54 protein-coding genes and 2 pseudogenes (1 of these 56 cut by a window edge) are annotated in these 56,753 nt (G+C 63.0%); 23 read left to right on the plus strand and 33 right to left on the minus strand.

Features of this window, described 5'->3' with window-relative positions; translation table 11 throughout:
• Window positions 1-548, plus strand: the 3' portion of a protein-coding gene (locus GKE62_RS15260) for an MFS transporter (protein WP_154692982.1). The gene continues 679 nt to the left of window position 1, outside the view; only the last 548 of its 1,227 coding nucleotides appear in the window; its start codon lies off the left edge, out of view; the stop codon is at window positions 546-548.
• A gap of 488 nt (window positions 549-1,036) precedes the next feature.
• On the opposite strand, the gene GKE62_RS19130 is transcribed toward GKE62_RS15260, so the two are convergent.
• Window positions 1,037-1,759, minus strand: a complete 723-nt coding sequence (locus GKE62_RS19130) for a Fic family protein (RefSeq protein WP_230206738.1) — start codon at window positions 1,757-1,759, stop codon at window positions 1,037-1,039.
• Here GKE62_RS19130 and GKE62_RS19135 point away from each other — a divergent pair.
• Window positions 1,743-2,174: a hypothetical protein gene (locus tag GKE62_RS19135; protein ID WP_230206739.1), complete on the plus strand. Its 432-nt coding sequence runs from the start codon at window positions 1,743-1,745 to the stop codon at window positions 2,172-2,174. The two genes, GKE62_RS19130 and GKE62_RS19135, sit on opposite strands and share 17 nt — an antisense overlap.
• 270 nt (window positions 2,175-2,444) lie before the next feature.
• Window positions 2,445-3,275, plus strand: a complete 831-nt coding sequence (locus tag GKE62_RS15270; RefSeq protein ID WP_230206740.1) for a hypothetical protein — start codon at window positions 2,445-2,447, stop codon at window positions 3,273-3,275.
• A 493-nt stretch (window positions 3,276-3,768) separates the two neighbouring features.
• Here the strand turns inward: GKE62_RS15270 and GKE62_RS15275 are convergent, their stop codons facing one another.
• From GKE62_RS15275 to GKE62_RS15305, 7 genes are all read right to left on the minus strand, one after another.
• On the minus strand, window positions 3,769-3,981 hold the full coding sequence (locus GKE62_RS15275) for a hypothetical protein (protein WP_154692984.1): 213 nt from the start codon (window positions 3,979-3,981) through the stop codon (window positions 3,769-3,771).
• 250 nt (window positions 3,982-4,231) lie between these two features.
• Window positions 4,232-5,578, minus strand: a complete 1,347-nt coding sequence (locus GKE62_RS15280) for a surface lipoprotein assembly modifier (RefSeq protein WP_154692985.1) — start codon at window positions 5,576-5,578, stop codon at window positions 4,232-4,234.
• 27 nt (window positions 5,579-5,605) lie between these two features.
• A complete protein-coding gene (locus GKE62_RS15285) occupies window positions 5,606-5,803 on the minus strand; it encodes a hypothetical protein (protein ID WP_154692986.1) in 198 nt (65 codons plus the stop codon).
• 34 nt (window positions 5,804-5,837) lie between these two features.
• Window positions 5,838-6,626 carry a hypothetical protein gene (locus GKE62_RS15290; RefSeq protein WP_195908447.1) on the minus strand — a complete coding sequence of 263 codons (789 nt, stop codon included), beginning with the start codon at window positions 6,624-6,626 and terminating at the stop codon, window positions 5,838-5,840.
• 533 nt (window positions 6,627-7,159) lie between these two features.
• Window positions 7,160-8,239, minus strand: a complete 1,080-nt coding sequence (locus tag GKE62_RS15295) for a hypothetical protein (protein WP_154692988.1) — start codon at window positions 8,237-8,239, stop codon at window positions 7,160-7,162.
• Between the two features lie 124 nt (window positions 8,240-8,363).
• Window positions 8,364-10,799: a TonB-dependent receptor gene (locus tag GKE62_RS15300; RefSeq protein ID WP_154692989.1), complete on the minus strand. Its 2,436-nt coding sequence runs from the start codon at window positions 10,797-10,799 to the stop codon at window positions 8,364-8,366.
• A gap of 4 nt (window positions 10,800-10,803) precedes the next feature.
• Entirely contained in the window at window positions 10,804-13,122 is a 2,319-nt protein-coding gene (locus GKE62_RS15305) for a tetratricopeptide repeat protein (protein WP_154692990.1), read from the minus strand.
• 1,244 nt (window positions 13,123-14,366) lie between these two features.
• On the opposite strand from GKE62_RS15305, the gene GKE62_RS15310 reads away from it, so the two are divergent.
• Both GKE62_RS15310 and GKE62_RS15315 read left to right on the plus strand, forming a co-directional pair.
• Complete coding sequence (locus GKE62_RS15310) at window positions 14,367-15,836, plus strand: vanadium-dependent haloperoxidase (RefSeq protein WP_154692991.1); 1,470 nt, start codon at window positions 14,367-14,369, stop codon at window positions 15,834-15,836.
• A gap of 455 nt (window positions 15,837-16,291) precedes the next feature.
• Window positions 16,292-17,086, plus strand: coding sequence for a class I SAM-dependent methyltransferase (locus GKE62_RS15315; RefSeq protein WP_154692992.1), 795 nt, complete (start codon window positions 16,292-16,294; stop codon window positions 17,084-17,086).
• A gap of 51 nt (window positions 17,087-17,137) precedes the next feature.
• On the opposite strand, the gene GKE62_RS15320 is transcribed toward GKE62_RS15315, so the two are convergent.
• The gene (locus tag GKE62_RS15320) at window positions 17,138-18,967 is read right to left on the minus strand and encodes an alpha/beta fold hydrolase (RefSeq protein ID WP_195908449.1); all 1,830 of its coding nucleotides are present in this window, start codon (window positions 18,965-18,967) and stop codon (window positions 17,138-17,140) included.
• Window positions 18,968-19,264: 297 nt separating this feature from the next.
• Between GKE62_RS15320 and GKE62_RS15325 the strand changes: the two genes are divergently transcribed.
• Together GKE62_RS15325 and GKE62_RS15330 are read left to right on the plus strand one after the other, a co-directional pair.
• Window positions 19,265-20,170: a diiron oxygenase gene (locus GKE62_RS15325; RefSeq protein ID WP_154692994.1), complete on the plus strand. Its 906-nt coding sequence runs from the start codon at window positions 19,265-19,267 to the stop codon at window positions 20,168-20,170.
• Window positions 20,171-20,192: 22 nt separating this feature from the next.
• Complete coding sequence (locus GKE62_RS15330; protein ID WP_154692995.1) at window positions 20,193-20,756, plus strand: OsmC family protein; 564 nt, start codon at window positions 20,193-20,195, stop codon at window positions 20,754-20,756.
• On the opposite strand, the gene GKE62_RS18575 is transcribed toward GKE62_RS15330, so the two are convergent.
• The 10 genes and pseudogenes from GKE62_RS18575 to GKE62_RS15380 form a co-directional block, all read right to left on the minus strand.
• Window positions 20,702-21,796, minus strand: a complete 1,095-nt coding sequence (locus GKE62_RS18575) for a phage integrase N-terminal SAM-like domain-containing protein (protein WP_195908450.1) — start codon at window positions 21,794-21,796, stop codon at window positions 20,702-20,704. The genes GKE62_RS15330 and GKE62_RS18575 overlap by 55 nt on opposite strands.
• A gap of 385 nt (window positions 21,797-22,181) precedes the next feature.
• Window positions 22,182-23,249, minus strand: a complete 1,068-nt coding sequence (locus GKE62_RS15340) for an IS110 family transposase (protein WP_154692996.1) — start codon at window positions 23,247-23,249, stop codon at window positions 22,182-22,184.
• Between the two features lie 539 nt (window positions 23,250-23,788).
• Window positions 23,789-24,667, minus strand: coding sequence for a PLP-dependent aminotransferase family protein (locus GKE62_RS15345; protein ID WP_154692997.1), 879 nt, complete (start codon window positions 24,665-24,667; stop codon window positions 23,789-23,791).
• A complete protein-coding gene (locus GKE62_RS19820; protein ID WP_195908452.1) occupies window positions 24,607-25,122 on the minus strand; it encodes a GntR family transcriptional regulator in 516 nt (171 codons plus the stop codon). Before GKE62_RS19820 ends, GKE62_RS15345 begins: the two co-directional genes overlap by 61 nt.
• Window positions 25,103-25,554, minus strand: a pseudogene (locus GKE62_RS15355) (DUF983 domain-containing protein). Before GKE62_RS15355 ends, GKE62_RS19820 begins: the two are co-directional and overlap by 20 nt.
• 590 nt (window positions 25,555-26,144) lie before the next feature.
• Window positions 26,145-26,408: a DksA/TraR family C4-type zinc finger protein gene (locus tag GKE62_RS15360; RefSeq protein ID WP_154692998.1), complete on the minus strand. Its 264-nt coding sequence runs from the start codon at window positions 26,406-26,408 to the stop codon at window positions 26,145-26,147.
• A 387-nt stretch (window positions 26,409-26,795) separates the two neighbouring features.
• Window positions 26,796-27,113 carry a 2Fe-2S iron-sulfur cluster-binding protein gene (locus tag GKE62_RS15365; RefSeq protein ID WP_154692999.1) on the minus strand — a complete coding sequence of 106 codons (318 nt, stop codon included), beginning with the start codon at window positions 27,111-27,113 and terminating at the stop codon, window positions 26,796-26,798.
• Between the two features lie 33 nt (window positions 27,114-27,146).
• On the minus strand, window positions 27,147-27,389 hold the full coding sequence (locus GKE62_RS15370) for a hypothetical protein (protein ID WP_154693000.1): 243 nt from the start codon (window positions 27,387-27,389) through the stop codon (window positions 27,147-27,149).
• A gap of 78 nt (window positions 27,390-27,467) precedes the next feature.
• Window positions 27,468-28,337, minus strand: coding sequence for a CoA ester lyase (locus tag GKE62_RS15375; RefSeq protein ID WP_154693001.1), 870 nt, complete (start codon window positions 28,335-28,337; stop codon window positions 27,468-27,470).
• A gap of 195 nt (window positions 28,338-28,532) precedes the next feature.
• The gene (locus GKE62_RS15380; RefSeq protein WP_154693002.1) at window positions 28,533-28,754 is read right to left on the minus strand and encodes a CDGSH iron-sulfur domain-containing protein; all 222 of its coding nucleotides are present in this window, start codon (window positions 28,752-28,754) and stop codon (window positions 28,533-28,535) included.
• A gap of 103 nt (window positions 28,755-28,857) precedes the next feature.
• On the opposite strand from GKE62_RS15380, the gene GKE62_RS15385 reads away from it, so the two are divergent.
• Window positions 28,858-29,256, plus strand: coding sequence for a PRC-barrel domain-containing protein (locus GKE62_RS15385; protein ID WP_154693003.1), 399 nt, complete (start codon window positions 28,858-28,860; stop codon window positions 29,254-29,256).
• A 209-nt stretch (window positions 29,257-29,465) separates the two neighbouring features.
• On the opposite strand, the gene GKE62_RS15390 is transcribed toward GKE62_RS15385, so the two are convergent.
• Together GKE62_RS15390 and GKE62_RS15395 are read right to left on the minus strand one after the other, a co-directional pair.
• Window positions 29,466-29,921, minus strand: coding sequence for a MarR family winged helix-turn-helix transcriptional regulator (locus GKE62_RS15390; protein WP_154693004.1), 456 nt, complete (start codon window positions 29,919-29,921; stop codon window positions 29,466-29,468).
• A 97-nt stretch (window positions 29,922-30,018) separates the two neighbouring features.
• Window positions 30,019-30,429: an Ohr family peroxiredoxin gene (locus GKE62_RS15395; protein WP_154693005.1), complete on the minus strand. Its 411-nt coding sequence runs from the start codon at window positions 30,427-30,429 to the stop codon at window positions 30,019-30,021.
• A 365-nt stretch (window positions 30,430-30,794) separates the two neighbouring features.
• On the opposite strand from GKE62_RS15395, the gene GKE62_RS15400 reads away from it, so the two are divergent.
• The 3 genes from GKE62_RS15400 (at window position 30,795) to GKE62_RS15410 (ending at window position 33,636) form a co-directional block, all read left to right on the plus strand.
• Complete coding sequence (locus tag GKE62_RS15400) at window positions 30,795-31,523, plus strand: SDR family NAD(P)-dependent oxidoreductase (protein WP_230206742.1); 729 nt, start codon at window positions 30,795-30,797, stop codon at window positions 31,521-31,523.
• A 181-nt stretch (window positions 31,524-31,704) separates the two neighbouring features.
• Window positions 31,705-32,691, plus strand: a complete 987-nt coding sequence (locus GKE62_RS15405) for an NADPH:quinone oxidoreductase family protein (RefSeq protein WP_230206743.1) — start codon at window positions 31,705-31,707, stop codon at window positions 32,689-32,691.
• A 198-nt stretch (window positions 32,692-32,889) separates the two neighbouring features.
• Entirely contained in the window at window positions 32,890-33,636 is a 747-nt protein-coding gene (locus tag GKE62_RS15410; RefSeq protein WP_195908453.1) for an SDR family NAD(P)-dependent oxidoreductase, read from the plus strand.
• A 162-nt stretch (window positions 33,637-33,798) separates the two neighbouring features.
• Here the strand turns inward: GKE62_RS15410 and GKE62_RS15415 are convergent, their stop codons facing one another.
• Window positions 33,799-34,389, minus strand: a complete 591-nt coding sequence (locus tag GKE62_RS15415) for a GNAT family N-acetyltransferase (RefSeq protein ID WP_154693006.1) — start codon at window positions 34,387-34,389, stop codon at window positions 33,799-33,801.
• A 51-nt stretch (window positions 34,390-34,440) separates the two neighbouring features.
• Here GKE62_RS15415 and GKE62_RS15420 point away from each other — a divergent pair, with 51 nt between their 5' ends.
• Window positions 34,441-35,640 (plus strand): IS256 family transposase, encoded by a 1,200-nt coding sequence (locus GKE62_RS15420; protein ID WP_154690754.1) that lies wholly within the window; start codon window positions 34,441-34,443, stop codon window positions 35,638-35,640.
• Window positions 35,641-35,945: 305 nt separating this feature from the next.
• On the opposite strand, the gene GKE62_RS15425 is transcribed toward GKE62_RS15420, so the two are convergent.
• The 6 genes from GKE62_RS15425 to GKE62_RS15450 all read right to left on the minus strand — a co-directional run bounded on the left by GKE62_RS15425 (window position 35,946) and on the right by GKE62_RS15450 (window position 42,168).
• Window positions 35,946-36,737, minus strand: coding sequence for an alpha/beta fold hydrolase (locus GKE62_RS15425; protein WP_154693007.1), 792 nt, complete (start codon window positions 36,735-36,737; stop codon window positions 35,946-35,948).
• 282 nt (window positions 36,738-37,019) lie between these two features.
• On the minus strand, window positions 37,020-37,595 hold the full coding sequence (locus GKE62_RS15430; RefSeq protein ID WP_195908454.1) for a DUF4136 domain-containing protein: 576 nt from the start codon (window positions 37,593-37,595) through the stop codon (window positions 37,020-37,022).
• 230 nt (window positions 37,596-37,825) lie between these two features.
• Window positions 37,826-39,361: a DHA2 family efflux MFS transporter permease subunit gene (locus GKE62_RS15435; RefSeq protein WP_154693009.1), complete on the minus strand. Its 1,536-nt coding sequence runs from the start codon at window positions 39,359-39,361 to the stop codon at window positions 37,826-37,828.
• A gap of 9 nt (window positions 39,362-39,370) precedes the next feature.
• The gene (locus GKE62_RS15440; protein WP_154693010.1) at window positions 39,371-40,549 is read right to left on the minus strand and encodes an HlyD family efflux transporter periplasmic adaptor subunit; all 1,179 of its coding nucleotides are present in this window, start codon (window positions 40,547-40,549) and stop codon (window positions 39,371-39,373) included.
• Between the two features lie 30 nt (window positions 40,550-40,579).
• Window positions 40,580-40,717, minus strand: coding sequence for a hypothetical protein (locus GKE62_RS15445; protein WP_154693011.1), 138 nt, complete (start codon window positions 40,715-40,717; stop codon window positions 40,580-40,582).
• Window positions 40,718-40,743: 26 nt separating this feature from the next.
• A complete protein-coding gene (locus tag GKE62_RS15450; protein WP_154693012.1) occupies window positions 40,744-42,168 on the minus strand; it encodes an efflux transporter outer membrane subunit in 1,425 nt (474 codons plus the stop codon).
• 245 nt (window positions 42,169-42,413) lie between these two features.
• Here GKE62_RS15450 and GKE62_RS15455 point away from each other — a divergent pair, with 245 nt between their 5' ends.
• Entirely contained in the window at window positions 42,414-43,076 is a 663-nt protein-coding gene (locus GKE62_RS15455) for a TetR/AcrR family transcriptional regulator (RefSeq protein WP_195908455.1), read from the plus strand.
• Window positions 43,077-43,307: 231 nt separating this feature from the next.
• Here GKE62_RS15455 and GKE62_RS15460 read toward each other — a convergent pair whose 3' ends face one another.
• From GKE62_RS15460 to GKE62_RS19150, 4 genes are all read right to left on the minus strand, one after another.
• Entirely contained in the window at window positions 43,308-43,745 is a 438-nt protein-coding gene (locus tag GKE62_RS15460) for a BLUF domain-containing protein (protein WP_195908456.1), read from the minus strand.
• A 35-nt stretch (window positions 43,746-43,780) separates the two neighbouring features.
• Window positions 43,781-44,842 (minus strand): bifunctional diguanylate cyclase/phosphodiesterase, encoded by a 1,062-nt coding sequence (locus GKE62_RS15465; protein WP_154693015.1) that lies wholly within the window; start codon window positions 44,840-44,842, stop codon window positions 43,781-43,783.
• Window positions 44,832-45,491, minus strand: a complete 660-nt coding sequence (locus tag GKE62_RS15470) for a diguanylate cyclase (protein ID WP_154693016.1) — start codon at window positions 45,489-45,491, stop codon at window positions 44,832-44,834. The genes GKE62_RS15465 and GKE62_RS15470 overlap by 11 nt, the downstream gene beginning before the upstream one ends.
• 773 nt (window positions 45,492-46,264) lie before the next feature.
• Window positions 46,265-46,624 (minus strand): hypothetical protein, encoded by a 360-nt coding sequence (locus GKE62_RS19150; RefSeq protein ID WP_230207109.1) that lies wholly within the window; start codon window positions 46,622-46,624, stop codon window positions 46,265-46,267.
• On the opposite strand from GKE62_RS19150, the gene GKE62_RS19825 reads away from it, so the two are divergent.
• Entirely contained in the window at window positions 46,532-46,792 is a 261-nt protein-coding gene (locus GKE62_RS19825) for a diguanylate cyclase domain-containing protein (protein WP_370516105.1), read from the plus strand. The genes GKE62_RS19150 and GKE62_RS19825 overlap by 93 nt on opposite strands.
• Entirely contained in the window at window positions 46,677-47,768 is a 1,092-nt protein-coding gene (locus tag GKE62_RS15480; protein ID WP_305080893.1) for a bifunctional diguanylate cyclase/phosphodiesterase, read from the plus strand. The genes GKE62_RS19825 and GKE62_RS15480 overlap by 116 nt, the downstream gene beginning before the upstream one ends.
• A 633-nt stretch (window positions 47,769-48,401) precedes the next feature.
• Here GKE62_RS15480 and GKE62_RS15485 read toward each other — a convergent pair.
• On the minus strand, window positions 48,402-49,079 hold the full coding sequence (locus GKE62_RS15485) for a PilZ domain-containing protein (RefSeq protein WP_154693019.1): 678 nt from the start codon (window positions 49,077-49,079) through the stop codon (window positions 48,402-48,404).
• Window positions 49,080-49,665: 586 nt separating this feature from the next.
• On the opposite strand from GKE62_RS15485, the gene GKE62_RS15490 reads away from it, so the two are divergent.
• From GKE62_RS15490 to GKE62_RS15525, 8 genes and pseudogenes are all read left to right on the plus strand, one after another.
• Window positions 49,666-50,127: a helix-turn-helix domain-containing protein gene (locus GKE62_RS15490; RefSeq protein WP_154693020.1), complete on the plus strand. Its 462-nt coding sequence runs from the start codon at window positions 49,666-49,668 to the stop codon at window positions 50,125-50,127.
• The gene (locus GKE62_RS15495; protein ID WP_154693021.1) at window positions 50,120-51,448 is read left to right on the plus strand and encodes a HipA domain-containing protein; all 1,329 of its coding nucleotides are present in this window, start codon (window positions 50,120-50,122) and stop codon (window positions 51,446-51,448) included. The genes GKE62_RS15490 and GKE62_RS15495 overlap by 8 nt, the downstream gene beginning before the upstream one ends.
• Before the next feature lie 193 nt (window positions 51,449-51,641).
• The gene (locus GKE62_RS15500) at window positions 51,642-52,763 is read left to right on the plus strand and encodes an 8-amino-7-oxononanoate synthase (RefSeq protein ID WP_154693022.1); all 1,122 of its coding nucleotides are present in this window, start codon (window positions 51,642-51,644) and stop codon (window positions 52,761-52,763) included.
• Window positions 52,760-53,379 (plus strand): annotated as a pseudogene (bioD, locus tag GKE62_RS15505) (dethiobiotin synthase). Before GKE62_RS15500 ends, bioD begins: the two are co-directional and overlap by 4 nt.
• Window positions 53,376-54,626 (plus strand): adenosylmethionine--8-amino-7-oxononanoate transaminase, encoded by a 1,251-nt coding sequence (locus tag GKE62_RS15510; RefSeq protein WP_154693023.1) that lies wholly within the window; start codon window positions 53,376-53,378, stop codon window positions 54,624-54,626. The pseudogene bioD and the gene GKE62_RS15510 overlap by 4 nt, the downstream one beginning before the upstream one ends.
• Before the next feature lie 303 nt (window positions 54,627-54,929).
• The gene (locus GKE62_RS15515) at window positions 54,930-55,484 is read left to right on the plus strand and encodes a hypothetical protein (RefSeq protein WP_154693024.1); all 555 of its coding nucleotides are present in this window, start codon (window positions 54,930-54,932) and stop codon (window positions 55,482-55,484) included.
• Between the two features lie 89 nt (window positions 55,485-55,573).
• Window positions 55,574-55,948 carry an MbcA/ParS/Xre antitoxin family protein gene (locus tag GKE62_RS15520; RefSeq protein WP_154693025.1) on the plus strand — a complete coding sequence of 125 codons (375 nt, stop codon included), beginning with the start codon at window positions 55,574-55,576 and terminating at the stop codon, window positions 55,946-55,948.
• Window positions 55,920-56,639 carry an RES family NAD+ phosphorylase gene (locus GKE62_RS15525; RefSeq protein WP_154693026.1) on the plus strand — a complete coding sequence of 240 codons (720 nt, stop codon included), beginning with the start codon at window positions 55,920-55,922 and terminating at the stop codon, window positions 56,637-56,639. The genes GKE62_RS15520 and GKE62_RS15525 overlap by 29 nt, the downstream gene beginning before the upstream one ends.
• Window positions 56,640-56,753 lie beyond the last annotated feature (114 nt).

Consider the following 56,753-nt stretch of genomic DNA (forward strand, 5'->3'; position numbering starts at 1 on the left):
TGCTCGGGCTTACAGCGGGCGGCTCGCTGACATTCTACACCTTCTCGACGTACATGCAGAAGTACCTGGTCAACACCGCGCAAATCGCGCCTTCTACCGCCAACTGGATCATGACGGCAGCACTGGTGCCGTTCATTGCGTTTCAGCCCGCGCTCGGCGCACTGTCCGATCGCATCGGCCGGCGAACGAACCTGATCATCTTTGGCTTGCTTGCGACTTTGCTCACGGTCCCGTTGATGAAGGCCGCGGGGGCGGCGACCTCACCTACAACGGCATTTGCGTTGATCGTCTGCGGAATGTTTATCAGCAGTTTTTATACCTCAGTCAGCGGTCTTTTCAAAGCCGAGCTCTTCCCTATCCATATTCGAGCACTGGGGGTCGGGCTTACATATGGCATCGGCAACGGGATATTTGGCGGAACTGCCGAATTTGTCGCACTACAATTTAAGGCTTATGGTCACGAAACTTGGTTTTTTTGGTACGTTAGCGCGATCGCGTTCGCAACACTGCTCACTGCACTGGTAATGAGGAAAAAATCCGAAATATAGTCGACCCAAAAATGGGCTTATTTTATCATCACTCCAAATGAGCGACAAGTGGTTATTGTTTAAAGGGCATAGCGCGGGCTAGTTGGTGCGATTGCCAAGGCAGCGGGCGGTTGTGGAGTATTGATCGCGTTGGCCTGACTGCCTGCTTCAGACCGATGACATAGTTTCTACCGCAGGGGGTCTAGCGATTAAAGACGTTGCATGACAGTGACGTCTTATCTGATGTAAACTCGAGAGTGACCACCTTGCGGCGAGGGAAGTCGCAGCACCAAGCGGGGGGATGACTGGCCCATGCTACCCGAGGGAGGCATGTCGATGATAAGACGCGGGAGGGAACGTCTTTCGCGTGAGATGGCACTCTCCGATCCGATTTAAATCACGAGATCAAAGTCCGTTTAGCGCCGTCATGTCGGACATTTCCGCTCCCGACACCGTCTCCGAACGCCGCCGTCCGGGTTCAGGATACGTCGCCGAGAGTCAGGCCCTTTTTAGGTTGGCTTTTCTGGGAAGAGTCCGGGCATCCAACGTAATGCTAGCGTGGCAGGAAAGGCGATATGGAGAGGCGCCCGCGAGCTTTGAGATGAGAGAACACCCATATCAATGAGTGCCGATGCGACACGGCGGGCCTGACGTTCGCCTGTCCCAACAATTGTCTCGAGCTCCCCGCGTGGAATTTCGCCACGATAAAGCACGGCGTCGAGTACGTTCGCCGCCTTTGCTGGCAGGTTGCCGAGCGCGGCCTCTTCGGCCACCCATTGGTGAATACGTAGCCGCAGCCGGTTCGGCTCAACCAATCCCGACATGAACTCGACCTGGTCGATGCAAGCCTGCAGAAAGTAGGCTGTGAAACCCGCCAGTTCCTCCTCGCTGAGGGCCCCCCTTCCATCGAGATCATTGCGTCGCGGCAGATCGCAAGCCGCAAGGTGCTGCTTATAGCGCTCGGCGGTTCGACCTAGTCCGCGGGCTACTGACCAAATACCGCCAGTGTCGAGCGCGTCGAGCATCATTGCATGCGACATCAGCCGTGCGACACGGCCGTTGCCATCGAGAAAGGGGTGAATCCACACGAAGCGGTGGTGGGCGGCCGCCACCGAGACGATGGCATCGCTGCGCCCGGAGTCTGCCGTAGGCCCATTCGAAATGCTCCATAAAGCGCGGCACCGCGCCTGGGCTGATGGCGACATGGCGGCCCACTTGAACGTCGCGCTCACGCACCTGTCCGGGTTCGACGCGCACGCGTTCACCCGTATTCGGCAACTCCACCCACAGGAGATCTTCGGGCAATTCGGCGCAGAAACGGGCATGGGTTTCCTCCAGGCCCGCACGCGTATGAGCACGGCCGGAGAGCCCGCCCTCATCGATCCACTGCTGCACTTCGATGTGCGCGCGTGCTTCAAGTTGGAGGTCGCGCTTGACGGGGTCGTCGCTAAAGTCGTTGCGAAGGGCTCGCTCAATGTCGATCGGATGAGTGTCATGGCCTTCGATGAGATTGCTGTAATAGCAATTCATAGCCCGAACGAGGTCGGCCAATGCAGCGCTCACGCCCTGGGGAAGGCTGCTGCCAAAGGCGGCTGCCTTCGCAGCAAGATCAACGGCAAGATCGCGTACGGCCGGCAGGCGCGGTGAACCTTCGCCAATTTTCATCGGCTGCATTGAATCGATCGTTTCGCCGCGGTCTTCCGCCACTTATATGTCCGCTTTCATGTCCCGTTTAAGGTATGCTTGAAATAGCGCATTTCTGTCATATAGAGGCATATTCAACGTAAGTCTTGTCCCTTAGAATGTCCGGTTTGATGGCCGGTTAAAAACGCCTAGCGAGCAACCACAAAGATCCAGACTGATTCGAGGATGGAAGTGATGTCCTAAGGACATCACTCCCATCCTCCAAACAACAGCATGAGCGCCGCAGCAACCCTTCTCGTCCAAATGGCTCGGGATAGCGGTCGCGCTGTGGTCACCGAATTTGACCTGTTCGTGCTTGCTCGCCAGTTATTTCGCGACCGAGGCTATCGCGGCACCAAGCTTCCTTCACGCAATGGCCCTCTTAATGCACGACGTGCAAGAAAGCTCCTTTCGGAAGCGACCTTTGATCTCGGCCATTATCCGGGTGAAGTTCCGTCTCACTATCTTCGACGCGATCCGGATTTCACGTCAGTCTTGTTCACTGTCGGTGACGGCGATGCCACCAAGGTGATCCTCGACGCCGACCCTTTCGGCTATCTATCCCACGCCAGTGCGCTCGCTTTCCACGGACTGGGCGCTGACACTTCGGAGCTGCACATATCCGCGCCAATGCGCGGTCAATGGGCTGGGTGTGCCCGTCATTATATGGCGGCCATGCTCGGAGACGATCTGAATTCCGACAGTGACGAGGAACGCCTGTTCCCGCTCACAAAACCCAAGCCCTGTCCGGAAGTGCGAGGCCGCCCGTTGCACCGTCATGAACTGAGCAACCCGCTTTCACCGACAAGCTTCGATCCTGACCGCACGAGGGTGAGTCCGCCCGGGGCGACCTTCCGGGATACGCTTGCCGCTCCTGCGTGGTGCGGGGGGATGGATCAGGTGATTGCCATCTGGCGAACGCAAGCCGCTCACTATGTAGATGCGATCATATGCGCCGTTGCAGAAGCGTCCGAGAAGATTGTGCGAGTGCGGGCGGGCTACCTGCTTGAGGAAGTGCTCGGCATTCGCGATCCACGGATTGGGGCATGGCTTGCAGACGCATAACGGGGTAGCTCGCGAAAACTTGATCCCGCCGCACCCTACATTGGCCGCTTTTCGGCGCGTTGGATGTTGTCGATCAATGTGGACGCGCCAGACCTGCCTGCGACCACCGCGGATTGATTAGTGCACCCGGACTTACCAGGTCGATCCAGGCAAGCTATCCAGCAACTGCTCGTCAGCTTCGCGCTTGATCTCAGGCATTCCAACCTCGTTGCCGATCGCCGAAAAGCGGACATAGTTTTTGCCGACACTCAACTGGCGGCAATGTCGGACGATCCGGCAAATCCGCAGTCAAATCTCAAATGTTGGTTAACCGCCGCTCGCGCGAGCTGTGGCTTCTACCAGCTTTGCGCCCGCATTCCGGTCATTTAGGAATGGGCCCCTGTGTTCTGAAGACTTTCATAAGCGCCCCTTTGCGGAGGAAATTGGGCCCTCCACCGACGCGAGGGGCCGCAATTCCGCCATTAACACCGCAAGCGGACGAGGTGGGGGCGGCTCAGGGGCTATCGGGCTTATTGTTATCGTCGATGACAAGGAAGAGCCCAACTCCGAGGGCAACCGCTATGGCAATCCACAGCAACGTGCTCCCACCCCCCAATTCATTAGCTCCCATCGCCGGCGCGGTTGTGGTGGCAACTTCTGCTGCCTGCGCCATCGTCGCGGTGGCCAGCAAGCCGGCTGCCGCAATCGCGTTCTTCAGTCGCTTCACTATGGTACTCCTTAGTCTCTCGAAGTTCCCAGTACCGTCTGAAACAATACGGCGACCATCATTGAGTTGCCGCCAAAAGGAGCTTCGGCACCCGGAACTCGGACCGGCTGGGTGAGTCCAGCCTCGCGCAGCGCTAGCATCGCGCGGCGCGAATGATTGTGAAGGTTTGCCAAAGAGACAGTTAAGCAGGCGAATATTCCGCAATGCCAGGCTTGTTCCGGCTCATTTGGACTGATCCAGTGTATTGCTGTCAGAAGGCCTTGGCGATGCCCAACTCGGCGCGCTGGCGCTTCTGGTCGTAGAGGGCGATTGTCGAGAAGCTGCGGCTGTAGCTGAAGCGCAGCGAGGGGGCGAAACCGGAAACGTTCCAGTCTTGCTTGTAGATGCTGGCCGAAGCTTGCAACCGCCAGTCGCGCCGGGTGCGACCGAACGGGGCGAGCGGGCCGTCATTGACCTGACGGCCGACCTCGAGTGAAATCTGCGGGCGCAGGCCCCAGGCGATCTCCTTGAGCACCCCACCGCCGATCCGGCTCTGCCAGCTCGTCTGGCCGTGATCGTTAAAAATGCTCCGCTCGACGCTGGCGTAGGCGAAAGCGAGCGCCGAGGTGCTGAGCGCACGGTTGGCCGAGAGCGCGGCCTCGAGGTCCCAGCCATCGACGTCAGAACGCCGCGCATAGGCGTTGTGGCGCGTCGCGAGCGAGACTTCGAGCGCCCATTTGCCGCCGATGATCCGGTCGTAATTGAGTTTCCCACCGAGACTGCTAACAAGCTGCCGACCGCCGTACCAGCGCTGGAGCCCGGTCGCCGCGACGCGCAGCCGCCCGCCCTCAAGGCGAAACTCGGGCCCGGCTTCGCCGCCGACGTAGATGTCGTTGAACCGGTGGTCGTCATAACGAGCCAAGCGGCCGTAAGCGCCCAGGTAGATCGGCAAGGCCGTGTTGCGCCGGATGCGGACGTTGGCGTCCGCGGCAACGATCGCCCCGATGCCCGACCGCGCGCGCGATTCCGGATCGAGCTCGAAAGGCAGTCCGAACACATCGACCTGCTCTTTGGCGGTGGCGGAATTGATGTTGCTGTCGGGCGCGATGCCGAGCGTCAGGTTGAAGCGCCACGCCCGCCGCGCGCGGATCGCCTCGCGGAACCGGGCGATGTTGGCGATTACGGCTTCGGGCGGGTGCGCGGCGATGGCGAGCTTGAAGTGGTAGTCGGCGTCCTCGTCGTCTTGCTGGAGGAACAGCGTCCGCGCCAGTTCTAGGCGGACCCGAACCAGGCTGGGGTCGTCCGCGAGGATCTTGCGAAACAGTGCCTCGGCGCGCTTGTAGTCCTTGCGGGCGAGCGCGATCATCGCGTCGAGGAAATCGCGTTCGACCCCGCCCGCCCGGTCCGCCGCCAGCCGGTCGAGCAGCGCCTGCGCCTCGTCATGGCGCCCGACGTCGATCAGGCGGCCGGCAATCGCGAGGACATCATCGGCGGAAAGGCTTTCAAGGCGGATGGATTGGGGCGGCTCGCCCGGCGCTGCCTCGTTGCCAAGCACAGAGGTGGCGAGGGAAAGCTGAAGCACCACAGGAAGCAGGCTGAAATCGATGGGGCGGAGCATGGCAGCGGTTTCCCTCGGACGATGCGATCATGGCCCCTTTGCAGCGGCAAAGACCCCGGCCGTGTACTCGGTGCCGTCCCTGAAAAATTGATAGACCCCGCCGACTTCGGCCGCCTGCGGTCCGAAGAAGGCGCCGTCGATGGCGATGCTCGCGCCGCCTCCTCCTCCGCAAGCAGCGAGGATGAGGATCAGCGGGAGAGCCAGATGCGGGCTGCGACCGGTCATGGCGAAGACTCCTTTGATCGGGAGGAACTGAATGTCAGTTGCGCGTGCCGACGAACGCTCCGGCGATCGCCAGGGCGCCGTCACGCAGCAGGTGGAGCACGCCGCCGGCTTCGTCTGCGGAGGGTCCGAAGAACGCGCCTTCGAGGCTGCCGCTGATCCTGCCGGGCTGATCGATCCCGCCCGGTCCGCCGAACGGAGTCAGGCTGGTGCCGGCAAGCGCAAGCGTAAAGCCGCCGTCGCTACGGATCGGCCCGGCGCCGTTGACGTCGAGGCCGGTGACAGTGAACGAGCCGCCGTCGTACCCGCCTGGACGAAGCCCGGCCTGGGTGAACAGCCTCGCCGCCATCGTCTGGCGTCCGAAGTCGGCGGACAGCGTAAAGCTGTCGATCAACCTTATCGTGTTCGCGCTGTTGCCTGCGTTGCTGACGAGCGATGCCGAATAGCTGGCCGTTCCCGAGTGCGGCAGTTCGCCGGCTTCGGTTCGCCGCCCGGTGACGAACATGAGGGTCTGCACCGGTCCGCTGCGGTTGCAGTTGCAAGCGGGATCCTTGGTATATTCGGTCCGCTCCCACCCACCGTAGGATACGTAGCGAAGACCGAGGTTGTAGTTGAATACCAAGCCCTCCGTGGTCGTGGCGGAGGTGTCGTTGACCGGCCCGTAGACCCGCGCGCCGACCGCATCGAACTGACGGGTCGAACTCGATCCATCGGAAAAGTGATCGACGATTGTAACATGATTGCCGAACTGCCCAGGTCCTTTGAGCACGTTGCCAAGGTCGTCGGCCCTGCTGAGGTCGTAGGCGCCCCGCATCGGGAACGGCACCGCTGTCACCTCCAGCGTATAGATTCCCGACGCCGGCGCGGCGGTGAAGCTGACCGCTGCGGCGGAAAGGATTTGCGCGCTTTCGGGTCCGTTAACGCCAAACTGCGGGGAGCCCCCCTGACCTCGTGTTTGATCGCGATTGCACCGGTGGTTCCCGCAATCTGGCCGGCATACCCGCTGAGTGGGGTCAACGAGGTTTCGCTCGAAGTCAGGGCCGGGGCTGGGCTCGGTTCGGGCGTAGGGCTCGGCGTCGGAGTGGACGCCGGAGCCGGGCTCGGCATTGGCGCCGGCGTGGAAGCGACTGGAGCCGCGAGCGGGGGCGGCGCGCTGACGAGATCGCCACCACCGCGACCGCCGCCGCACGCAGCAAGGGCGAGGATCAAAGGAAGGGCGGGAAGTTGGCTGCGGCGGATCATGGCGAACAATCCTTTCCCTGGACCAGAAAATCGCGGTCCTTGAGTCAAGCGGCTGTGAAGAGGGTGACGGTAGGGGTCTTCATGGTTGGGTCTCCCCTTTCGGGGGATGGCGGACGCTCAGTTTTTCAAACCGACGAAGGCGTCGCTGATCGACGCTTCGCCTGGATTCGTTCCTAGCGCGAAGACACCGCCAACCTGCATCGCATTGGGACCGAAGAATGCCCCATCGAGTAGCCCGGTCGCGGGCGAGGTTCTTGTGTTCTGGTCGGCGATGAACCAACCGCTTAGCGGTATCGTAAATGTGCCAGATTGCAGGATCGGTCCCGTTCCATGGATATCCAGTCCGGTGGTGACGCTGAATCCCCCGACGCTGCCGCCGGACAGAGCGTACTCCTGAGAGAGTTGCGCTGACATGGCACGTTGGGCGAAGTCTGCCGAAAGCGTTAGATCGACTCCTCCGAGAGAAGCCGCACGGTAGCTTGCGGTACCAGTTACTGGGATCTGCGCAGCGGGAGTCCTGTCGCCATGGACGAACAGGACCGAGCTTTTCTCGTAGACGTTTCCAGAGCTGTCGGTGGCGGCGAGTTGGTAAGTCCATTCTCCCAACGAGACGTATGACAGGCCAACGTCATAGGTACCGAGATAATTCTGGATTCGCCGGGTGCTGCTGAACGCCTCGGAAACCGGATTGGTGTAGTCGCGCCTTCTCGAGCTGTTGAGCTTGATCCTTCCCGAGCTGTCGGTTGCGGTTAGATCGTCGCCGAACTTGAGCGGTATTTGGCCCAAACCGACGGGGGAGAAGTCTCTCGATTGCGGCGTGAAGGTCGCGGTCGAACTGGTCGGTCCGCCGGGCAAAGCCGGCGCGGTAAGCTGGATCGTGTAGGAAACGTCGCCAGTGGCCGGTCCCGCCTGATAGGTGGTTATCTGCACTTCGCCGGGCGCGGCCAGGCGATAGGACGTCGAAGCCGTGTCGGTCAGCACGGCAATGGCCTGATATGTGCCGGGCCGTGTCGCTGGCGATGGAATCGTCGTCACGGTGTAGGAACTCGACGACGCAGTCGGGCCTGCGGGCTGCGATGATTGCGCGACTGGCGGCGGTGTGCTGGTCAGCGATGCCACCCCACCGCTTCCGCCGCCACATCCGGAAAGCGCTGCCGCGGTGGCAAAAAGTGCCGACATTCGGATGTAGCTGGTCATAGTCCGCTCTCCAACGAGAAGGGGACCGGACTACCACGATCGGACTGTGTCCACCGTGAAGCCGAAGCGAAGACTCGGTCAAGCTTCGCCAAAGATTGGCTGAAGCCAGACGGCGAGCAAAACGTCAGCGGGGATAGCGCACTGTCAGGCCAAGGCGGCGGCGCTCGCCCAGGACGAAGTCCTGCGGTCGCGGCTGGCCGAGGTAGAACGATGCCGCCCGACCGCCGCCACCGCCTGCGCTCCGGATGTATCGCCGATCGGTGAGGTTGGTGCCCCACAGCTCGGTCGCTACCGGGCCGAGCGGAAACGAAAAGCGCGCGTCGAGCAGCGTACGCGCGCCAAAGGCGAGACCCTCGATCTGACGGTCGAAGACGTTGCCCTGATGCGACAGCTCGACCCGCAGCCGTCGTCCCGCCAGTGGCTCCAGCGTCAAACCAGCGGTCCAGCTCGTCCCGACGGAGCGCGATGGGCGGTTTCCCGAAATATCGGGGACCAGTTGCCCGGGCAGGACATGGCTTGGCACGATCCGGCAGAAGCTGGAAGTGGATACACCAAGCGCCAGGCCGCAGAATGCACTGCCGCCCGGATCCTCGCTGCCCGGCTTGAATCGCGCGTGGGCATAACTGAAGGCAGCGTCGAGCCCGAGCCAGCGCGCCGGGGCCAGATCACCTGCGAGTTCGATCCCCCAAGTCTCGATCCCCTTGGTGTTGTGGGAAATCAGCGAGCCAATACCAGGCGTCACCGGAAACCCGACGATCTGGGTGTTGCGCCAGTCGATATGATAGCCGGTCGCTTGCGCCGAACGCAGCACGCCGTGGCCAGCGTATTTGACGCCCAACTCGGCGGTCCAGTTGCTTTCGGGCTCGAAGGTCTGCTCTTCGGGAACAAGATTGGGCTGTGGATTGATTCCCCCCGACCGCGATCCGCGCGCATAGGAGGCATAAGTCAGCCAGCCCGGTTCGGGCCGAAAGTCGATGCTGACGCGGGGCGTCAGGTCGAAGAACCTGCGCGGGCCGAGGGTCTTGCCAAAGCTGGAGCGGAAGTTAGCCAGACGGGCGTCGAGCGCCACCCGCTCCCAATTGCCGCGCAATTCGCCGCGCAAGCGCACTGCGGTGGCGAGGCGGTAGTCGGCGGCGGCAAAGAGCGCCAAGGTCTGGCGGTGCTCTGCTGCATCGTTCTGAACCAGTTGGCTGGCGTTCGGATCTGCGACAAGGGCATTGTTGACGAAGGCGAGGGCGCCGACGCGTTGTGGATTAGCCAGCACGAGAGAGGTCAGCCGCTCGGTCGGGGTCAGCGATCCGCGGGCCGCTCCGAAAGCATCGATCGAGCGCATCCTCGTCACGAAAGCGACCGCTCCGGCTTGCCACTCGAGTCTCCCCGGCCCTGCGCTGCGGAAGCGCAACTCCTGGACGAATTCGCGTGTGTTGCGGCCGGTCCGGCCCACGCGATCGACCGGCTGAAGCCGCAATACGGGCAGAACGAGGCTGGCCGGGCCCGAACAGTTGACCCCTGTCGCGCAGACCCCGAACAGCTCGCCGCCGGGATAACCGTCGGCGTCGCGGAACGAGGTCGTTCTCGCCTCGTAATAGCTCGTGTCCGACAGCAGTTCGATTTGGCCGAGTTCGAGGGTCAAGTGGAGCGCAACTTGCCCGGTGTGGTTGGTGGATTCAGGAATTCCCGGCGAGAGGGCGATTTGCGAGGGAATCGGAGCGACGCCGCAAAAGTAGCTCCAGACACCCGACGCAGGATCGCGCGCACCGCAGTTGTACTGGCGATAATCGAGCGTGAACTGGGGCTGTTGCGCGGTGCGGATCGAACCGTACCGGGCGGACAGGCGCAGCCCCAGCGGCCCCGTTCCATCGCGCGTGGCAATCGTCGCGGAGATCGCGTTGCTGCGAAGGCCGCCGAGGTGCTCGCCAGGCGCCGCGGTGTTCTTCCAAGTCCCACCGGCGTTGCGCCAAGCGAGCGCGATCCGGCCTGCCAAAAGTTGGTCGATCGGCCCCGAGACGGTACCGCCCATATCGAAATTGCGGTCGCTGCCGAAACCGCCAGAAATGGTCGCAAAGGACCCTTCGGTGGGGCGCGCCGGGACGTAGGCAATCAAACCGGCGAAGCTCGAATGGCCGAACAAGGCGCTTTGCGGCCCGTGCACCACTTCGATCCGCTCGAGATCGAGCGGTTCCACGTCCTTGCCGTCGCGGCTCGCTTGATAGACGCCGTCGACGAACAGCGCGGTTGCCGAGTCACTCGTGGGATTGGGCTGGTGCTGGCCGCGCAGCACAGGCTCGCTGAACCCTCCTTGTACGTTCTCGAACGATAGTCCCGGCACTTTCGTGGCAAGCGACTGCAAGCCCTCGACCGCTCCGGATCCGATCGCGCCCGCGGTCACCACATTCACCGTCAGGGGAATGTCGGCAAAGCGCTCGTCCTGGCGCCGGGCGGTGACGATAATCTCAGGGTCGGCTTCTTCTGCAAGCGCGGCCCAAGGCATCGCCGTAGCCGCCAAAAGCGCAAGGCGCAGGTGCCGGAGGCGATCCGGAAAGATGAGCGAACACTTCATTTCTTCAGGTCCGGCCGGCCGGAGGCCTCACCGGCACTCTACCCGCCCGGCGCAAGGCGTCGAGCTTGTCCCGCTGTAAACGGGCCGCGTGCCGGCAATATTCGGAAATCTCCTTGAAGCGCGGATCGTCATGGACTGGCACCCAGATCGGCTCGTGCTCGATCAAGTACCACCAATGGCGGATGTCATGACCGGTTTCGATCGCCGCCTTGAGATTGCTGAGCGCCTGATCGCGTTCTCCCAACAGCATCAAGGCGGCCGCCCTCGTGCGGTAGATGCCGACAATTCCATAACGCGGATGCGCATCGAGCCATTGAATGGTCTGCGCAAGAAACCGCTCGCCCGCCTGCCGTTTGCCCTGTGCGAGCAAGATTTGACCCAACACCGGCGCAACCGTCGATTGCGGCAGGCTCTGCGTTCTTGGATCGCTCAGGTCGAAGCCATAGCGCGAAGCAATGGTCTCGGCGGCCGAGGCATATTGCTTTGTATGAAAGGCCTGGTCCCTGATCGACTCGACCCACAACCAGTTCTGGAACCGGTTGAACAGGGTTCCACGGCGTCCGAGCGCCGCCTGCGCGGCAGATCGCCAGTCGCCCCGATATTGGGCCAAAATCGCGCGGGTCGAATCCCGGGTTGCCGGGGTCGTTGCGGCCAGCCTTTGCGCGGCCTCGAGATCGCCGGCGTCGAGATAGAACGCCACCGCCATGTGCGGGCCCCAGGGATTCTGCGGGTCGGTGGCAATTGCCCGCTCCATTCGCTCGATGGCTTCGGCAGTCTCGCCATGAAACATCCAGCGGCGGCTGGCGTAGCGGTTGGCGAGTGGGTAGTTGTCCGGATCGAGCGCAAGCGCCCGCACTTGTTCGGCTTCCATCTGCTCGGGAGTCGCTTCTCCAAGCCTCTGCATGATGGCAATAAAGCGGGCGCGCGGGTTGAGCGGATCTATAGTCAGCACTCGCTCGAGCAGGCGCTTGCGTTCGGCGCCGTTTTCGCCATCGCGGGTGACGGTGCCGTCGCCGATGCCGTCGATGGTGCCGCCGTTCTGACCGCCTCCCAGGAACTGGGCAAATGAAGTGAGGCCACGGCTATTGCTCGGGTCGAGCCGGGCCGCACGGCGGAACCAGGCGGCCTTCTGGTCCCGCGATGCATTCGCCCACATGGCCTCCGCAAACCAAGCTTCGCCTGAACCGGGAGCGAGCCGCAAGGCTTTCTCGAGCAGTGGCTGGTAGCGGGCACGGACCGGTCCGAGGTCGTCCCGGCGCAAATCGGCGCCTTGCATGCGCGCATCGAACAGCGCGACCATGGCGGGCGCGAACTCAGGATCGAGCTTGACCGCCCGTTCAAAATATCCGGCCGCCGCGTCGGTTTCCCTGACCGTGAACCGGCCCAGCAGCGACTTCCCCTTGAGATAGGCGAGATACGCATCGGTATTGCGGGTGGCCGCAGCGGCTGGGGCAAGATCGCCCAGATTGCTTGTCCTTGTTTCCAGCGACGTTGCTACCCGCTCGGCAATGCGGTCCTGCAGCGCATAGAGCTTGTTGATCGGCCAGTCGTATCGCTCCGACCAGAGCCGCACGCCCCTGGTGGTATCCACGACGAAGCATGTCACCCGCAAGGTGTCGCCAGTGCGCTGGATGCTGCCTTTGACGACATAGCCGGCCTGCAACTGCCTTCCAGCTTTCCTGGCGGGGGCGCCCGCTGCACTGCTCATCAGTGCGGAATCGCGGGCGATAACGGTCAATCCGCGCATCGTTGAAAGCCGGTTGAGCACCATTTCGGGAATGCTGCGAGCGATGTAGGCGTCGGCAGGGTCACTGCTGAGATTGTCGAAGGGCAGCACTGCAACTCGCAACGAAACCTTCGAGGCAGTCTGGTCGGCGCGGGGCCAGATCGTCATCGCCGCCAAGCCGCCGGTCGCGGCTAGCCCCAGCGCTGCGGCACCAAAGATCATTTTCCATCGCCGGGCGGCTTGCTGCATCGGCGCTGCCTCGCCGCCGCCGAGACGCACCGGCGCCGCAACCATCTGATAACCGGCTCCCCGCCGCGCAGCGAAGTAGCGGGGGTCCTTCGGGTCGTCGCCGAGCGCGTCGCGAAGCAGCTTGGCGCGCTGGGTGATCGTCTCCGGATTGACGAAGATCCCCTTCCACACCCGGTCCATCAGAGCATCGATGGATAGAACCTTCGGGGCTGCACGAACCAATGCGAGCATAAACTCGAACGAAAGCTGAGGCAGGGAAATGGCATCGCCGTCGCGTGAGATCGACTGCGCCCCCACATCAATGGTCAGGTCGCCGACCTGCCAGCTTTCGTCAGTCCCATCCGCCATAGCACCGCCCACAATCCGTGGGTTCTAGTCCACGGCAAAAGCAATTCTACTCCTGTGCGACGAATTCAGCGAGCACGACTGGTTCATCGAACGGGGCCGATGAAGTTGATACAACATTTTGATATTATTGGCTTCATCAACTCTTTGGCAAACCTTCATCGTCGCGGGGAGGCGACTGCGCATTTGCCGGTGAACCTTGGGAGGGATATCGAATGCCGAAAGGATGAGGTGATCGGGGCAATGCAATTCGTGAGAGCCTTCGATGGCTACGAGTCGCCGCGAAATTGCTGCCCGTCGTGAATTCCCGCTGGAAGGCTCTCGTCGGCACTAAGCATGAGGTTTGACACGATCGCTATTGTGGGTGCTGGAGTGGGGCTGACGGAGGGGCTGCGAGTAGGTGCAAAGCACAATGACCGGCGGACCCGCGGCGCGCTTTGAACCCCGCATCCGCCACTTGGTATGACGAGTGGGTGTCCAATGAGACGTGCGCCTGAAATGACGGGCATTGTGCCTCGCCTCTCTATCCCCGCGGGCCCGTTCGCCGCCGAGCTTTGGGGCAGAACCTCGGTAACGCGCGCTATTCAGCCTTCGCCGCGGATCGTCCGGCTGCGTTCTATCTAAGCATCCCGCGACCGACCGACTTGATTGTGGGCGAGGGCCGCCGGATCGGCATGATGCTTCGTTTTCCGGGCTGATTCCATTCAAGCCGCACGCTTTGACGTCTTTTTGGCGACGCTTCATCAACACTTCACCAAAACTTTGGCCGCGCTTCACGGTGCTTACGCTGCGACACGAATAAGCTCGGCGCAACGATCGCAGCCAGGATGCCGAACCATGCGCCCGATCTTCATCGGTTCTCCAGCTCTGATCCGAGGCGGCTGCGCGCGGAGTTCGGGGTCAGCAAGGCTTTTCTGGGAGCGATTGGTCCAAGGGGTGGTGGAAGCACGAGTATCAACGTCCGGCGAGCGGGGGCTATCGGCAACGAGCGCGATGGTGTCGGCAAGCCACGCACAAGGATCGACCTCAGGCAATGATGTCAGAAACTTGAGGTTGGTGTTTGTCTCAAGCAGTCCGCCAGAAATCGGCATAAGATCGGCAGGAGATCGGCTCCAGGTCATTGCAAGCAAAGCCGAGGGCGTTGAATTTGCCTCCGCGGAGTCTTGAGGCGGGTAAGTGGGGCCATCCCTGAGTTGCGATACCGGTTCGGGTGTTAGGGTGCGAAATGAAATAGGGAGTACCAAGACATGAAAACTGGATCCGGTTGCTATTCCGCTCAGTTGCCGCGCATCCGCGCAACGCTTGCCTGCGGGGTCCTGTCGCTGATGGCGGCAGGGTGCGGCGGCAGTTCGGATCCAATGCCTTCAGCCGTAACGCTTGGGCAGGCTCCCGCCGCCGCGCTCAGCCAGCTCAAGCCCACCCCTGCACCCGTTACCGCTGAGACCGACGCGGTGGCCGTCTGGAACGAGAAGGCGGCGACCACGCTCGTCAACGCACCCACCGGCAGCCCATCGGGCCTCGGGTTCCCGCCTCCGGTCGCGTTCATTCATCTGGCGATCGTCCAGGGCGCGGTCTACGACGCCGTCAACGCCATCAAGGGTGGTCACGACGCCTACCTCGGCGGATTGCAAGCACCCACCAGCGCCTCCAAGGGCGCGGCGTCAGCGACGGCGGCGCATGATGTTCTGAATGCCCTTGTCGATCAGGCCCCGTTGACGGCAACAGTGACCACCGATCTCAAGGCCGCGATCAAATCCCGCCTCGATTCAGATTACCAGGGCTTGCTGGATACGATCCCGAACGGCGACGCGAAAGACGCGGGCAAGAAGGTCGGCGCCGAGGCGGCGGCGGCAATGCTCGCCAATCGGGTTGGTGACGGCCGCTTCGGCCCCGGGGGCTTTCCGTTCCCGTCATCGCCGGGACCGGGGCAATGGCGCCCCATGCCCGTGAACGATCCCAACGCGTGGGTCCGTAACGTGAAACCGTTTACATTGCCGCAGCAGGATTATTATCAGACGACGGGGCCAAACTCGCTGACAAGCGCCCAGTACACGATCGAATTCAACGAGGTGAAGGCGTTGGGCCGGGTTACCGGCTCTACCCGGACGCCAGCTCAGACCGAATTGGCATATTGGTCGGGCGGACACCCCCTCCCGATGATTTACGCAGCCATGCGCCAGGTTGCGGCTGCGAAGGACCTGACGATCACCGAGCAAGCGCGATTCCACGCGATGACCAGCATGTCCGGGGCGGACAGCCTGATCAACTGCTGGGCGGAAAAGGCTCGCTGGGGCTTCTGGCGCCCGACGACGGCGATCCAGCTCGCGGCCGATGACGGCAATCCCGATACCGCGGCCGATGCGACCTGGACTTCGCTTCTCGCGTTGCCGCCGTACGCGGACGAACCATCGGGCGCCAATTGCGTCTTCAGCGGAGTGATGAACGCTGCAAAGGCCTTCTTCGGCAGCGACCAGGCCGTGTTCGATATCGCCAGCCCGGGTCCCGCCGGGACGACGGGGTTGGGGTCGACGCGGCACTACATCAGCTTCAGCGGGGTCATCCCGGATGTCATCGATGCGCGAGTGTTCGGCGGCTTGCACTTCCGCACCGGCGACGTGCACGGCGCGTTGCTGGGGCAAGCCGTGGCGAGCTACATAGATGCCAACTTCTTCAACTGCGGCCCTCCGGGTCAGTGCAAGCAGGAAGAACGCCCATAACGCTGGCGTAGCCGCTCGGCTTTCGGGATAAACGCGCTCCGAGCCGGCACGGACATCCAGCGCAAGACGAGGCAGACTCTTTGGGCGCGTAGCTCCGAAAGATCGGGCAATGCTTCGTCGGAAGACATTTGCTCGTATCGCGCCGCGAGGCGGCTGGCGTGGCGGGCGTACATTTGGGTCGCGTCCGTCATCTCAGTAAGCCCGGCGACCGGCCGTCAGGCAAATGTCACGCCAACCATCCGGCATTGTGCCGGGCGATTGCCGCTCCGGTCCAAACGGCGAAAATCTTAGATTGGCCCTTCTGAGCGGCCAGGCAGGAACCGGCCCCTTTCCGGGCGACGCCTAGATGGGGGCGACAGGCGCGATGCTTCTCGCGAGGTCGACAATGCTGGACGGTATCGCATGCAGCTGAGTGACAGGTTAGACTGTGACCGGCCACTTCTGCGGAGCATGCCATGAAGCTTGATGCAAAGTTCGTGGGATCCATTCCTTCACTTTACGAAGAACATTTGGTGCCGGTGCTGTTCGCACCGTTTGCCAAGGATCTGGTTGCCAGGGCAATGGCGTTGAAATCCCGCGAAGTTCTGGAAGTAGCGGCAGGAACGGGGGTGGTAAGTCACCTTCTGGCCGAGGCGTTGCCCAACGCGCGCATCGTCGCGACGGATCTCAACCTCGCGATGCTCGAGGTTGCCCGATCCCGAGGGCAGTTTGCCAACCTCTCGTTCGAGGAGGCCGATGCCCAGAGCCTCCCCTTTGACCACCGCTCCTTTGATCTGGTCCTTATTCAATTCGGCGCGATGTTCTTTCCCGACAAGATGGGCGCATATGCCGAGGCGCGCCGCGTATTGGTTCCCGGCGGCACCTTGCTATTCAACGTTTGGGACCGCATCGATTCGAACCCCGGAAGCGCAGCGATTCACAAGGCTGTTTGCGACAGCGTGCCGGCACCCAAGCCGGAGTTCCTCGCTCGAACTCCCTTCGGATATAACGATCCTGAATTGATCGAAAGCCAACTGCGGGCTTCCGGCTTTACCACGGTCACAATCGAGCGTGTCGAGCAAATCAGCCCTCCACGTAGCGCCGAAGCGCTTGCGCGCGGTATGTGCCTGGGAAGTCCGCTTGCCAACGAACTCGCGGCTCATTCCCGATCCATACAGGAGAGGGCTCTCGCCGATGCAACGGAAGCTGCCAAACACGCAGAAGGTAGCGGGAGACTAGCGATGGCGGCCCTAGTCGTCACCGCAAGCTGAGATGCGTTCACGCGCCGGACTTCGGTAGCGTTGCGCTATCAAGTCGACTACTCAGGTTGCCAGTATTTCATCAAACCACTTGGTGAATGTCCCCCATGCCGGCTCGTCGGATAGCAGGACGTGGTTCTCGCTTTCCAATAGCAGGAGCTGCGCAAGGGGCATGTGTTTGGCGATCTCCTCGGTGCATGTCGACGGAATGATCCTATCGCCCCGGCTGTGAGCCAGGTATGTTTGCGCGGTAACTCCGTCTGGTTCGCCTCGTAGATCGAGCACCTGGAATACTTGCTGAAGCGATTCATTGAGGCCCATGATCGTGCCGAGGCGCTGATTGAACCAGTCGATCATCGGGCCTCTGGCACCTGGCCAATAAAGCATTCCGAGCATTCTACCGAACACCTCGCGATCACCCTCCCGATAGACCCGCCCCATCTCAATCAGCGATTTGCGGCGCTTGATTTCCTCTGGATCACCGCGAACCTCGAAGCCGGCCGCATACCCGCCGAAGAGAACCAGCTTGCGAATGCGCTCCGGGTGACGGGCTGCGTAGGCGATTGCTACCAGGGCGCCATGGGATATTCCCAGCAGGTCGAAGCAGTCGACTCCCGACGCCTCAACAACGGCAGTGAAATCTTCGAGCAGCGCTTCGAACGTCCAGCGAGGTGGCGTCCGGTCGGACCGACCGACACCGCGCATGTCACTTCGGATAAGCAGTCGTCGCTTGATCGCCTCGTTCGTCCAGTGTCCCCAGGCGACCGTGTTCCAATCCTCGTCGATCTGATGAAACCACACTGCGGGTTGCAGCATGGGGAACCCTTCGCCCATGGCAGACCAAGCAATTTGAGTTCCATCGGCCGACGTACAGAATTCCGCGCGTTCGCGAGCCTTGGCACTTATCAACGTAGAGTTATTGGGTTCTGACCTGGCTGACCCAACGGCTTCGTTAGCTTGCGCGATCCTGCGCCGCCAAGCAGCTGGAGGCTCACCGTATTCGCGTTTGAACGCGCGCGTGAATGCGGCCTCGGACCCGAATCCCACTTCGTAAGCTACGTTGCCGCTGCTTTGGCGCCCATCACGCAACAAATTGCCGGCCATCCGCATCCGCCAGCGAGTGCAGTAGCGCATTGGGGATTCTCCGATCAGTTCACTGAATCGAGTGGCAAAGGCTGAGCGCGACATCCCGACTTCACGGGCGAGTGCACTCACATCGAGTTCTTCGGCATAGCGCTTGTGGATGATCGAGAGCGCTTTTGAGATCGCCGGCTCACGAAGGCCGTTGAGCCATCCGCCATGGCCCTCGGGCAAGGAATTGACGTATCTCCGAATTGCTTCGGCAAACAGCAATTCGGTCAGGCGGGCAATGACCTCGGGTGAGGCGCTCTCCGCAGCGAAGCGGAGAGAACTTTCGAGCCAGTTATCCGGAGTATCGTCGCGTGCCTCGATTAGCATGAGGCTCGGCAGGCTTTGGATCAGTGCGTTCTCGGGAGAGGTACTCCCGAGAAAGCCACAGTATAGTTCGGTGCGTTCACCCTTGCCCTCGATGCGGATGCGCGCGGGTTCTCCGATCGGACCCTCTTCGATCAAAGTCTCCGATGCAATTTGGGGAAGTCCGGGTTCGGAATAAAGGAGGTGCTTGTCGTTGCGCGGAAGCAGGATGATGCATCCTGCTTCCGCAAGGGCTGGCGTCTCGCCCGGAACGTCGACCCAGATCCGGCCCGATCGAACGTAATGGTAGGCGATCACGTGGGCAGGTTCGGCGAAGAACCTCGCGTAGTGTTCTTTGGTGAACTGGGAAACCAGACAGGACGGCCCGCCTAGCTGAGCGTCGATTACGACGCCCCCGCTGATCCGCATCGAAGACAGGATGTCACTCAGCACGTCCATGCACGGACAGTCGCCGGTTTCGGAGTTTCGATCAATTGATTCGGCGGCCCGATCATTCACCCGCCCCATAGGCGAGAGTATTTCACTCTCATCGACAGACACTCGATCATTCAGGAGAGTTCCCCGCTCCCCAGACAGGCGAGTGCGTCAATCAAGGAGTGATCAAAATGAAGAACAGAACAACCCTGGAGTATCAGAAGTGGCTGCTTGTCAGCTTTTGCACGTTGGTCAGCAGCTCGGCTGTCATGATTATCGGTCTCATCCCATTCGGTGTCGTCTAGACATAGGAGAACTGCAATGTATCGTGATTTCACCTATCCAGATGTCCTAGCGAGTTCAGAACGCTCAAACTGGCGTCTTGACGACGTCTTGGGTCCGAACGATCGGCTCGACTTCAGCCATCGTTTCATGCCTGAAGCGCTCGCCCGAACCGATGCGGCCCCGGGGCTCGAGACAAGGCAGCGCCTCGTGCTCAATCAGATCATTGGACACCAGTATTTGAGCCTGTTTGGCGTCATCGAAGAATTCATTCTTCCTTTCGTTCTGGACCATGCCCGCCCCCAGCTCGACAGCGATGATTACCGCGTCCGCGCATTGCTGCAGTTCGCGGGGGAGGAGGCCAAGCACATCCAGTTGTTTCGCCGGTTCAGGCAAGCGTTTGCAGATGGCTTTGGGACACCTTGCCAGATCATAGGGCCAGCCCAGGCGATCGCAGCCGAAGTACTGCGTCATGATCCACTCGCTGTGGCTATTGCGATCCTTCACATCGAATGGATGACCCAGAGCCACTATCTGGACAGCGTCAAGGACGACGGACAGATCGATCCCCGGTTCAAGAGTCTCCTGCGGCACCATTGGATGGAAGAAGCGCAGCACGCGAAGCTCGACACGCTGATGGTCCTGGCGCTGGCCGAAGGGCGGTCCGAGCCCTCGATCCTGAACGCCACCAAGGAATACCTGGAGATCTGCGAGTTCCTTGACGCGGGGCTCGCCCAGCAAGCGGAGCTCAACCTCGTGGCGCTCCAGCAGGCGAGCGGCAGTTCCGTTGCCAACCCTGAGACACTGATCGCTCAGCAGCATCGAGCGGCGCGGTGGACCTACCTCGGTTCGGGCATGGTGCACGACAAGTTCGTCGGCACCCTCGCAAATATTTCGCCTGCCGCTCAGGCGTTCGTATCGACTGCTGCGATGCGGTTCAGTTAATTAGCAACGAAGGAGAATTACCATGTTGGATACCGTAAAAACCAATTGCGTCAACGATATCGATTTGACTGCGCTGGAAGCAGTCGTGTCGGCTATCGATGCCGATCCGGCAAATGCCCAGGTCGGATTTCACGTCACGAGCCGCTGGATGGGACAGACCCGCAGCGAAACCACCGTTGAGGCAATTACGCTCGGTGGCGATCGGATCGAGCGTAACTTCGGGATCGTGGTCGACGAACCAGACGAACTGCTGGGCACCAACACCGCGCCCAATCCGCAGGAGTTGCTGATGACCGCGGTCAACGCGTGCATGGTCGTCGGTTATGTAGCCGGCGCCGCAATCCGCGGAATCGAACTCGACAAACTCGAAATCGAAACGAAGGGCGAACTCGACCTGCGTGGCTTCCTGGGCTTGCGTGACGACGTGCCGGCCGGATACAAGGCTATCGATTACGAGGTGAGGATCAGCGGCAAGGGTACGGCTGCCCAGTTTGCGGAAATCCACGAGAGCGTGATGGCTACCTCACCAAATTACTTCAACATGAGTCGGCCGATCAAAATGAACGGCAAACTGAATGTGATGTGATGAGTGTTAGAGCCGAACGAGAATAGTATGCGGTATAATCCCCAGCACAATCTCGTTTGCCTCCGCTGACTCACTACAAGGAAAAGGCTTTCTCCCCTCGGGTAGAAGGCCTTTTTCTGTATCACGCGCATCGGCTTAGCCGGTCCAAGCGTACACGTCGCGGCTCTATCGGAGCTCAGTATGGGGCCATTCGACGGGCCTGCCCAAGCCAATGGCTGCTTATGTAATTTCGAGACCCAAGACCGGATAGGCCGGACTCGTGAAGAGTTTCGGGCGCCGGTAGGCGTACGAAAGTCCCCGAGGGACGAACCCGCGGGCCCCATGCGCTGGTCTATGGGTAAAACGGTTCTTGGCCGGTCGGCGCTGGTGCGACGGCAGCTTCTATGCGCTGCGCGATGGCGTGCGGACTGACGGCTTCGATGCCTGACCCGGTCGTCGATCGGGGTGAGTGAGGAGATCGATGCCGTGAGCCTGGCCATGTCGGGGGAGAGTGGTGCGAACGCGGTCGGGTCCCGAAGCGAGGCTGCGCGGGACGGCTGCGATGATGCGTGGCGGATCACGCTGCGGCCCTTTCCGGTGACGGCGGCGCGCGCGGGAGGCGCCAGCGCTCGAAGATCTCGATGACGATCATGCGCCCGCCGCAGCAGGGGGCAGGGCGGACGAACATCGACCGGTTCGTCGGGGGTGTCGTCGTTGGCGGGCGGAGCGACGGCCAGCAGCTGGCGCGCGAGGGCGATGCTGTCCTTGCGGGCGAGATCCGGCCGATCGACCGTGTGAGTGAAGAAGAACCGCAGCGCTGCAATCTTCGCGTTCATGGTCGTCCCGGTGACGCCGGTCTCGCGTTGCTCGAGCTGGTAGCGTCGCAGGTCTTCCGCACTCGCCGTATCCGGAGGACGGCCCAGAAACGTGGTGGAGCGCGCTATATCGCGAATGTAGTTGCGCTGCGTCGCGGCCGTGAACCGCCGCATGTCCATGTCTTCGATCAGCCGTCGGCGCAGCGGGCTCATCGGGGTCGGGGGAAGAGGAATGGTCGGGGTCATCGTCGGGCTCCTTGGTTGAAGGAGCCACCGCGGTCTGCCTCGCCCAGACGACACTCAACCCAGTCGCGACATCCGCGCGATCACTCTACCTCACCGCACGCACCCCTCCCGCGCAGCGGGTCGTCTAATCGCTCCGCCGTCAAGGGGGCTGGTGCAAAGCTGGTCTCCTCTTGGCCGAAAGCTCGTTCGTTTGCCGGGTACAGGGTCGTCTACGCGGTCGACGCAAGAGCGGACGCTGCAGGATGAGTTACGCAGGGGAGATCTTCCTATGTTCGTGACGCAATCTGCTCACTGAGGCAGTTGCTTCCCGCTTCGCGGAATGATCCCGTCCGCGTCCCGGCAGGGACGGCTCGGAGCGTCCTGCAAGGACGCTATCGGTCAATACTCAAGATGAGGCGTGGTCGCAGAAGGCATCTACCGGATCAGCTTGTGGCGACCGCCCCGCTCGCGGATCGAACAACTCGCCCGTCTTCAGCATCGAGTGCATGACTACTGCAAGCTTGCGCGCGAGTGCTACGGCCGCGCGTTTGAAGCCAAGTCGTTCCTTCAGTTCCAGCGCCCAGGTGCGCAAGCTGCTGGTATCCCTCGTCCGGTTCAAGATGACCGCGGCTGCTTCGAAGAGGAGGTGTCGCATCTGGTTGTCGCCACGCCGTGAGATGTGTCCTTCATAGTCGACCTCGCCCGACTGGTAACGCCTGGGCGTCAGCCCGATCCATGCGCCCACAGATCGCGAGTTCTTGAAGTTCGCGGGATCCTCGACCGCCGCGACGAAAGCCGTGGCGGTGACGGTTCCGACGCCGGGCACCGACATCAGCTGCCGGCAGCGCTGATCTTCGCGCGCCAACGCGACCAAATGGCTGTTCAACTCTGCGGCCCGGACCCGAATGTCTCGCCAGGCCTGAAGCATCGGCAGAACGATGTGCGCCAACTTCTCCTCATCCTCGAGAAGGGTGCGGACATTGCGTTCGAACACACTGCCCGCGCCCTTGGGCACGACGAGGCCGAACGTCTTCATTACTCCGCGAATCTGGTTCGATATCTGCATCCGCATCTTGAGAAGCTGCCGCCGCACATTGACCAGCGTGCGGATCAGCATGCTGTCGAAGCCCTTCACGCGGACTTCGCGGTAGAAGCCGGCTTCAGCCAGATGCGCCAGGCCGTCAGCGTCGTTCGCGTCGGTCTTGTTCGGCGCCATGTCGAGCGCGGCCTTGGCGTGTCGCGCGTCGATGCACCCCGCCGGAATGCCCTCCGTTGTCAGCGTATGGTAGAACCACACCGACAGCGGCCCCGTCTCGAACACCACTCGGTGTACATGCGGGGCACGCTTGCGGATCACCTCAGCGAGTAGGTGAGGATCGGAGGCGCACTTGCCGCGCCAGATCCTTCTTCCATCCTGACGGATCGCGATGGCCGTCTCTTTCATGGAAACGTCGAGACCGATATACTGCTCCATGGCTGTCCTCCATTCGATGCTTGGGCCCGGTCACCATCGTGAGCCCGCACTGCATCCTATCGGGGGACAGCCAACCGGCAGCGTCCAAACATCACCACCGAGGTCTACATGACCGTCGCTCCCGCGATTACGTCATGTTCGTCCAACGGCCCCGTTGCAATCGCACTCCACCTTGCCAACAAACGTCCGGTTTCGACGTGCGGCCGCGGTGCCGCGAGCGGAGGCTATGTCGGAGGCTGCTGACCGAGAAATTGGCTCGCCCGCGTGTCAGTTTTACTACACTTTCTGGGTCAAACCTGGCAGCCATAAGACCGCCCGGTCCCGAACGTAAAAACTCTTGCCGACCGCAGCTCTGAAACAGCTTCACTTTGCGCGGCTGCCGCCTCCACTCTACGCCTCTGAGGACGGCCGATCGGCCGTGAGGCCAAGTATCGGATACAGCGGACGGTGGCGGTATCGGGTTCTAAGGACAGCTCAAGCCAAGGCTCTCATTCCAACTCCTTGGATTCAGCTTTGAGTCCCGAATGCCGTGAGTTGCTCTATGGCCGGACATGCGCATCAAGAACCTTCAGGGCTGTCTCCAGAGTTTCTCTCTCGGCCACCCCGCCGAGCGAGATCCGCAAGGCTTGCTCACGGCAAGGTCCAACGGTGAAGCGATCCGAAGGAATGGCGCCTATCCCCTCCATGGATAGTCTCTGTGACAGGTCCGCTGCCGCTACTCCACCCGGGAGCTTTAGCCAGAGATGAAAACCTTGCGGGTCGCAGGCATATTCATTGCCGCAAAGCACATCGCTCGCGAGCTTGGACCGCCAGCTGGCCTCGGACCGGACAGCTGAGACGAGTCGATCAAAAGATCCATCGCGAAGCCAGGTCGTTACGACCGCAGCGTTGAGGGGCGGAGCCATGACCGACGTCTCATGAACGTCGGCGGCCAGCTGGAGGGCCTGGGCGGCGCTCGGCACCCTGACGAACGCGACGCGCAGTGCAGGGGATATGGTTTTAGAGGTGCTCAGCACATACCAGCCTAGCTCCGGCGCGAGTTTGCTCAGCGGCGGCAGCGGTTTGCCGGACAGCAAACCGTAGGCATCATCCTCGATAATCTGAATGCCATGGAGCCTGGCAGACCGCGTCAAGTCCTCGCGCTGTTCTGTGGAGAGCGTAAGCGTAGTCGGGTTGTCGTTCGTCGGAACGACGTAAAGCGCACTGATCGGCCCGTCTTGGCAAGCACGCGTGAGGGCATCGCCGGTCATTTCAGGGAGCGGAACCAGTTCCACACTCATCCGCTGAGCGATTGCAAGGAACCCGGGGTATACAAACCGACCGCAGGCGATGCGGTCTCCCGGCTTGGCAATCACGCTCATGATTGCGTGCAGGGCATTCTGCCCCCTGACGTCACCACTGTCTGGGCAAGTTTGCATTGCAGGCCCAGGCGGCCCAAAAGAACCGCGCCCGCCCGGCGAGGCTCCTGCCCGCCCCCGGCGTTCTGGTACTGCAACTCGGACATCCCGGCGGTTCCAAGAACAGTGTGAAGAGCATTGGAGAACGCCCTCTGCAGAACGGCACCAGGTGGCACGGGCGGAGTATTCATGCCGTTGTCGACCTGCAGTGCTGCGGAAATAGACGCCTTCGCCGCATCGCGAACAAAGCTGCCTTGGCGCCCCTTGCCAACTATCAGCCCACGGTGACGTGCAATCTCGTAGCCACGCGTAACAGTCGTCAAATCGATGCCAAGCGCAGCCGCGAGTTCTCGCTGCGGCGGAATACGATCTCCGGCCGCCAGGTCACCACGCCTGATGGCTTCTGTGAGCGCATCCGCGACAGCCTGATATTTGGGTCCGGGTGAACCAGTCAGGTCAGGAGTCCAGCTTGGCAATTCTCTTCGCCTCCTCTCGCTGATGCAGTTCCGCCCAAAGCTTCTCCGTTCCCGCCTCGACTGACCGGTTTACGAACTGGGACGCGACCAGCCAGCCCTTTATCGGCTGCAGGGGCAGAACAGTCCCAATGGCAAGGAGCGGAAACGAGGTCAGCAGGTGCACCCAGAACGGCGGATCGTAGGTAAACTGTAGCCAAACTACAAAAAGATTAGCGGGAACGCCACAATGCACAGCGAGAAAAACGCTGGGCCATCGTCAGGAGCGGCGAAACGGTAGTCGAGACCACACGCCTTGCATTGTTCGGAAAGCTGCAGCCATTTGCTGAACATTCGACCCTCACCGCAACGTGGGCACAATCCCTTCCAGCCGCTGTGGAGGATCCAATTGAGGCCCTCGCGACCATGCAGTTCCACGGTGAACTCCTTATCCATACAAACTGCCAGTGATCACCATACATCAAACCGAACAAATAGTATAGGATCGTTTGTATCCTTCTGATAATAAGGGAGAATCACATGATTGAGGTCGAGAATGGTAGTAAGCTACCATACAATGATACCTACAAGCACCGCAGCCAACCCCTGTCGATACGGCAAGGCGAAACGCACACCGCTATGCTTGCGAAGCCTCCAGCAGGTCCGCAGATCAAGAACGACAGGCGGCCGCCTTCTGCTTGAAATACGGGAACGGACGGGTTCGCCGCCGCTGACACCAAGGCTGCTTCGGAAATAATGGCTATCCAGCGAATGGCCGCCGTCGTTGCGACCGAGCTGAAGGATCGGTGATGCGAGACCGACCGCGGCGTTTCGCGAACTCCGGACGGTCTCGTAGGCACTGGTCAAATTGCGACGCAACCAAGGGGGCCTGACAGCAATGTGGAGCCTGCCAGGCTTTGACGCTACGCCCCGCAATTAGTCCGGTTCCGGCCCCATCGCCGCCCTCGGCTTGGCATGAAAGTAGGGCAATTTGCCACGGGCTGATTTGAGGCTGGCAACGACCACTTTGTTGGCGGCTGCCGTCCTCACCGCAACTGACTGTCTTTGCTGCCCCGGCGGTTTATGAGGGAGTGGATCACCGCCTTATCGCGTAGCCCCTGGCATGCTACGCAGGTGCGCACGCCCGGCAATGCTTCTCGCCGACGAACAGGAATAGCCTCGCCACATTCTTCACAATGCTCGAGCCCCTCGCCAGCGGGCATCCGTGCACGAGCTCCGCGAACGGCGTCGTTCACGGTGTCATCAATCTGATCCTGAACTGCACCGTCGCGTGACCATCCACCGGCCATATCAGCGTCCTCACGTCTTCTTAAGTGGAACGTGGGAATACAAGGAGCACGGTTCAATGCTTGGCCGCGACCGCCGAGAACGTACAACCGATCTGAAGCGAACCAAGGTCAGCTTACAGACCTCCGCAAAACTCCAACGGGCGGCAGCAATGTTGGCGGTAGCCGTCGTGCCTCAGCCGTGTCCGGGAACGGCAGCTATCCTTACGTTGGCGCTCCAAACCGGCCATTCCGAACTCGGCCCCGAAATCGCCGATGCGGACATGCACGGTCATTACTCAGGTCATGTCGGAAAGGGGTTCAGGTCCCGTCGCGCAAGCTAAGACCCCCGCCTCAAGCCGGGCGCATCGACCCGACTCAAATTCAGAACGAGGTGCTCCTCATGAGGACTCAGTCCTCTTCCGCAATCTTTACCCTAAGGCCGTCGAGCGCGTCGGTCATCTGAAGCTGGCAACTTAGCCGCGAGGTTTCGTCGCGGTGGTCGCTGCTGTCGAGGAGATCGTTCTCGTCCTCGCTCATCTGTCCGAGCTTGTCCGCAGAAGCGGGGTCGACGTGAATGTGGCAGGTCGCGCAACTGCAGCACCCGCCGCATAGCGCAAGAAGCTCGTCGAAGCCGTTGTCGCGGATGTTCTCCATCACCGACAGTCCGGCCGTGGCGTTCACTTCGCTCTCGACGCCTGCGCGATTGGTCACCAGCAGCTTCGGCATAATCGGACCCTCAGTGCCGGACAGGGTATTTCATCAAGCGGTCCCTCGATCACCCAGCGCCCGATCGATGTTGTCGAAAAGGATCTTGAGATCGGTCAGTCCGGAGCTCTTGGCGTGGATGCGCACAGTATCAACCAGGCGATGGATCTGGTGCGCTGTCGCATCATCGAGCTGACCGACCTCCTCCAGCCGTTTGATCAATGTCCCCACCAGCATGAGCGACAGCAGGGCGATGTGGTCGGTTTGGCTCTCAGGTTGCATCGTCAGCTCACCCATCGGAGTCGAATTCGCACGCATGTTAGTCGGTCTGGTCAGATAGGAAACCCGAGAAACTCGAGAGGGTGAATCTGGCTGTCAGCGTTGTACTGAGATGGCCGTCGCGATGTCGCGCACCCGGCGTGCCTGCTCGAGATGCAGAAGTTCGGTCATCCTCCCGTCGACGCTGATCGCCCCCTTTCCCGCGTTCTCGGGTAGCTCGAACGCCTCGATCACCGCTGCGGCCCAAGCAATCTCGTCGGCGCCGGGAGAAAAGACCTCGTTGCAGGCGGCAATCTGGGCGGGATGGATCAGCGTCTTGCCGTCAAACCCGAACTCGGCGCCCTGGCAGGCTTCGGCGCGAAACACCGCCTCGTCACGAAATTCATTGCAGACCCCGTCGAGCACGGCCAGGCCCCATGCGCGCGCCGCCTGAACCGTAGCGGACAGCGCGGCGTGGAACGGCGTGCGGGCGGGCGTCAGGCGCGCCCGCATCTCCTTGGCAAGGTCATTAGTGCCCATGACGAACGCCCGCAACTGCGTGTCGCTCGCGCGCGCCGCGATTGCCGGGAGCGCCGGGATGCAACGGCATGTTTCCACCATGGCCCAGAGCTGAATTTTGGGCTGCGCCGCCCGAAGCCTGTCAGCATAGGCGTCGAGGTCCTCCGGACAGTCGATCTTTGGCACCAGCACCGCATCGGCGCCTCCGGCCGCCGCCAGTGCGAGGTCTCCAGATCCCCACGGCGTGTCGATCCCGTTCACCCGCAGCACCAGCGCGCGGGGTCCGAAATCGCCTGCCTGGAGGACATCGGCTGCAGCAGCGCGCGCTTGATCCTTCATCTCCGGAGCGACCGCATCCTCGAGATCGACGATGACGACATCTACCGGAAGTGCCCGGGCCTTAATCAGTGCGTTGGCGCTCGAGGCGGGGACGTACAGCGCGCTCCGCCGCGGTCTGTAAGTGTTCATCGATGACACCCCCCGCTCAGCCACTCCAGTCATCTCGACCGGTCGGCTCTTCTATGTCCGTCGCGCAAGGGTTGTCACCATTGGTCCGTCGCGATGTTCCGGCGAAAACTGTCTCGCGTCGACCCAGGCCAGGGCGAGCCTGGTGCTCGGGCATAACGCGCCCCGGCTCTCTCGCACTTTCGGCAGAAGGCCGGGCTAGCTGGCCTGGACCGCAGCCTCGGCCGCCGCAAACCCGATCTTGGTGTGCTGGCCGTCGCAGAACGGCTTGGTGGTCGATGCGCCGCACCGGCACAGGAAGACACGGCTCTTGCCGGCGATGTCGTAGAGATTGCCGTCGCCGTCGCGCAGCTCGAGGTGGCTGAGATCGCCCGTAAGCAGATAGGGACCGTTCTTGGTTGCGACCAGTTCGAGTTCCATTGGTGCCTCCTCTCGCAATTGGTATGGAACGGTCGAGCGGATAAGCCGTTCCTGCTGGTGAAGTTGTAGCTCAAAGGCGCAACGGTGGATCGAGGAATTCGCCATGGTCGACACCGCATCCGAAAAGCTTAGTCCAGCAAACGCCGCTAAGCTGATCCTCGCTAGTCGCATCGAAGAGGCACCTGTCTACAACAAGGCCGGCGAACGTATCGGTCACATTGCAGACTTGTCCATTGATCGCGTAAGCGGCGAGGTCGCCTTCGCGATCATGTCGTTCGGTGGCTTCTTGGGGATCGGTCGACGCTTCCATCCGCTTCCCTGGTCGCTGCTGCACTTCGACGTCGAACGCGATGGCTACGTGGTTCCGGTCGAGCGCCAGGCGCTGGTCGACGCGCCGCACTACGATGCCGACGAGCTTCGCGCGCTCGGCGGGCCGAGCTACAAGGTCCACTACCAAGAGGTTGTCGGATACTACGGAATCCTTGGCGGGCCGATCATCTAGGCCTAGGATCGTCGCATCGTTGAGACGCCGACGATACTCCAGAAGGTTGGTTGTGTGGCAGTCGGGCGCCAATCCTCGATGCTCCGCGAGGGCAAGACGGCGGGCTCAAGCTGTTCGTTCGTGAGGTCAGCTGCGGTACGAACGGCGGCGATCGTTTGTTTTAGCCCGGAACCGTCCAGGCCGAAGCCGGCCCCTTCGCTGGCATTGGGCTAGGTGTCCTTCGTCGCGAGCAGCAGGTTGTCGCGCAGTTGAGCGACGGTCTGCTGAACCTTGCCAAAGTCGTCTCCGAGGCCGGTCGCTTCGATCAGTTCGGAGGCGCTGTGCTCGACCTGCTGTCGTAGCTTTCGGCCCGCAGTGGTCAGGTTGACCCGGACCTGGCGCTCGTCTGCCTGGTCGCGCCGACGCTCCACCAATCCGAGTTGCTCGAGCTTCTTGAGTATCGGGGTCAGCGTGTTGGACTCGAGGAACAACCTTTCACCAAGGTCGCCGACACGCTGATCGTCTTCCTCGCTCATCGCGACGAGGGTCACGTATTGGGTGTAGGTAAGTCCCAGCTTGTCGAGGATGGGCCGGTAGACTCTGCCGAACGCCAGGTTGGCGGAATACACCGCGAAGCAGAGGAATTCCTCGAGTTTGGCTGACTTAGTGGTGACTTTGCGAGCCATTGAATGCTCCAATCAATCTGCATTTCCTAGGGGACGTCCGATTGAATCGGAAGGCCGGACGGCGTCGCTGTGACGCCGCCCGGCTTCGATCGGCGGCTCAGGCGTAAGCAGGCTCGAGCACGTTCACTTCCACGTCGATGTTGTTGCGGGTCGCCTTCGAGTACGGGCAGATATCGTGGGCGATCTCCACCAGTTCGCGGGCCACCTCGATGTCGACGCCGGGCACCGTCACATCGAGCTTGGCCCGAAGGAAGAACGCGCCGTTCTCCATTAGTAGGTCGATGGTCGCATCGACCGAGGGGGCCTCGGGCAGACGGATCTTCTTTTGCGCGGCGGCCAAGCCGAGCGCGCCCATGAAGCAACCCGACCACGCCGCGCCGAAGAAGTTTTCGGCGGCAGGATGGGGGTCGGAAAACTGGAGGTCGAGGAAGCCGTCGGCGCTCCGCGTGGAGCCTTCGGGCCCGCCGACGTTGTGAGTGGTTCCGGAATAGACAGTCTTGGCAGTCATGGTCAGATCCCTTTCGATTGACGTTTCGTATCGCACACGATTGCATCGGATACGATGTAAATAGGCGAGTCGCGGAAACGAGTCAAGCGCGATTAACTCGCATGCGAGCAATATGTGCCGTCGCCTGTTCTGCTGCGCCGTGTTGGGTCGCAAGCGCGCGGCCGAAATTCGAGGTGGAATCCCGAAAGCTGCCGGAGCGAGACCGGCCCGAGAGCTGACTCGGCGACTTTCGCGAGCGCACTCAACGCTCGGAAGGGGGCCTTCGGCGACTATCGCACTGCTCCGGATTGGGGGTAACAAGCTGTACGAAATGAGGAGGGCAGTGCTTGTCAGACATAAGGTCGATCAGAGGACGCGCCGCGTTAGTGACGGGTGCCGCGAGTGGCATGGGAAGGGCCACAGCGGAGCTATTTGCTGAGGATGGAGCCAATGTGATCGTCACTGACCGAACCCTGGAGGATGCCCAACGGGTAGCCGACGCGATTTCGCAGCGCGGCGGCCCTGCACGCGCCTGGGCGCTGGACGTGGCCGATCCGCAGGCGATTACTGCGACCGTCCAGGAAGCGGCCAGCTTCTTCGGCGCGATCGACATCGTCGTTAACAACGCCGAAATCTCCGGCCTTCTGCCGATCGACGACCCAGATTACGACGACCATTTCCACCGGCTCATGACGGTGCTGCTCACCTCTCACCAGCGCGTGGTTCGAGCAGCGCTGCCGTATCTGCGTCGCTCTGATGCCGCTCGGATCGTCAACATCGCATCGACCGAGGCGCTTGGCGCAACTCGGCACGACAGTGCCTACGCGGCGGCGAAGGCCGGCGTCACCGGGCTCACCCGGGCAATGGCGGTTGATCTCGGGCCCGCAGGGATCACTGTAAGCTGCATCTGTCCGGGGCCGATCCTCACTGGGATGACCGAGGCAATATCGGCAGAGGACCGGGACGTCTTCGCCCGTCGCCGCACCGCATTAAGGCGCTATGGCCGTCCAGAGGAGGTCGCGCAGATCACGCTCAGCCTGTGCCTACCAAGTGCATCCTACATCACAGGCACGACTATCCCCGTAGACGGCGGATTGATGGCACGGAACGCCTAAGGGGTTTAAGCACGCGCTAGACTACCTGCCTGGACAGCGACGCAGGCTCTGGTTCCCACTCCATAGCTGGCATTAATGGACCGACCTGTGCCGAAGGGACTTGAAGACCTCATTGTTGAGGTAGTGGCAGGCGGGCGGTCATGCTAGTCGAAATGGCGGGCGATGGTAAGGGGACGGGACAGTGAGATTGGTGCAGGCGCAGAAGCTTGGTTCGATCGACGACTACGCGATGGTTGAGCCTCCCGTCCCGAGCCCGGCCAACGGGCAGGTGCTTATCCGGGTCGCAGCGTGCGGGATGGGCTATGTCGACGCGCTGGTCGCGACGGGTGGCTATCAGGTCAAGCCGCCGGTGCCGTTCACCCCGGGCCATGAGATCAGCGGCGTTGTCGAGAGAGTAGGCGCAAGCGTGGACAATGTCCGATCCGGCGACCGGGTGATGGCCTACAGTTTCGGCGGCGGGCTGGCCGAATATGTTGCGGTCCCGGCCGAAATGGTCGAGCGGATTCCCGACTGCATGACGTTGCCGCAAGCCGCGGTGTTCCGAATCAACTACCTGACCGCACTCCACGGACTGGCTGATCGCGCCCAATTGCGCGCCGGCGAGCGGATGCTGGTGTTCGGCGCGGCCGGCGGGGTCGGCACAGCTGCGGTACAGATCGGCCGCATTCTCGGCGCGGAGATAGTCGCTGCGGCCTCGACTGAGGAAAAGCGTGCCTTCGCCAAGGCGCAGGGCGCGCAGCAGGTCATCGACACCGAACCGGATGGCTGGCGCGATCGGCTCAAGGCGCTGTGCGGAGGCAGCGGCCCCACTGTGGTGTTCGATCCGGTTTGCGGCCCACTGTTCGAAGCCGCGTTCCGCTCGCAGGCGTGGGGCGGGCGGCACCTTGTGATCGGCTTCGCCGGCGGGCCGATCCCCAAGCTGTCGGTCAACCTGGCGCTCATGAAGGGCTCGGCGCTGGTTGGGGTCGACGTGCGCCAGCTGCAGGAACTCGAGCCGGTGCGGACCCGTGACCACGTCGACCGGCTGCTCCAGTGGGTCGGCGAAGGCCGGCTCTGCCCGCCGGTAGGCAAAACTTTCGCATTCGAGGACTATGCCGCGGCCATGACCAACGGGATCTCGGGCAGCGGACCGGGCAAAGCGATTGTCAGGATATCCGAGGATGCCTGAAAGGGCGCATCAGGCGGTCCCTCGGCCCCGCCCGCGCCATCGGCGAGGCGGAGGCCTCGCGGCCTTTGGGGAATTAGGTGTTAAGCAGCCGCCGGAAAGGGGCGGAGCATGACCGCAGTAGGGACGCCAGCGGACCTCCACTGAAACGGCTCGAATGAAACTTTGCCATCGAGATGAACCAGGGTAGCAAGACACTGAATGGGCATCGATCCGCTCTTCGATTTCGCCGGGAAGATCGCGCTGGTGACAGGTGGCTCGCGCGGGCTCGGCTACCAGATCGTCCGCGCTCTGGCGGAGCGCGGCGCTGATTGCATCGTGGCCAGCCGAAAGCTGGAGAACTGCGAAACGGTTGCAGCCGAACTCCGGGCGCTCGGCCGCAAGGCGCTTCCGGTTTGTTGCCACGCGGGGCGGTGGATTGAGATCGACGCCCTGATTGAGCGTGCCTACGCTGAGTTCGGCCGCGTCGACATCCTCTTCAACAACGCCGGCATGGGCCCGCGGATGGCGAGCCACGAGGTATCCGAGCAGCTGTTCGATTCCGTGGTCAACCTCAACTTCAAAGGCCCGTTTCGCCTCGCCACCCAGATCGCCAAGCGCATGTTTGATGGGAATGGTGGGTCGATCATCAACGTCTCTTCAAGCGGTGCTCTATCTCCGCTTCCAGAAGTGATCCCCTACGGGTCATCAAAGGCCGCGCTCAACGCCATGACCGTTAGCATGGCCAGTGAGTATGCGCCCAAAGTCCGAGTGAACACCCTGTCTCCCGGCCCATTTCTGACGGACATCGCTGCTGCGTGGACTGAAGACGCGCGGGAACGTTCGCCAAGCGCACGTGGCCGACCTGCCGATCCGGCGGACATCGTTACCGCCGCACTGTTTCTCGCCAGCCCAGCGTCTGTAAATGTCACCGGCGCGCTGATACGCTGCGACGGCGGTCCCCTATAAGTTGGCTGGCGAGGTGACGCTCAAAGCCGGGGGAAGATGGTTCAGTGAGTCTGCCCAGACGCCGAAAGCAGCCTTAGTCTCTTGGTGGCCCGAACGACCCACAATGGGTCGTGAGCGGCTGGACCGTTCCGGCGCGATCGGGTGGGGAGCGGAACGTCCGCCTTAATCGTGGTCGTTCCCAAACAGACGCGGTAAGGCGAAAATGTCACGCTCCAAGCCGTCAGGAAACGTCTCGCGCAAAATCTTGGTGCCGCCGAGCTTTTCGACAAGCTTTCGCGCAGCGATGTTGTCGTCGTTCATGTGAGTCTCAACCAACTGCCAGCCAAGCGTGCCGTAGCCAAATGCAACAGCTTCACGTGAAGCTTCCAGCGCGTAGCCGTGTCGGCGCGCGGATGGGACAATCCACCATGTAAGCTCTGATCTTGGATAACCTTCAGGCCACCAAAGGCCGCAACCGCCCACCATTTGCCCGGTAGCGCGCTCAACAATTGACCACCGGCCATAGCCACGCAGCGCCCAGTGCCCCAAATCTGTTGCAAGCACCCGCCAAGCGCGATCTGCTTCCATTGGGCCGCCGTAAAATTGTGATGCCTCGGCGTCGGCAAAGAAGTCACGATAAACAGGAAAGTCCTCGCCCGTAGGTCCCCGCAGCGGTCGTGCCCCCGGGCGTGGTGTAGCTCGGCGGTAGCGTAGCTGACCGGCCGCGCGCTCCCCAAAGCGCTGTAGCGGGCGGTCAGCTGCGCGGGTGGTCATCGGCGACTTCTGGTAAGGTTGGTTTGCCAATCAATCTTACGGAGACAACCGATGACCGAGGACAAGATGGACCTGCGCGCGCTGTTGGGAAAGAGCCCGGATGCGGACTTTCTGCGCGACATGATTGGATTTGCCGCCGAGCGCCTGATGGAGCTCGAGGTCGGCGAGCGGACCGGCGCAGGCTACGGCGAGAAGAGCGCTGCGCGACTGGCGCAACGAAACGGGTACCGCGACCGCGACTGGGAGACGCGGGCTGGCACGGTCGAGTTGCGGATCCCCAAGCTCAGGACGGGAAGCTACTTCCCCTGCTTCCTCGAACCCCGGCGGCTGTCCGAGAAGGCGCTGACCGCGGTCATCCAGGAGGCCTATATCCAGGGAATCTCGACGCGCTCGGTCGACGACCTGGTCAAGGCAATGGGGATGAGCGGGATCTCCAAGAGCCAGGTCAGCCGGCTGTGCCAGGAGATCGACGGCCGGGTAAAGGCCTTCCTCGAGCGGCCGCTCGAGGGAGACTGGCCGTATCTCTGGATCGACGCCACCTACGTGAAGCAACGCCAGGCCGGACGCATCGTCTCGGTCGCGGTGATCGTCGCGGTGGGCGTCAACTCCGATGGCCGCCGCGAGGTGCTGGGCATGGCGGTCGGCCCATCCGAAGCCGAGGTGTTCTGGACCGACTTCCTGCGTTCGCTCGCGCGGCGCGGCCTGCGCGGCATCAAGCTGGTCATCTCGGATGCGCATGAAGGCATCAAGGCGTCGGTCTCGCGCGTGTTCAGCGCCACCTGGCAAAGATGTCGCGTTCACTTCGCCCGCAACGCGCTGGCACATGCCGGCCGAAGCGGGCGCCGGGTCGTCTCGGCGTTCATCGCCACCGCCTTCGCCCAGGAGAGCGCCGAGGACGCCAAGGTCCAGTGGCGCAAGGTCGCCGACCAGCTCCGGCCCACGGTCCCCAAGCTCGCTGCGCTCATGGACAACGCCGAGCAGGACGTCCTCGCCTACATGAGCTTCCCGGCCCAGCACCGCACCAAGCTCCACTCGACCAACCCGCTCGAGCGTCTCAACGGCGAAATCAAGCGACGCACCGACGTTGTCGGGATCTTCCCCGATGAGGATGCCATCATCCGTCTCGTCGGCGCGATCCTGCTCGAGCAGAACGATGAGTACGCGGTCCAGCGCTGCCGCTACATGACACTGGAAAGCGTCGCCCAATTAGGCGATGATCCCCTGGTCAAGCTGCCCGCAATGGCCGCCTGACCAATCCGGCCTTGACCGGAGATCGCCAGGGCTACGCCGGCGAACCTACACCACGCGGTGGGGCACGATCCCCGCAGCTCAAGCCGCTCAGTTTCTAGTGTGGGTATTATCTGCTTTATGGTCATAACGAATGGCATCTTATGGCGAAGATCGCGTCCCCGTTAAACGACCGAAAACGGGTCGCGAGCCGCCCGGCAGCTTTCCCCAGTTCGAATCCTGAAGCGCTCCGGCCGGAGTCGGCCCCAATGCCGACCCCTCGGTAACCTCGCTCTTTGCTATCAGTTATCCGACGACCTGCTAGAGCGTCATGCGGATGCCGACCGACCCGTGGCGTCGAGGATCACTTGGATTGTATCGATTGGTTGATCCCACATCGGGAAATGACCGCTCTCCGCGAACCAGTGCATTTTTGCCTTTGGAAAGGCAGCCATCGCTCTGTTCGCTTGCCTTGGAAGACATAGTCGATCCTTGCGGCCCCAACCGATGACGACCGGTGCATCGGTGGCCCCAGGGCCGTCCTGCATTGGCCCGGTAGCGAGGTCCGTCACCAGCGAGTCGAAGGTAGACGTACCAGCGAACGACCGCAGTTCGTTCAGAACCAGAGAGGGATCCAGCGCCCACGGCTTTGCAGAAAGCTGAAGCATGAGGGCGGTGCGACCGGCGACATTCTTGGTGATGGCGGGAAGCGCTGGTCGCATCGCCTTTACCGCTGCAAGCGACGCCGTGATGGTGGTCTTGAAGAACGTGCGTTCCCACCCTTGCCAGAACCCACCCGGATCGAGGGCGACGACCGCACCGGCGCGACCGCGGCGTGCCATCTCGAGCACGAGGCGAGCACCCATGGAGCTGCCGACCATATCAATGGCTTCGAGATTCTCGCTCACCAACCAGTCCTCCACGGTGCGCGCCAACCCGTTAAACGTGCCGCTGTCGGCCTCTGCAGGGGTTTGCCCGTGGCCGGGCAGGTCAAGGGCAATCACGTCCCGCTCTTTCGCAAGAGCCGTCATGATTGTGTCCCAAGAGCGGTGGCTTCCTCCCAGACCGTGAATGAGCAGGAGGGGTTTACCGCGGCCCGAGCGCGTGTGGTGCATGGTCATAGGAGGAGAACGCCTCGCAGCGATTTATGGCTGCCATGCCTGTGAATGTCCGCTTTTCCGAATTGATCACCAGGACCGGAAATTCCTCAACCGGCCCCGTTGCGTACTCTAGTACCCGCGTGAACCAACGGCTGCCTTCGGCGGGTCAGTTTGAGCCGCTGACCGGCAGCAATGCCAGCGACTGCGTTTGTTAGACTTCGTCCAAATCGGTAATATCGCACTCAGCCTCTAACCGCAGAGCGCTTCATATCGAAGACGCTCTGCGGCTTCGCGCATCGTCAATCAGGACGGCGGCAGCGACTTCATCATCTTCGCGACCATCGAGTTCAGATGCGACTGGGAGAGGTCGCTCTGGGTCACCCGATCCTCCGACGCCGCCCGCCAGACGAGGTCACCGGTCTGCCGATCGACGAGATCGATGACGAGCGTACCGTGGGTGTAGTCGTAGGTCGTGACGACCGGTGCCGCGCCCCAGCGGCGCACACAGCCGCGCCAGCCGCAGAAGGTGGCGGCGGTGTCGGTGAGCCGGGCACCCTGCTGCTGTTTCAGCACGACGTGGAACGACACCGCCAAGTCAGAGATCGCCGGGGACGCAGCTTTGCGGAACCCATGCGCAGCAAGGTTGGTTTCGATAGCGGTCTGCAGTCGCCGCGCGGTGATCTGGTTGGCCACCGCCGAGTTCGCCGGATCGACCAGCGCGCTGCTGGTCGGCGCCCACGCGAAGCTCGATCCAGCGGGCAGCAGCGGGGCGCCGACTTGCATGGTCAGGGTCTTGGCGTCGGCGGTGGTGGCCTGGAAACCCGCCACTGTTGCCATCGCGGCCAGCGCGAAGACAGCGCTGCGAAGGTAGATACTCATAGTCATTCTCCTTGGAATTTTGGATGCACGGGGCCGGCCGCGAAAAGCGGGTGCGGTCACGTGCGGACGGATTGTCATGAGGGTTGCCGTTCGCCGCCGAAGGGGGGATAAGCGGTGGCGAACGGCGGGTGCACTTTGCTTTCGGCGGGAGGCGGAGTGCGACGCGTCCCGAGGGGGTTTCGGTTATCGCGAATGGCTACATCGGCAGATCTCCTTGTCAGTGGATAGTTCTAGTGAGCGGCGGAGGTATCGACCTGGCGCGTCGGGCGCGGGGCGAGCCAGATGATCGATGCGGCGGCGGCGAAGATCGCGGCGGCGAGCACGAAGGTCTGACCCGTCGCCAGTGCGACGCTTTCCTTGTCGACCAGCTGGCTGACGATCATCCGCGCCTGTTCGGGACCGTAGCCTTGCGCGACGAGGCGATCGATCGTGGCCTGTGCGCCATTGAGCACACCGCTGAGCGCGGCGCGCTTTTCCTGCGCGCCATCGTACCACAGCGTAGTCGAGATCGCGACCGCGACCGCCCCGGCCATTGTTCGCAGGAAGTTCATCACCCCGGCAGCGGAGGCGGTTTCCTCCTCGTCGACCGCGCCCAGCGCGATCGTGGTCAACGGCACGAAGAAGAACGGCATCCCCGCACCCTGGATCAGCTGGGGCAGCGCCAGCGTCCAGAAATCGGAGCCGCTGTTCCACCAGAAAACGCGCAGCAGCGATGTCGCGGAGAGCCAGCACACCCCGATGAAAACCAGCCGCCGCGGGTCGACCGTGGTCATCCGCTTGGCGACGACCGGTGCCATCAGCACCGCGGCGACGCCGTTGAACGCGGTCGCGTAGCCAGCCCAGGTCGCGGTGTAGCCCATCGCTCCCTGCAGCCACTGCGGGATCACCACCAGGCTGGCGAAGAACGTGCCGTAGGCGAATACTAAAGCGATCACAGCAACCGCGAAGCCGCGGTGGCGGAGTGGACGCAGGTCGACAGCGGGCTGGTCCTCGGTCAGCTCCCAGATCAGGAACGCCGCGAACCCGACCGCGGCGACGATCGCCAGGTTCACGATCAAGGTCGAGCCGAACCAGTCGTGCTCGCGCCCCAGGTCGAGCATCAGCTGGAGCGCGCCGACCCACAACACCAACAAGGCCAGCCCAACCCCGTCGATGCGGTCCTTGATCCGCTCGGTCTCGGCGGGGCTCAGGACGGCGAACGCGGTCAGCGAGCAGACGATGGCGATCGGAATGTTGATGAAGAAGATCCAGTGCCAACCCCAGCTATCGCTAATTGTCCCGCCGAGGATCGGGCCAAAGATCGGAGCGGTCAGAGTGGTCATCGCCCAGATGCCCATCGTCATCGCGTGCTTGTCTTTGGGGAACACGCGCAGCAGCAGCGTCTGGCTCAGCGCCATCAGCGGGCCGCCGCAGATCCCTTGGCCAATGCGAAACGCGACGAGCGCGGCAAGGCTCGTCGCAGTGCCGCACAGGAACGAAAATATCCCGAACCCCAGCATCCCGCCGGCAAACACCCGCACGGTGCCGAACCGGCGCGAAAGCCACCCAGTGAGCGGCACGCAGATCGCCTCAGCCACGGCGTAAGAGGTAATCACCCAGGTGCCTTCGCTCGACGAGATTCCGAGCCCGCCGGCGATGTGCGCGACCGAGACGTTGGCGATCGTGGTGTCGAGCACCACCATGAAGTTGGTGACTGCCAGCACGACCCCGGCGAGCACTAGCGCGCCGCCGGAAAGCTGGGTGGAGGTTTTCGAAGGAGCAGTCATGGCGGCGGCTCACCCTTTGCCCGAGACGTCGATCTCGGCTTCCATCGACAGGCCGACCTGCAACGGATTGCGGACCAGCTCGCGCGGGTCGAGGGCGACGCGCACCGGCAGTCGCTGGACCACCTTGATCCAGTTGCCCGTGGCGTTCTGGGCGGGGATTAGTGCGAACGCCGAGCCGGTTCCTCCCGAGAACCCCGCGACGCGGCCGTGATAGACGACGTCCGAGCCGTACACGTCCGACGTCAGTTTGACCGGCTGACCGATCCGGACACGCGTGAGCTGGCCCTCCTTGAAGTTGGCGTCGACATAGGCCGCGCCGAGCGGGACGATCGTCATCGCCGCGGCACCCGCGGCGAGCCGCTGGCCGACCTGGACCTGGCGGTTGGTGACAACCCCCGCGAGCGGCGCGCGGATCACCGTCCGTGCCAGATCGACTTTCGCCTGATCGAGTTTCGCCTTCGCGGCGAGCACATCGGGATGGGTATCGACCGTCGCGCCCGCGATCATCGCGTCGTTGGCCGCGCGATTGCCCGCGGCTGCGTTGCGCGCGGCGCTCGCCTGGGCGAGACCGGCGCGGGCCTGCGCAACGTTGCCCGCGGCCGCGGCATAGGCGTTGCGCGCTGCGGTCAGCTCCTCGCCCGAAACCGCGCCGGTCTCGGTCAGTCCGCTGCGGCGCCCCAGATCGGTGCGCGCCTTTTCGAACGCGGCCGAGGCGATCGCCAGATCGGCGCGAGCGCGGGCGATCTCGGCGCCACCGGCCGCGACCTGTGAGCCGAGCGCGCCGCTGGTCGCCAGCGCCTGGCTGAACTGGCGGCGGACCCGCTGGTACTCGGCCTCGGCCTTCGCCACCGCGAGCCGCGCGTCGGTGTCGTCGAGCCGGAACAGGATCTGGCCCTGACGGACGAACTCGGTGTTGCGCACTGCCACGTCGGCGACTGCGCCTGCGACCAGCGGCGTAACCTGCGCGGTCTCGGCGTTAACGTAGGCGTTGTCGGTGGCGACGTGATCGCCGTCGGCCAGCAAGAAGTATCCGGCAGTCGCGGCGGCGAGCGCGAGGCCAAGGCCGGCGAACAGCGTGCCGCGCCTCGTCCGCTTGTGCGGCGGATCGGGAGGACGGAAATCGAGGTGGGTGACAGTGCTTTTGTCGTCTTGGAAGGCTTGGGTCAGTTCTGCGGTTTCGGTAGGCATGTGAGATGTCCTTGGCTGTGTGGGAAAGGATCAGACGGGAAGGGCGTGACTGTGCAGCGCGTCCATCGCGAGCAGCCAGGCACCGCCGACGATCACCGCCTTGCAGGCGGTACCGATGACGACGAGGCGGGCGATGCGGTGCCAACGGGGAGGGGTTCGGGTGGTCACGGTTGGTTCTCCTTTGAGGGTTGGGTTCAGGTGGTCGCGAAGCCGCCGCCGAGCGCGCGGACCATCGCGACGTCGAGGGTGAAGGCGCGCGCCTGGAGGTCGGCGACTGCGCGGCGGCCCTGGAGCACGCCATCCTCGGTGCTGAGCACGTCGAGGTAGGTCGAAAGCCCGCTGCGGTAGCGCTGCAGCGCCAGCGCCAGCGCTTGTTCGGCCGCGGCCAGGGCCTGACGCGAGTGTTCGGCGCGCTGCGTGAGGTAGTTGCGGCTGGCAAGCGCGTCCGCGACCTGGCGGAGCGCCTCGGCGACGAGCCCATCATAGCGCGCGACCGCCTCGTCGTAGCGACCGCGAGCACCACGATATTGCCCCGACAGTGCGCCGCCGTGGAAGATCGGCAGGCTAACCGCCGGTCCGACGTTGCCGAATGCTGAGCCGCCATCGAGCAGACTGGCTAAGCCGAGCGACTGGAGTCCGATCAGCCCGCTTAGGCTGATGTTGGGATAGAAGGCAGCGCGGGCGACCTTGATCCGGTTCGCTTCGGCCTCGACCGAGGCGCGCGCGGCAGCGACATCGGGCCGGCGACCGACCAGGTCGATCGCGGCGTTGGCTGGCAAGGCGCGCGGTGCCAGTTCTGCGACCGAGGGAGCGGCTATCTCGAGTCCGCGATCCGGCCCCGATCCGATCAGCGCGGCGAGCGCGTTGCGCGAAAGCGCCAGCGCCTCGTCGGTCGCGGCAAGCTCGGCCTGCGCCGTGGCGGCGCGCGATTGCGCCTGCCTGAGCGCGACGTGGGTATCGAGTCCCGCCGCGGTGCGTCCCGCCACCAGCCTCGCGGTTTTCTCGCGATTGGCCAACGTGGCTGCGAGCACGCCGTGCTGCGCGTGGAGTCGACCGAACTCGGCGTATGCCGAGGCGATTCCCGTGGTCAGCGCCAGCCGCGCCTCGGCCAGCTCGAACTGCGCCGCGTCGGCATCCGATCGAACCGCCGCGAGGTTGGCGCGGTTGCGGCCCCACAGATCGAGATCGAGCGAAAAGCCAAGGCCGATCTTGGCGGTGTCGCGCCAGCCATCGGGGACAAACACGGCGGGGACGCCGTTATTCTCGCTCTGTTGGACGAACCCGGCGCTGCCGCTCAGATCGACCGTCGGGACGAGCGCCGCGCCGGCCTGCTGGGCGAGACCTTGTGCGATGCGCAGCCGCGCCGCGGCCTGCTCGAGCGTTGGTGCCCCGGCCAGCGCCTCGCGCATCAGGCCGTCGAGCTGGGCGTCGCGGTAGCCGCCCCACCAATCGACGGTAGGCCACGCGCCATCGCCGTTGCGCAAAGTTTCGGTTGCGGCGAACGAAGCCGCCGCGCGAGGTTGGGGCCTCGCCCCCAGATCGGGGACCGAGGCGCAGGCGGGAAGCAGCGCGGAGCCGGCCAACAGCAGGGCCAGCCCGCGAATGCGGGTGACGGGCATTTCGGAACCTTTCGTTGAGGTACTTGGTGGTACCGTTATCGCCGATTCGCGACCCCCCGTCAACCTAAAACGGTACTGTGTGGTATCTCGATTAATTTGAGCGCAATTACTGTGCTTTAGCCTGGAATCTGCTGCTCAAACGTGCGGCGAGCGCCGAACTTTCTGTCGGGCGAGGGGGAGGACCCGTGGAGGCCGTTCCACTATTGGCGCTTGCAAATTACGAAATGAGATACCACAGTGTACCCATGAAAATCGGAAAACGGGAAAGCCAGCGCCTCGCGCGCCGGGCACAGATCATCACCCTCGCCCGCGAGGAGTTCTTCGAGAACGGTTACGAGGCGACCACCATGTCGGGAATCGCGGCCCGACTGGGCGGATCGAAGCGGACACTATGGGCCTATTTCTCCTCGAAAGAGGCCCTGTTTACTGCGGTGGTCGAGGATACCGCCGCGGGTCTGCGCTCGAGGATCGAGATGCCGCGCGACGGCGGCGATGCGGTCGTCAGGATTACAAAGTTGTGCCGGTCGGCGATCGATCTTGCGCTTTCTCCCACTGCGATCTCGATGTTCCGCCTCGTGGGTTCTGCCTCGGACCGCCATCCCGATGTCGCCGCGACATTTTTTGCCCGTGGTCCCGCCGAGACCCAGCGGGAGGTCGGCAACTATCTTGCGGGCAATTTCGCCGACGTCCTGTGGACCAGCGATTTTCTTACGGCCGGTCGCGACCTGATGACGCTCGCCGCGTCCGAAATGCATTTCGAACAGGTCTGGGGACTGTTGCCGAGCCCGACCGCGGCCGAACGCGATGCCAAGGCTAGACATGCGGCAAGCCTGTTCCTCCGCGCCTACGCGAGGGACCCTGATGCGCTGATCTCGCGCGAGGAACTTGCTTCCCAGAGCAGCGCCTGACCGACCAAACGACGAGGAACCAGGACCGATCTTCTCGCTTCCAGATTGGAACAGAACGGTGACCCGTCGATCTCAAGCGTGCCCTTTACGTCGAGAGACGGTTGCCAATCCAAACGTCTGCTTGTTGCGCACTAGGCGCCAAAAGCTGCCGGGCCGCCCTCGGTCCCATTCCGGTTGCCAGACGGAACGTCGCACGGCACCTAGTCTGACGCGCGCCTAAGCTGTCTAGGGTCAACTGGCGGCGAGGGTTTCGTCGCTGCTGCGAGCCAACTCCAGCATGAAATCCAATAGGGCGTCGCCGGCCGGCTTTTTCCCAAGTGCTGCAAGCGGCGAGTCACCAAAGCGGTCACGCAGCGCTTCGTTGTCTCCCACAAACGCCATCGACCACTGCTTGAATCGCCGACGGTCGCTAAATTGCGAAGAGAGGATTTCCACGTTGTCATGGCGTGGGTCGGCCGCAATCCTGGCGTACGTGGCGCGCACAGCTGTTCGATCGCCTTCCAGCGCCTGCACGAATTTGCCCTCGGTAAACAGCAATGCGCCGGTAACATCGACCGCCGCATTGCGCTGCCGCGCGATTGCCAGAATGTCGTCGATCATGGCGAGATCGACCGCGTTGTCCGGGTTGAGTTGTGCGCAACTTGAATAGACCAGGTTGTATATCGACATCGCGTTGGTTCCTTTTGTGATCCGTCTTGAAGCTTCTACGTCCGCACGAAGGGCGACCCAGTTGCCATGCCTACGGCGTGGGCAGGCGTGGGCAATCCAAGGAGTTTGCCTTGGCCGACGTTGCATCCCAACTTGTGAAGCGCGTCCATTTGGCCGAGCGTTTCCACCCCCACGGCGGTAGTTCCCAGCCCGAGCCCGTCGGCGAGGCCGACGATGGCGCGAATGATCGCTTGGTCCGCGTTGTCATCCTCTAGTGTTTCGACAAACGTTCGATCGATCTTTATCGAGTGAAAGGGCAGCCGCTTGAGTTGGGCAAGGGAGGACGCGCCGGTTCCGAACTCATCGAGTGCGACACACAAGCCGGCGTCAGCGAGATCCGCAAGCGCCGTCGCGACATAATCGGTCCCGCGGCCCGCCAGCACCGTTTCCGCGACCTCGATCTCGAACAGCTCGGGGGAGAGCTCGGCGCGGCGGAGTTTTTGCAGAAGGCGGGGCGCGAAGTCGCCAGCGCGAAACTCCGCAGCGGAGGCGTTCAGCGCAATCTTGCCAACCGGAAGCCTGGCGTCTTGCCAGTGGCGGACATCGTTCGCGACGCGCTCGAACATGGTGTCGCCGATCTGACGCGCCAGTTCGATGTCCTCGAACGCTTGATCGATCGCGTGCGCCGGGATCAACCCGCCCTCATCGTCGCGCAAGCGGAGGAGCGCTTCATACCCGATCACGCGGCGAGAGCGCAAATCGACCTTCGGCTGATAATGGGTCTCGAGCCGATGTTGGGCGATCGCTTCGCGCACCGTGGCGATTGCCGAAGCCCGCTTGCGCAGGGTGTTACCCATGGACGGCACGTAAGTCGTAAAGCCGCCTCGACCGAATGACTTGGCCGCATACAGCGCGATGTCCGCGTTTTTGAGCAGTTCGGACGCATCCGCTCCATGATGGGGATATGTCGCCAGGCCGATACTGGCGCGCGTATCGAGTATGCGGCCCTTGAACGTGACGGGGCGACGCAACGCTTCGAGCAGATCTTCGGCAAGGAAGGTGGCTCGCGCATTGGCTCGCTCGCTCGATACGATGACCGCAAATTCGTCACCGCCCAATCGCCCGACCGCATTTCCCGGTGATACGGTCGCATGAAGCCGTGCCGCGGTCTCGACCAGGGACTGCGTCGCCGGCGTCGTGACCCAGCGTGTCGTTGATAAGTTTGAAATTGTCGAGGTCGAGCATCAGCACGGTGACAGAGCCACCGTGCACCGTCGCAGCGCAGATATCTTCGGCCAGCTGTTCCTTGAGCGCTGCGCGATTGAGCAATCCGGTCAGCCCGTCGTGATACGCGACCCGGCGCAGCTGCACCTCGTGCGACATCCTTTCAGTGATGTCGCGTGCGACCGACAGGACGGCTTCGTGCCCTTTGATCTGCGAAAGAGCGACTTCCCAGAAAGCACGCGATCCGTTGGCGTCCCGGGTCTCGAGCGTAGCCTTTGCCGAACCGGCCACGTCGACCCGCGCCAAGGCTTCGACCGCGAACGCCTTGGATTCATCCGCCCAGAGGGTGATCCAGTCTTCGAATTTATAGAGCCCTTGCCCCTCGCGGTAGAGTGCGTCAGGCAAGATCAGGGTAAGGGTGTCCGGGCTATTCCCGGTAATCGCGGCAATCGTTGTCCATAGATCCGCAAAATCGAACTCGGTGGCGCGGGCAACATCGATGGCCGAAACTTGGGTCAGAGCTTTGGCGGGAACGTGAAGCATATCTGACGTTGCCCGATAGCCATGGGCATTTGGCCCCCTCCTGCAACCGTAGTTATACGGAGTACGCTGCGTTCCGAGACACTTCAAAACAGGATTGTTGGGGCTTTGGTACGTCGCCTTGGATGCCGATACGGGTGCGCCTGCAGGCAGTCTGAACGGCCGCCAACTGCAATGGCGCTGAGTTCGACAGCCGGGCAGTAGCCTTCACTACTTGAGACGATCGGTGGGCATCTCGTTTACGCCCAGGAGTTCGACAGGCGAGCGCCCCTTCCCGCACGCTTGGCCTCAAAAGCTATCAGGTGGCCCCGGTCCCGTTCTCGCGTGCCGAAATGTACACCCCACTTGGAGGTGCCGTCGTCGCGTCGGCCTTGGGGTGGCGCCGCCCAACCAGGTACCCTGGCTTTACGGCGTGCTGCTCGCGAACCTCTTTGGTCTCAGCATCTCGGTTCGTAGCGATGGACCTCTGATTTTTAATGGGGCTAATCTGCTCGCAGTCGCGGTAGCGGTCCGACTACTTCATTGGATTCGAATTCGCGATCGGATCCTACCCCGCAGTCGCGCCAAGGCCGAGTTGAGAAAGACTTTCGTCGTCACGGCGTTTTTCTGTTTCGCGTACTGCTGGTGGAGCCTGTCGCGCTATCATGCAGGGCTCAACGACGACCGCGTCCACATCGTGCTTTTCGCAAGTCTGGCGGCCGTCGGATGTGCTTTTGGCTTGAGTGCGTTTGCTGCGGCCTCTCGGCTCCCCCCTGTTGCTGTTGGCCCTGCCAATGTCACTCCAGCTGCTTGCCGACGATGAGATTGCTCACATTGGGATGGGCGCAAGCTTGATGTTGCTCATGCTTTTGACTCTTCGGCTTACGACCCTCCAAAACGAGAACATCGCGCAACTTGTGCACTCGCGGTTCGACGTCGAGGTTGAACAGCGGCGCGCCAGGCGAGCGGAGACGGTAGCCAATGAAGAGAAGTCCCGTGCCCGAGAGATAGCCAACACGGATGCGCTGACCGGTATTGCCAATCGCCGCGCGTTTCTTGGCAGCCTGGACGCGCTGGCCCAAGCTGGCCATCCCGGTATCGCCGTTGCAATCCTGGACCTCGACGGCTTTAAGCCGATCAACGACACATTTGGTCATGAAACTGGCGACCAAGTGCTGATCGAGGTGAGCGTTCGGCTTGCAGGCCGCGTTGCAAAGTGGCTCAGTCGCTCGCTTGGGCGGCGACGAGTTCGCCCTGCTGTTTCCCTGCGACGACGAGGGCCAGGCGATGACTGTTTGCCAGCAAGCGGTCCGGCGCATTTCTGAGCAGTTTGTCTTCGGTCGGCGGCGACTCAATTTGTCCGCTGCGGCCGGTGTGTGTTTCGCGGGAGGGGAGAGCAGCGACCTACTGCAGTTGCTACGGCGCGCGGACATCGCCCTCTTCCGCGCCAAGCGTACCGGTCGTGGCAAGGTTAAACTTTTTTCGACCGAGATGGACGTAAATCTTCAGCGGGAAACCAACATAGAGCAGGCGCTGCGTGAGCCCGGGGTGCACCACAGCATCGACCTGGCCTATCAGCCCATAGTAGACCTTCGCACCCAAGAGTTGCAGTCATTCGAGGCGCTGGCGAGGTGGCGGCACTCGGAGCTAGGGTGGATAGGTCCAGGGGAATTTATCCCCATAACCGAGCGGATCAGCGTGATAGAACAGATCAGCGATGCGTTGTTGGCCCGTGCCGCGGCGCAAGCAAATCGCTGGCCTTCCTCAGTAAATTTATCATTCAATCTAAGCGCCGCGGAGCTGTGCTCGTCCAACACTTCCGCGAAGATTATCCGCATCATCACCGAGGCAGGGTTAGACCCGAGGCGGCTTCACATCGAAGTTACCGAGACGGCCTTTCTAGCCGACTTCGAAACGGCCCGCCGCAACATGGCGGATCTGCGCGCGCATGGGGTCCAGATCGTGCTGGACGATTTTGGCGCTGGTTTCGCTTCGATCTCATACCTGCGCGAGATGGCCTTCGATGCGGTCAAGCTGGACGGATCGCTAGTCATCAGCGCGGGAATGGGCGTAGGCCTTCCGCTCCTTACGGGTGTGCTCAGACTTTGCGAGGCGGTAGGTCTCCCGTGCATCGCCGAGCATGTCGAAACTGCCAATCACCTTAGGATGCTGCAAAGCCTGCATTGTTGCTATGGCCAGGGCTATGGTCTCGCGCGACCGATGGGCGCTGACGCTGCGGAGCGGTTCGCGCGCACAGCACCAAAGCGAATTGAAGATCTATTCAGGCTTGCAGCGGCGTAGGCAATCGCTGGCTAGGTTGGCTCTCTCGTGGAGCAAAGTAGATGCTAACGCTGAGGTTCGGCCGACGTACTCGAAGTACCCAGGCTTCGAGACGCCAGTTGATAAGTTACAACTGCCGGGATCTGGTACTATCCCAAGCTTGGCGGGACTGAGCAAAAGTTTGAGCTTGGCCTGCTCGATAGCACCGATATCATTCGTTTGCCGATCGCTTTTCTCGATTCCGGGGGCGTTCCCCAAGGCGACGTCTTGGTTCCGCGCACCCTGTCTTGGACCTCCCGCCTCGATGGCAGTACGCTAGAGATCAAGCTCGATTTCAGTAAGCGTCCGCTGAGCGGGTTTTCAGGCTGACCGGTAATTCCAGGGCAGCAGTTCGTCGATGCGGCGGGCGGGGTGATCGGCGATGCGATTTCATTCAGGATCGCAAGAGCTGGCGCGGCTTCTTGCCCCGTATGGGCGTCGTCGGAGACTGATACACACCTGTGTTCCACCGCTCATGGTGCTTGCTTGAGCTTTATGAGGGGGCGCACTGACTGCGGCGACGCCAGTGGGCTGATCGCATTATATCCACCCTATCATAAGGTCCTCTCGCACATGTGTTTTATGACGGTCGCGAAGGCCTATTGCTTACCCGGCTCAGGCTGCTTGCGCGCCGCTCTCGAGGAATGGACCTTGGGACTGCTGTCGAATGACCCAGTGCGCAAGCTCTTCAAAAGGCAGCGGGCGAAGAAAGTTCAAGCCGGCGATTCCGCCTTGCGTCCATCGAACTACCGCCTTGAGCTCGAGCCCCTCTAGCCGCACCCAGACCTCGTCGCCCGGCTTGATAAACGAGGCAACCGCCTTGATGCCGCGTTGAGAAATGTCCTGCACTTCGATCGCCAGCGAGCGGTCGCCGATGATCAGCTCTGCCTTGCACTCGATTTGTAGCCGCGGGGCCCTGTTGACCCTGCCCTCAACAAGCTTCCTCGCGAGATCAGACAGCACTTGCTCAACATCTACCGGCTCGTCGAACTGCACGCCGACATGCTCGTCCTTGCACCAGGTGAGGGTACCTTGGACGATCCGGTCGGGACTGAACTGGACGGTGATCGGTAGACCTTCGGCAAAGCTCGTGTAGACTTGCCCTCTCATCCCGTTTGGCGAAAGATTGCGCACGAGGCAGAAGCCGGCAAACGCATCGGTCTCGATGAGAACGGGCCTGAAGACAGTGGCGGTCCTACCCTGGGCACGACGCTCGCCAGGCAAATCCGCGGTCGATTGGAAATCGCCGGAGTAGTTCAAATCGTCCTCCTTGGGGCCTTCGCCCTTGCCCAATATCCTTCAACAGCAGCAAGAGGGGTGCGCTACACACCCCTGATTTAGCTCGGATATTTGATGACATAGGTATTTTCACGCCATAGGATGCAGCAAGGGCAGCGATCGGATCCTGCTGCCCTGTCGCCGATTGCTCGACTGCCGATCTCAATATTTGAGCTCGGAGCGTACGGGCTGAGTTCGGCCTCTTCGCACTCTGCAGTCAGCAACGACTTACAACCTGGGGCCTCAGCGAGGTTTTGGAAATCTCGCTGCGAACGAACGACCGCGATCCAGCAAGGGAGTTCGCCTAGGGCATGACTTGGTGAATCGGTCCCGTTTCCGCTGGCCGCGCTGTCGCTGGTCTGCGGCATCGCCAGTTTCGATCCCGTTCGCGCGCATTATCGTTACTGTAAGGGAGCAATTACGCTCCGTTCAGGAATATATGATACCGTACGGTATCGAGCCTTCCTCGACGTCCGTTGCAGAGTCGGCTAAGGCCTCCAACGGGAAACGGCTATGGCTAAGGATCAATCCAGAGAACCTGGAGCGGACCGCCTGAGCCAAGCGGTCGAGCGCGCGCGCGGCGCCGCCGCGCAGCGTTTCCATGGCGCCCCACGCCAAGGCCCCGGCGAGGGATTCCGCGGGCACGCCCCAGCGCGCGATCAAGTATTCCAAGAGCTCAACCGCGCTGCGTCAGCATGTCGCCGAGGTGGAAAAGCCGACGCCGACGGTTCGCCTGCTCGTGCGCCAGCCGCCCGCTCACACGCAGGAGGAGCGCCAGAAGACCGCGCAGCCGCGCGCGGTGCAGGCTCATCGGTTACGCCGCGGGGCGTCGTCGAGCCCGCGCGAGGTAGCGATCGCCACGGCACAGGACCTCGGCGAGTTCGTTCACCAAACGCGCCGGCGCCAAGGGCTCTCACAGGAAGGGCTGGCCCAGGCCGCGGGCACGGGGCGGCACTTCGTCTCGGAACTCGAAGCGGGCAAGCCGACGCTCGAGCTCGAGCGGGCGCTCTGGGTTTGCGAGGCGCTCGGGCTGAGCCTGCTGGCGATCGCTCCGGATGACTGAGGACCGGCTTGCCGTCTGGATGGACGGCATGGCCACTCCTGCGGGCCATCTCGAACGAAGCGACGAGGGCGACACCAGCTTTGCGTATGCCAGGAATTATCTCGACGCCGGCGGCCCGCCGCTGTCGCTCTCGCTACCGTTGGCGGACGCGGCTTACGACGATCGCGGAATGCGGGCCTTCTTTGCCAATCTGCTGCCCGAGAACGCGCAACTGCAGCGCATCCTCGACCGCGAAGGCCTGGAGCGCGGTAACGTGGTCGGCCAACTGCGGCATCTCGGCGCCGACTGCGCCGGCGCGGTGTCCTGCCTGCCCATGGGTGACCCGCCGGTGAAGACCCCGGGCCGGCTCGATGCCGACTACGAGCCGCTCGACGATGCGGCGGCGATCCGGATCGTTCGCAGCCTCGCCGAGTTGCGCCGTCTTCCCGCCGAGGTCGACGATCCCTCGCCTGTCGCGGGCGTGCAGAGCAAGATCGCCTTGACGGTCCTGCCCGACGGCCGCTTCGCCTTACCTCGCGCAGGTTTGCGGGTTCCCACCACGCATATCCTCAAGGTCCCCGAGCGCCGCCATGGCCGCGATGCCCGGCTCGAGGAGGCCGCTGCGCTGCTCGCTGCCGCTTGCGGCCTTGAGGTCAGCGTGCCGCAGGCGATCAAGGTCGGCGACTACGAGGCTTTGCTGATAGAGCGTTTCGACCGCCGGGTTGCCCAAGACACGGTCACGCGCATCCACCAGGAGGACTTCGCGCAGGCGCTCGGCTTTTCGTCCGAGCTCAAGTACGAGCGGCGCGGGCGGGAAGGGCGCAAGTTCGACGTTTCCGCGGCGCTCTCGGTCCTCGACCGCACCGCGGACCCCGAGGCCGCGCGGCTCGGGTTCGTTCTGGCGACGCTGTTCAACTTGCGCATCGGCAACACCGACAATCACGCCAAGAACCACGCCCTGCTATACGATACCGGCGGCCCGCCGCGGCTGGCCCCGCTTTACGACATGCTGCCGATCCGACTTCATGACCGCTACAACCACCAGCTCGCGTTCAAGATCGGCCAGGCGACCCTCTTCGACGAGATGACCTCGGACGATGTCGCCACATTCCTGATCGAGTGCGGGGTCGAGGATGTCCCAGGTTTCGTCGGGGAAGCTGTCGTGCCGCTTGTCCGTAGCCTCGAGAAAGCCACGCCGACCTTGCGCTCGCAGGGCATGCGAACGTTCGATGACCTGATCGGACGAGAGACAGAACGGCTCGTCGACCTGCTCAGCGCGGCGGTCGAACTGCGAGCGCGATGCGTTCGTCGAGCGCGGCGGCGGCTGCTCATGAGCAACTAACGGGCGACCCTGCTCTTCTGCTTTCGATTGGCTGCTACTGGCAGCGCCGTCGGCCGGGGCGTCATGCGACCCAGCGCCCGGGCCGATGACCGCGGGAGCACTCGATGACAGCGCCTGACAGCGAAAAGACGTTCGAGGCCGGCCCCAAGAAAATCCGTGTAGCCGAGGCGTGATGAGTCTGTAGGGGGCAACAATGCTGGCACTACAAGCTCACCGCGCAGATCTTTCGCGCCTGCGCGAGGCGGACCGACTTCGCGGGCTGCGCCCGCGCGAGGGCGTCGACTTCGCTTCCAACGACTACCTCGGCCTGGCAAAATCGGAGCGGTTGCGCGGCGCGGTCGCGGATGCGCTCGACCGCGGCGTGGCAATCGGCTCGGGCGGCTCGCGGCTGCTGCGCGGCAACGACCCCGCCCACGAAGCGCTCGAGGCGCAGGCTGCCGCGGCGTTCGGCGCAGAGACGGCGCTGTTCTTCGCGAACGGCTACACCGCCAACCTCGCCGCCTTCGGCGCGCTGCCGCAGCGTGGCGACCTCGTCGTCCACGACGCGCTGATCCATGCCAGCGCCCACGACGGGATGCGCCTCGGACGGGCCGAGACGGTCGCGGCGGCGCATAACGATGCGCAAGCCTTCGCCGACGCCGCCGCGGCGTGGCGCCGGGAGGGCGGCACCGGACAAATCTGGCTGGCGGTCGAAAGCCTATACAGCATGGACGGCGACCTTGCCCCGCTTAACGAATTGTCCGAGATCGCCACGCGGTTCGAGGCCAACCTGCTGATCGACGAGGCCCACGCCACCGGCGTGTTCGGCGCGCGCGGGCTGGGGCTGGCAGAGAATTTGCACCACCGCCCCAACGTCATCGCGCTGCACACCTGCGGCAAGGCGCTGGGCTGCGAAGGCGCGCTCCTGTGCGGGCCGGCTCCGTTGCGCGAGTTTCTCGTCAACCGCGCGCGCAGCTTCATCTTCTCGACAGCGCCGTCGCCGCTGATGGCGGTGGCGGTGGGCGAGGCGCTGCGGATCGTCGCCGACGAGCCCGGGCGCCGTGGCGAGCTGTGGCGGCGCGTGGTGCACGCCGAGCAGGTCCTGGCCGGGTGTGGAGTGGCAGCGACGGGCTCGCAGATCCTCCCGCTGGTGATCGGAGATGATGCCCGGACGATGGCCGCAGCGGGCGCGCTGCACGCGGCAGGGTTCGACGTCCGCGGCATCCGTCCGCCGACGGTGCCCGCGGGAACCTCGCGGCTGCGCATCTCGCTGACGCTCAATGCCACGACCGATCAGATCGACGCGCTGGCAGGCGCGCTCAAGGTGGTGCTTTGAGGATCATCGTCACCGGCACCGACACTGACGTCGGCAAGACCGTGTTCGCCGGAGCGGTCGCCGGGGCGCTGGGCGCGAGCTACTGGAAACCGATCCAGGCCGGGCTCGACGAAGGCAGCGACGCCGCCCGGATCGCGGCGCTGAGCGGCCTGCCACGCCAGTCTATCCTGCGCGAGGCCTATCGGCTGACCACCCCGTGCTCACCGCACCGCGCCGCCGAGCTCGACGGCGTGACCATCGACCCCGCGCGTCTCGCGCTTCCCCCTGCGACGGACCGCTGGTGATAGAGGGCGCGGGCGGGGCGCTGGTCCCGCTGACCCGCGAGTTGCTGTTCGCCGACCTCTTCGCGCGGTGGGGGGCGCCGGTGGTGATCGTGGCCCGCACCGCGCTCGGCACGATCAACCACAGCCTGCTGACCATCGAGGCGCTGCGGGCGCGCTCGGTCCTGATCCTCGGCGTCGCATTCGTCGGCGAGCCGCAGAATGACAGCGAGGCGACGATTGTCGCGTTCGGCAAGGTGCGCCGGCTGGGCCGCCTGCCGTGGCTTAGTCCGCTGACCCCCGATAGCCTCGCCGCGGCGTTCGCTGAGAACTTCGACCTCGGGGACTTCGCATGACTGGCTCGCCGATCTGGCATCCGTTTACCCAGCACGGCCTCGGCGAGCCGATCCCGCTGGTCACCCACGGCGAGGGCGCGGCGCTGTTCACCCGCGACGGGCGCCGGGTGATCGACGCGATCTCGTCGTGGTGGGTGACCACCCACGGCCACCGCCACCCACGGATCGTCGGGGCGATTTGCCGGCAGGCGGAAAAGCTCGACCAGATCATCTTCGCCGGCTGGACCCACGAGCCCGCCGAGGAGGTCGCCCGCGGCCTGCGCGCGATCATGCCGCCATCGCTGACCCGGGTGTTCTTCTCGGACTCTGGCTCGACCAGCGTCGAGGTCGCGCTGAAGATGGCGCTGGGATTCTGGTGCAACCGCGGCGAGGCGCGCGAGGCCATCGTGGTGATGGAGCACAGCTACCACGGCGACACCATCGGGGCGATGTCGGTCGGCGCGCGCGGGGTGTTCAACCGCGCCTATCAGCCGCTGCTGTTCGATGTGACGACGATCCCGTTCCCCGTTGCGGGCGCCGAGCAGGCGACGCTCGACGCGTTCGAAGCAGCGTGCCGCGAGAAGCCCGCCGCGCTGATCGTCGAGCCGCTGATCCTCGGCGCGGGCGGGATGATGGTCTATCCGCCGTGGGTGCTAACCGAGCTCGCCAGGATCGCGGCTGCTCACGAAGTCCTGTTTATCTCCGACGAGGTGATGACCGCGTGGGGCAGGACGGGCACGCTGACCGCCTGTGAGCAGGCCGGGGTCGTCCCCGACATCCTGTGCCTGTCCAAGGGCCTGACAGGCGGTTCGGTGCCGCTGGCGGTGACTATGGCTAGCGAGGCGATCTTCAAAGCCCATCTCAGCAGCGATCGCGCCAGGACCTTCTTCCACTCGTCGAGCTACACCGCCAATCCGATCGCCTGCGCTGCGGCCGCCGCCAACCTGGCGATCTGGCGCGAAGAGCCGGTACTCGAACGCGTCGCCGCGCTGGGCGAGCGCCAGCAGGCCCGGCTCGACGGACTTTCGCGCCACCCGATGGTTCACAACCCGCGGCGGATCGGGACGATCGCCGCGTTCGAGGCGGGCGGCGGCGGGGCTGCCTATCTCTCCGGCGTCGGCCCACGGTTGCTGCACCATTTCCGCGAGCACGACCTGCTGGTCCGCCCGCTCGGCAACACAGTCTACGTCATGCCACCCTACTGCGTCGACGACGCCGATCTCGATCTGGTCTACGACGGAATTCGCTACGGTTTGGAAGAACTCTGAACGCGGTTTTGGACCGTACTAACGTGACCAGCAGTTGGACGACGCGGTGCTTTTGCGTTCGTGTCTTGCCAATCCCCGAAGGACCGGTCGTTCACGGCCCATTCGGCGATCCGGCCATTTCCAGGTACAATGAAAATCGGGCTTACCCTGGAGGGGCCATCGGAATTCTGAGGTGAGACCGGTCCTGACTCGATCGAGGCAAGCCTTATCATTGCAGTGAAGAGCGGAGGTGGCGTTGGTCCAGGCGCACTGCACGGAGCTGCCGAATGCCTCAGATCACTGAACTCGACACGCTCGAGACGCGTGCCCGCCGAGCCGGCGCCGCTGAGTGAGGCCGATCTCGCCCGGCTCGACGTGCTCGATGCCTGCTACGACGAGCACGCCGCCATCCTCGAAGACGAGGACAGCACCGACGAGGCGGTTCAGGGCGCCGAGGAATCGATCGAGCGGATCGAAGCCGAGATCCAGGACATCCGCAACCGCCCGCCTGTGCTCGCCCCCGAGCTGATGGGCGAGGCGGGTATGATCCTCACTCTCGGCCGCGACGGCACGCCGGTACTGCAGCCGACCTACTACGCCGAGCGTCAGCCCGGCGCGGACGATCGTCGCGACGACACAATCGAGGTCGTCAGCGGCGAAGGCGCAGACGGCTCACGCCGCTCGACGCTGTCGAAGCGGCTCGTCGATGAACTGGCGATGCAGCGCCGCGACGTTCTCGCGCTCCATGTCATGTCCGACCCCGGGTTCGCGCTCGGCCTGCTGGTGTTCTCGCTCGCCGACGCCGAAACGATAGACTGGCGCTCGAAGACCGCGACTACGCTACGCGGTGGGGTGCCATCGTCGCGTTCGCCACGCTAGAGGCTGAGGATCGCGAGATTTCGGCAGTCCAAATTTGACCTTTCATTTGGACGAAATTGGAATATATCATCCATCTGAAAGGATCGATCATGGCCACCCGCGCTGCTCAAAATCCCGAGAGAGCCGATGTACTAGGCAACGCGATCATTCGCATCGCCGGACTGTGGGAGCTGAGCAACGCCAAGCTCGGCTCGATCCTCGGCCTTTCGAGCGCGACCGCCTCACGGCTCCGCCATGGGCAGGCGCGACTCGATCCCACGTCGAAGTCGTTTGAGGCCGGGCAGTTCCTGCTGCGGCTGTTCCGCGGGCTCGATGCGCTGATGGGCAGCGACGATGACGCCGCTCGCCGCTGGCTTGCTGCCGACAACCTCGATCTCGGTGGCCGGCCGTTCGACCGGCTCGACACGATGCGGGGGCTGATCGAGGTCTGCGACTATGTGGACTTCCACCGCGCTCGCGTCTGAGCTTCGCGGCTATTCGGGAACGGTGTGGCGGGTGGTCGAGGCCCAGCACCGAATCTCGACCGCGCGGCTCGCGGCCAATCCTGCCGAGCAGGCTCTGCTCGAGGACCTCGCAGAGGCGGTCAAGCCGCAGTTGCCCGTCAGTGCTCGCGGGCTCGACTATCTGCTCGCCTCGCCGTTTCGATACGGTCACGGCCAAGCCAGCCGCTTTCGCCGCGCTCACGAGCGTCCCGGCATTTTCTATGCGAGCGAGACCGAAGCGACCGCGATCGCCGAGACCACCTACTGGCGACTGCGCTTCTTCATGCGCTCGCCAGGGTTCATGCCGCCGGCCACGACCACCGAGCATTCGAGCTTCTCGGTCAAGGTCACCAGCGACCACGCGCTCGACCTGACGCTCGCGCCGTTCGCGGTCGACGAGGCCCGGTGGACCGATCCCGTTGACTATTCGGCGTGCCAGGCGCTTGCGCACGCGGCACGCGAAGCGGGAACGCAGCTCATCCGAACGATTTCGGCGCGCGATCCTGGGCGCCGCTGCAACCTGGTCGTGCTCGATCCGATAGCCTTTGCCGAGCGTCGACCGCGATCGGGACGGACCTGGCATCTGCGCTTCGAAGCCGGACAGTTGGTCGCTTTCGCGGCGTTTCCTTCGCGCGATCGGTTCGCATTCACCGCCGGGCACTTCGAGCTCTGAGGCCGTGACCGCTTGCCCACGGCTCGGGCACACGGTCCTTTCCTGACGACACCACATCACCGGCGTCGCGCATGCCGGGCGAGAGAGGCCCTGGGCCAGCCGACGGCGCCCGCA

Source organism: Novosphingobium sp. Gsoil 351, assembly GCF_009707465.1.
In the GTDB taxonomy this organism is placed as follows: domain Bacteria; phylum Pseudomonadota; class Alphaproteobacteria; order Sphingomonadales; family Sphingomonadaceae; genus Novosphingobium.

Coding starts and splice junctions, on each gene's coding strand:
- GKE62_RS15495 (WP_154693021.1), top strand. CDS start 50,120: ATGACTGAGGACCGGCTTGCCGTCTGGATGGACGGCATGGCCACTCCT.
- GKE62_RS15415 (WP_154693006.1), bottom strand. CDS start 34,389: ATGACCACCCGCGCAGCTGACCGCCCGCTACAGCGCTTTGGGGAGCGC.
- GKE62_RS15330 (WP_154692995.1), top strand. CDS start 20,193: ATGTTGGATACCGTAAAAACCAATTGCGTCAACGATATCGATTTGACT.
- GKE62_RS15520 (WP_154693025.1), top strand. CDS start 55,574: ATGGCCACCCGCGCTGCTCAAAATCCCGAGAGAGCCGATGTACTAGGC.
- GKE62_RS15300 (WP_154692989.1), bottom strand. CDS start 10,799: ATGAAGTGTTCGCTCATCTTTCCGGATCGCCTCCGGCACCTGCGCCTT.
- GKE62_RS15280 (WP_154692985.1), bottom strand. CDS start 5,578: ATGCTCCGCCCCATCGATTTCAGCCTGCTTCCTGTGGTGCTTCAGCTT.
- GKE62_RS15380 (WP_154693002.1), bottom strand. CDS start 28,754: ATGGAACTCGAACTGGTCGCAACCAAGAACGGTCCCTATCTGCTTACG.
- GKE62_RS15360 (WP_154692998.1), bottom strand. CDS start 26,408: ATGGCCGGTGGATGGTCACGCGACGGTGCAGTTCAGGATCAGATTGAT.
- GKE62_RS18575 (WP_195908450.1), bottom strand. CDS start 21,796: ATGACCCCGACCATTCCTCTTCCCCCGACCCCGATGAGCCCGCTGCGC.
- GKE62_RS15425 (WP_154693007.1), bottom strand. CDS start 36,737: ATGACCATGCACCACACGCGCTCGGGCCGCGGTAAACCCCTCCTGCTC.
- GKE62_RS19150 (WP_230207109.1), bottom strand. CDS start 46,624: ATGACCAAATGTGTCGTTGATCGGCTTAAAGCCGTCGAGGTCCAGGAT.
- GKE62_RS15460 (WP_195908456.1), bottom strand. CDS start 43,745: ATGTCGATATACAACCTGGTCTATTCAAGTTGCGCACAACTCAACCCG.
- GKE62_RS15510 (WP_154693023.1), top strand. CDS start 53,376: ATGACTGGCTCGCCGATCTGGCATCCGTTTACCCAGCACGGCCTCGGC.
- GKE62_RS15315 (WP_154692992.1), top strand. CDS start 16,292: ATGAAGCTTGATGCAAAGTTCGTGGGATCCATTCCTTCACTTTACGAA.
- GKE62_RS15470 (WP_154693016.1), bottom strand. CDS start 45,491: ATGCTTCACGTTCCCGCCAAAGCTCTGACCCAAGTTTCGGCCATCGAT.
- GKE62_RS15430 (WP_195908454.1), bottom strand. CDS start 37,595: ATGAGTATCTACCTTCGCAGCGCTGTCTTCGCGCTGGCCGCGATGGCA.
- GKE62_RS15420 (WP_154690754.1), top strand. CDS start 34,441: ATGACCGAGGACAAGATGGACCTGCGCGCGCTGTTGGGAAAGAGCCCG.
- GKE62_RS15270 (WP_230206740.1), top strand. CDS start 2,445: ATGAGCGCCGCAGCAACCCTTCTCGTCCAAATGGCTCGGGATAGCGGT.
- GKE62_RS15440 (WP_154693010.1), bottom strand. CDS start 40,549: ATGCCTACCGAAACCGCAGAACTGACCCAAGCCTTCCAAGACGACAAA.
- GKE62_RS15370 (WP_154693000.1), bottom strand. CDS start 27,389: ATGGGTGAGCTGACGATGCAACCTGAGAGCCAAACCGACCACATCGCC.
- GKE62_RS15450 (WP_154693012.1), bottom strand. CDS start 42,168: ATGCCCGTCACCCGCATTCGCGGGCTGGCCCTGCTGTTGGCCGGCTCC.
- GKE62_RS15320 (WP_195908449.1), bottom strand. CDS start 18,967: ATGGACGTGCTGAGTGACATCCTGTCTTCGATGCGGATCAGCGGGGGC.
- GKE62_RS15295 (WP_154692988.1), bottom strand. CDS start 8,239: ATGACCAGCTACATCCGAATGTCGGCACTTTTTGCCACCGCGGCAGCG.
- GKE62_RS15340 (WP_154692996.1), bottom strand. CDS start 23,249: ATGGAGCAGTATATCGGTCTCGACGTTTCCATGAAAGAGACGGCCATC.
- GKE62_RS15410 (WP_195908453.1), top strand. CDS start 32,890: ATGGGCATCGATCCGCTCTTCGATTTCGCCGGGAAGATCGCGCTGGTG.
- GKE62_RS15390 (WP_154693004.1), bottom strand. CDS start 29,921: ATGGCTCGCAAAGTCACCACTAAGTCAGCCAAACTCGAGGAATTCCTC.
- GKE62_RS15500 (WP_154693022.1), top strand. CDS start 51,642: ATGCTGGCACTACAAGCTCACCGCGCAGATCTTTCGCGCCTGCGCGAG.
- GKE62_RS15365 (WP_154692999.1), bottom strand. CDS start 27,113: ATGCCGAAGCTGCTGGTGACCAATCGCGCAGGCGTCGAGAGCGAAGTG.
- GKE62_RS15305 (WP_154692990.1), bottom strand. CDS start 13,122: ATGGCGGATGGGACTGACGAAAGCTGGCAGGTCGGCGACCTGACCATT.
- GKE62_RS15325 (WP_154692994.1), top strand. CDS start 19,265: ATGTATCGTGATTTCACCTATCCAGATGTCCTAGCGAGTTCAGAACGC.
- GKE62_RS15490 (WP_154693020.1), top strand. CDS start 49,666: ATGGCGCCCCACGCCAAGGCCCCGGCGAGGGATTCCGCGGGCACGCCC.
- GKE62_RS15310 (WP_154692991.1), top strand. CDS start 14,367: ATGAAAACTGGATCCGGTTGCTATTCCGCTCAGTTGCCGCGCATCCGC.
- GKE62_RS15345 (WP_154692997.1), bottom strand. CDS start 24,667: ATGCAAACTTGCCCAGACAGTGGTGACGTCAGGGGGCAGAATGCCCTG.
- GKE62_RS15455 (WP_195908455.1), top strand. CDS start 42,414: ATGAAAATCGGAAAACGGGAAAGCCAGCGCCTCGCGCGCCGGGCACAG.
- GKE62_RS15385 (WP_154693003.1), top strand. CDS start 28,858: ATGGTCGACACCGCATCCGAAAAGCTTAGTCCAGCAAACGCCGCTAAG.
- GKE62_RS15395 (WP_154693005.1), bottom strand. CDS start 30,429: ATGACTGCCAAGACTGTCTATTCCGGAACCACTCACAACGTCGGCGGG.
- GKE62_RS15525 (WP_154693026.1), top strand. CDS start 55,920: ATGTGGACTTCCACCGCGCTCGCGTCTGAGCTTCGCGGCTATTCGGGA.
- GKE62_RS15435 (WP_154693009.1), bottom strand. CDS start 39,361: ATGACTGCTCCTTCGAAAACCTCCACCCAGCTTTCCGGCGGCGCGCTA.
- GKE62_RS15285 (WP_154692986.1), bottom strand. CDS start 5,803: ATGACCGGTCGCAGCCCGCATCTGGCTCTCCCGCTGATCCTCATCCTC.
- GKE62_RS15375 (WP_154693001.1), bottom strand. CDS start 28,337: ATGAACACTTACAGACCGCGGCGGAGCGCGCTGTACGTCCCCGCCTCG.